We start from the raw sequence: 53225 nt of genomic DNA, 5'->3' as shown, positions 1-53225 counted from the left end.
GCCAGGTGCTGGGCATGATTCACCGGCTGGTATACCAGGAAGACGGCGCCTTCTACCGCAGAAGACGAAAAGCGGGAAGTAGCAGTGATGGTCGTAATACCGGTTAAAGAACTTACTCGGCTGGTCGCCGTGCACCGGAATATCGGTGCCGTCAAAATCCACCACGATTTCCTTGGGCGACTTCTCATGCTGGTCGATAAAGTGGTGCCAGAGCAACTCATGCGCTTTGAGAATGGTTTGCCGATCCATCGCCTGCTCCATTCGACAAAGCGTGGACTTGCCGCCCAGAGTCGAGGCATTCCCCGTGGCGGTTTGTAGTGCCTGATCAAAGCGAAGCGCTTCATGATCATTCAGATCTTCGTAGCCACCGGCCACACCGTAGACCCGTTGCCGGACCAGGGACTTGAGCTCATGACGAATCATCCGGGGATCCCGCTGGTCGGTCAGAGTCTCGGCCAGCCGTTGGGTTAACCGGTGTTGTTTGTCGACTTCGCGCAGTAACAGCAAGCCGGCATCGGAGGTGATATGGCCTCCGGAGAAGTCGGTTTCAATCTGGCGGCGGGAAAGTGGCGAGAAGGTCAGTTTTTGAGGTACCATTTTGGATAGCGGTTGTTGGTGTTGATTGATGGTGTAAGGTCCTGAAATTTTAACACTTTCAGCCGCTTTCTTTTATCCCCTCATGAGAAATTCGGGTTAGCGGGGATTTCAAGCCACATCCTGCGTTGGGAGACTTGTTGAATTGGTGGGTGGCCAATGGTGGAAACGAGGAAATGCGTAATGCAGCCACAACTGCTCGTCAGCTATACAACACCTGGGCAGCAAACAACCAGCAAACGGTGCAAGAGCAGTACGCACTGTTTGATATGGAGTAAGGAGAGCCTTGATGAACACGCCGTTGACGGATGATGTATGGAAGCGCCGGGGGATTAATATCCTGTGGAGTGGATCCGCATTGACAGAGCTCCAGGCGGCTCCAAAGGTTGTCAGCCTTAGGCGTTTCTTTGAGCTGCAAGCGTTGGGGTGGCCAGATGATGAGATTCCATGGGTCGACGATGCAGCGCTGATGGTAGCCGGATTGGATGTTGCTATTGATGCGTTGCCAATGGAAGAGGCCGATGACTGGATTGAGCAACAGGTCTACAGCAAGATTCTGGATTTTCAGGATTGCTTTGAGGGCCAGGCTTCATTGATCTTCTGGATGGCGGACGAAAAACGCTGGTTTGAGGTGGCCGGAGATAACGCATTCGAATGGTATCTGGATGGGCGTTACAAAGGGCAACGGTTGGCTCTTGGCCGATGCATCTGGAATGGCGCCCAAAATGGTGTACGCCGTATTGAGGTTAGCGAGAATGGCAAATCCAGTTGGATCGGGCTTCACCACTATCGCATCTCCTGAGAGTGGCTTGGGATAGTAACTCATAATTGCACGGTAACTCTGTCGGTGGTAGTGTGCAATTATTGTGATATTAAGCGGCGTAGCCAATGAAAACCAATAAGATCCTCAACGCGGCACGAGACTATTTTGTAGAGGTCTTGGGCGAGGAGAACACCAATTCTGGCTGGGAAGAGCCATGGGAAGGCACCTCGAAGCTTCCTATATTTTTGCGGAATCTTTACGAGTTTTATTGCGCCAGGATATTTGATAAGCGCTGCCTACTGATGCTCAGTGTTTCAACGGAAGGAGAAACACCCGCTGCTGTCAGGAAACATTGGCAGGTGGCCGCAAAGCATTTTAGTGGCGACATTATCTATGTGGTTGACGTAGTCAGTTCGTTCAACCGCAAGCGTCTGATCGAGCAAAAGGTGCCCTTTCTCGTGCCCGGCAACCAACTCTACCTGCCAATGCTGGGCATTGATCTTCGAGAATATTTCAAGCAGACCAGACGGAAGATTTCGGATCACATCGGAGCTGTGTCCCAGGCACTGGTACTGAGACAGATTCAGGTGAAGGACTGTTCTGGAATCTCATCGAGGGAGTTAGCGCACCTTACCGGGTATAGCCCTATGAGTATCACCCGGGCACTGAAAGAGCTGCCGGAACGCAATCTCGCCTCGATTGAGAAAGTGGGTCGTGAGAAACATTTGGTGTTCAACGCTTCCGGCCCAGAACTCTGGCAGATGGCTAAGCCACTCTTACAGAACCCCGTTAGAAAGAAAGTTTGGGTCTGGGCTGCAGACATAAAAGATCTCTTGAGCGCAGCGGAGGCGCGAATTGCTGGTGAAAGCGCTTTGGCTCACTGCACGATGCTGGCGGAGCCGTCTAATGAGGTGATCGCTGTCAACGCACAGGAGTGGCCGGGTATCAGAAAGCTTCTGAACATAGAAGAATTGGATGGCGGCCCTTCAGCATTGCGAAGTCGTTATGCCAGTGAGCCCCACGTTATTGAAATTGAACAGTGGAGCTATAGCCCGGGCATTATCACCGGCCAGCGAGCAGCGGGCCAGAAGGCTCCTATTGTCGACCCACTTTCGTTGTGGCTGAGTCTTCGTTCAAGTCAGGATGAGCGTATCGAAATGGCCTGTGAAGAATTGATTGAACACGTATGGGAGCAATTGAATGGTTAAGGGACTGGACCTCTTCAGAGATCATTTTAAAGGCTTTCAGGATAGTTACACCCTGATTGGCGGCGTGGCGTGCCACTTGGCCCTGGATGAGGTTGGTCTGAATTTTCGCGCCACCAAAGACCTAGACATTGTCTTGTGCGCAGAGGCTCTTGATGTAGCATTCGTGGAAAGATTCTGGGAATTTGTCCGGGCTGGTGGGTACCAGAATCAGCAGAGGAGCACTGGGGATAAACAGTTTTATCGTTTTGATAAGCCTACCACTGAGGGCTATCCGGCAATGCTAGAGCTCTTTTCGCGGGTTCCGGATCAGTTGACTATCCCTGAGGACGCCGACCTAACACCAATCCCTGTCGATAGCGAGCTCTCTAGTCTTTCAGCAATCTTGCTCGATGACGACTACTACCGGTGTATCGAGGGAGGGCGATCGGTGGTGGATGGTATTGCATTCCTTGGCCCCGAATACATTTTGCCCTTCAAGGCCAAGGCTTGGCTTGATCTATCCGAGCGAAAGCGCGCTGGACAAGCCATCGACAGCAAGAACATTCGAAAGCATCGAAATGATATTTTCCGACTTTATGCCGTTTTGTCCGCGGACAGTCGAGTTGACATAGCTGAGAGCATCAAGGCTGATCTGTTGCAGTATCTGGAGGCAATGAACGCAGAAAAGGGACTGGACATGCGCAATTTTGAGCTTGGTGACACGACCTTGGAAACGGTCACGGCGGACCTTAGAACCATCTATCAGTTGGACGCTTGAATGATGGTTGCTTCCTCAAACTCGGCAGTATTGAAGCCAGGCTCTCGCGTTAACCACCAAGATTTTGGCCAGGGTGTGGTCATTAGCTGCACGGACGGATATGCCCGTGTGTTTTTTCAGGTTGGCGAACGCCAACTGCCGGTAGGCGCATTAAAGCCAGTCCTGGGGCATAACGAGACCGTTGTGGCGAATGTGGCAGCCGACAAACATCGCGCTGATAATGTTTGGTTAAGCTGGCAAGCGCATGAGCTGCCCCTCCTGGATAGCGCCAGTTCCCTGACATCGGCCAAGATAGATTTGTTGCCTCATCAGGTTGTTTTGACTCATCAGGTAGCCATGGCAAGTCCTCGTCGTTTTTTGATCGGCGATGAAGTTGGGCTCGGGAAAACTATTGAAACAGCTTTGATACTTCGGGAGCTTGCTAGCAGGGGCGAGCTAAACAGAGCCTTAATGGTTGTACCGGCTGGGCTTGTCAATAACTGGCACCGTGAGCTTAACGAAGTATTTAACCTCAACTTCGAGGTTTTCGGGCGCGAGGGCGATGTCAGCGACCGCCGAACCAACGCGTTTGCTCGTCATAATTTGCTCATTGCCAGCATTGATACTCTCAAAAGAAAGGCCCGAGTCAAAAAACTGATGGAGGCGCCTCCTTGGGATTTGGTGGTATTCGACGAGGCTCAGCATTTAACGGCGTACAAGTCGGGCGGTAAAACGAAAAAAACAGAAAACTACAAACTCGCAGAGGTTTTGCGAGATCATTCCAGGGATATCCTGTTGCTCTCCGCAACTCCCCACCAAGGCGACCATTTCCGTTTCTGGAAGTTGATCCAGCTGCTTGATCCAACACTGTTCAAGAATGAACAGGAAATGGTTGAAGAGAGGCACCGGCTCAACCCTTACGTGTTTCGGCGAACGAAAGCAGACGCTTGCCGTGCCGACGGCGGGACGTTATTCGCCCGGCGCTGGGTTCACACCGAAACGTTTGTGATGTCGGACTACGAGCGCCGTTTCTATCAGGCGCTGAACGAATATCTGGCAGATGGCTTCGCTCTGGCCAAGAAGCAGGGTGGCAAAGGTCGAGCTCTTGGCTTTGTGATGACGATCTTTCAGAAGATTGCGGCCTCTAGTTTTGCCGCGGTGCATCGCACGTTACGTCGTCGCTTGATTGCATTAACCGTTCAGGAAGGCCTGATGCACGATGGCAGCCTTGATATTGAATCCCGAAACCAGGCTTATGATGAGGCCAGAGAGTTGATCCGGACAGAGTTTGCTCTTGAGGAAGGGCGAATGGCTGACCTGGAAATAGACCGCATTCTGAACGATCTGAAACGCCGATCGCTAAAGAAAATGGACGAGGATGAGTTGGCACTCGCCTCGAATGAATTCTCAGATGAGCTTGAAACGGCTGCGGCGGAAGATGCCGCTATGAACGCTGTGGCATACGCGCTCCCGGAAGAACGATTTCGGATCAAGAGTCTGCTGCAGCTTTTCCCGCAGATCAGGGAAACCAAGGTCGAAAAGTTGCTCGCAGCTCTTGGTACTCTGTGGCAGCAGAATCCAAGAGAACGGGTATTGATCTTCGCCACCTATCTGGGCACGGTAGAGATGCTCGGACAACAGATTGAATCCGCCTATCCAGGGCAGGGGGTCGTTGTTCTGAAGGGCGGTGACCATGGCAGTAAGTTAGCGGCAGAGCGGCGTTTCAAGCAGTCTGATGGACCGCGAGTGATGATATGTACTGCAGCTGGCCGGGAGGGTATCAACCTCCAGCATTCGCGTATTCTGTTCAACTTCGACTTGCCCTGGAATCCGATGGATGTAGAGCAGCGCATTGGACGTATTCATCGCTATGGCCAGCAAGATACGGCTCAGGTCTACAACCTTGTGCTTGGCGATACCATCGAAGGCAAGATTTTCCTGCTTCTGGATGAGAAGCTTGAAGATATAGCTAAGGCGGTTGGAAAAGTAGATGAGCAGGGTGAAATTGGAGAAGATCTCCGCGCTCAGATACTGGGGCAGCTCTCAGAGCGAATCAATTATCAGCAGCTCTATGCGAAAGCCCTCCAGGATCCAGAGCTGAAACGGACACGGCTTGAATTGAATGCGGCGATGGAAAATGCTGCAGCGGCAAAGGATGCGGTTTTCGAACTCTTCCAGGATTTGGATCGGTTCAGTCTGGACGATTATGCGCCACTGGCTGATACCAGCGAAGCTATGCAGCGTCTCATTGATTTCGTTACCAAGGCTGCCGAATTGCGGGGAAACCGTTTCGAGAGGATGTCAGACGGCTTATACGGGCTGTATGACAACCGCAATCAGCTGATTAATACTTTTGTTTCGGAAAGAGAAGAAGCGACTAACGACGATACCGTTGAACTCCTTGGCTTAGACCACCCGTATGTTTCGGAATTGCTGGAGTCGTGGAGCAACCAGGAGCCGGAGAAACTTGGGGTTTCCGTAGCGTCGCCAGATGGCCAGTCTGGAGCTCTAGGCCTCTGGCTAGTTGAGACCCATAATGAGAGAGGCCAAACTCTGCGCCACCTCCTCAAGTTGGCTGTCAACGAGAAAGGGGAAAGAGTGCCTGCCTGGGAGCGGCAAGTCGGTCAGATTTTGGTGCAACGGCCTGATGGTCGAAGTTCGACGGACGGCACGCGGCTTTTAGAAATGATGGAAACTGTCCTGGAGCGAGAAATACGCCATAGAGGGGCTGCAGGTCAGGGAGAGCCGTATTCTGCATCTTTGATTGGTTGGTTGAACATTGCCTGACAGATGCCTCAGAAAACCGGGGACTGTCAGGTCAAGTCTGGGTCACTACAACAAATGCATCACTGAAAAGTTTGTTTTCGCCAATTATCGATAGCTGACCTGAGGCGATTTTTAGCAACAGGCGCTTGCCATTCGGTCCAGAAATCGACTGTACCGCTATTGGGCTTGTGTACTGGCTCGTCCACTCTTATTCGTGTGGGCAAAAGGCTTGCGTCACCCACGACTAGGGCTTCGCCAGTATCTAAAGTAGGAAGAATATCGCTGAAGCCACCGAGGCTATCGGGAAGCAATCTCTTCACAACTTGTTGATCTTCGGCGTTGGTTAATCGCATGGAGATGAAATTGCTGCACTGACTGATCAGTGTTTTGTTCACTTCAGAAGGGCGCTGACTGATTACTACTAACCCAAGACCGTACTTTCGGCCTTCCTTAGCGATTTTCTCGAAGATGTCGAGAGAAACGTTATCTGCAGAAGATGCTTGTCCTCGTTGCGGCATATAGACATGAGCCTCGTCACACAGGATGGCAAGCGGGTGTCGATCATCGTGAGGCGTCCATTGCTGAATCGAAAAAGCCATTCGAGCAACGAGCGAAACTACCAGCGGTAATACGTCCGAAGGAACCTCTGAAAAATCCACAATCGTTACGCCGCCTGACGCTGTCTCAGACGCGGCACCCATTAATGTTTCGGTTAGTAGTTGCAACCAATCAAACTCCAGCGTCGCGGGACCACCTTGGAACATGAAACCAAGTCGACGATCAGAGGTTTTATTTTCTAGCCGCGAGATCATTCTGGAAAGTTTGCCGTGGAAATCGCCCTGTTTGGTAGTGCCAGCTTTGGCACCCGGGATCATCTCTTCATTGATTTCCCGTAGGCTATCCAGAAACTCCTCTAGCCCAAACGGAACGGGGCTATCGATCGTGAAATTGGCAAGAACATCATCCTTGCCTTTGCTTTGGAGATAACGCTGCTTTGAAGCGTTGATTTCCCGTGCCATGATCATTGCCTGATTGGGGGCGTTCTGATCAGTCCGATCGACAAAAAGAGATGTCAAAGCCTCATAACTAAGCAACCAATAGGGCAGGTGGATTACACCGTCTTTCAGCTCCTTAGATTGCTCAATATCCTCCGGTCCCGCGATTCGAAGATGCTGAATCCGTTCTCCTTTGAGGGGTTTATATTCCCCATGCACATCAAAAACGATTCCGTTCACGGTGGCGAGAGTAGACATCTGTTCCAGGATTTTTGCAGTTGTCCACGATTTTCCAGAACCTGTACTCCCTCCAATGAATGCATGCCTCTGAAAGAATTTGTTACCGTTAAGAAAAGCCTCTGCATTTTCATCAAGTGTATAGGTGCCCAGTTTTAGTGAGCTGCCATCAGCAGCGACGCTAGCGAGCGTCCTCATGAAATTGGTTAGTTCTTGCCCCTCCAATGCGAAGCACAAGGCATCGATCTCGGGGACGCTCTCCAGTGTTCTGCGGAAGACATTGCGTTTTTCTCCTTCACGATCAAACATTGTTCCGATGAGCGCGATTTTACAGAGATTTAGCTCTTGAGCTTCGTCAGTATCCTCATCCAACCCCGGAAGACGCTTACGAGTGACGTTTGTAATTGAACCAATCATGTGTCGTCCGGGCTTACTCTGAAGGGCGACCAGTCGGTTTACCTGAAGTCTTCGGAGGTGGTCGGCATCTTTGACCTCCACTGTCACTGTCCCTGTGTCAACAGCCAGGACCGTACCCAATGCATCCTCAGCCGTGTATTCAAATAAAGACATCCTGTGTCACCTCATATAATGATTGTGTTGAAGCCGTCAAGGCTCCAAAGGTTCTCTTGGACCGTGATCGGTTCATCGGCAAGCGAGCTATAGACGATTGACTCATCATCCGAGGTACCGCGCTCAATAGCGATGTAATTTTTAATATCACCCTGGAGCAGGAATTCTCGGGCGGATTGAGTTAAGTCCCGGGTTATCACCGTGATTGGAATGCGGTCGCTTGCGCACCGGTCTTTTAACTTCGGTTGAATATGTTCGTCGTTAAATCCAAAGCCCACGCATAGATAGCTTTTTTCTTGCATTATTGCTCTGTCAGCTTCTTGGATTACTGTTCTGAAGGGTTCGCCATGGGTTAGTCGATATTTCTCAATGCCCGGTGTTACTATCTTTGGGACGTGCGCGGCTGGTATTGATCTGCTCCGAGTAAGACCAATGGTTGTCTTGTCTGGCCCGTCAAACCAATCAACAGAGCCATGAACTTTCCAAATGTTCGCCTGTTTGTCAGTTCTCACCCGGCCTTTTGGAGACATGGTTCTCAGAGCGCCGAAGGAGAACCCCGTGAAGTGATGTAGTTTAATTTGCTCACAGGCATATTCTGCCAGACAGTCGTAATTGGTTGTTATTATCGATATCTCGTTAATGTCACTTCTTACGATTTGTCTCAGAAGATCGCTGAGGGCAAAGCGATTTTTATCTGCCAGACCCTCCAAAAATACTTTCTCATCCGCTGGGCATATCAGTTCCCAGGTACTCTCTACTACGCGAGATGTTATGGCGGTACTGAGTCTTGCTCTGTGTAACGCCTCCTCAAGCCCTGTGTCCTGTTCCAGGAGTTCGCAAAACAGAGACCATCCCTCTATCTCTTCGCTACTCAAATCGTCTGTTTTTACGGTAGTGATGAGGTGGGTGCCGAGCTGGCCCATGCCAGGTATCCCATAAGCAGCTGATGCACCGCTACCCAGCACGATGGCGGGGCCTTTTGCGAAATAATCTTGCACTTGTTTCTTGAAATCGAATTCAGACATGAAACGTCCCTGTATTCCGCAACTTTCTCGTGTGCTTTGTGCTCTGTATTTTCAGTGGTTTCGGTTCAGCGGTCGCAGATACAGCTACCGAAAGAGCGATGCTCAGCATATATCAGGGAGGGCGATTTTTGAAATCTAATAGGGACTTAGGTGTGAGGCGGCAAGCGTAAATGCCCATCCTCGGCTTTTAGTCTCCGGAGGATGGGCACCTCGTCTCAGTGAAGGGTTCTGTCGGTACTAATCTGGATCTGCTGGCTGGCAGAGTAGTCAACGGTCGCGTAGAACCTGTTCGGCTCTTCAGAATTATGGAAGAGATCGAGCGTAATCCAGTCTTCTCCCCGTCGCATCTGGACGGTGAGATTGATCTCCTCGCAATTGAATTCTTTGGTGAGCGTCGCGGCCAGGTTCTGGGTCTTTCTCATGAAGTCCATGTTGAATCCCTCCGCTCAGAACCAGACGTTCTTTTTGATATTGCCCAGCTGGTCCGCCGCGCTGGCGGTCGCTGGAGTCAGCTGTGACAGAGAGCTGTCACCGGTAGTGCCATCGCTGTAGTTCTGGAGATTGTCGCCGATCACCAGGCTGGTGCCGTCCGTGCACGACACCCTAACTTCGGCTTTGCTCAGCTCGAAGTTGTCGAGAGTCTCCGCCAGAGCGTTGGCCTGTTTGAGCAGGTCGGTAATCTGTTCAATCAAGTGTTTCATCATTTTGGAATATCCTCTGCTTGCTTCTTGAATTGGTCACGCAATTCGAGACCTATTTCGACGTTACCCCATTTCGTCGTTCTAGCAAGCAAATAGATTTTGGCCGGACCGTGTGCTTGAATGTCAGGCAAAACAGAGAGATATCGCCCCTATTGACGAACGGCGATCGCCAAGTCGTAAAAACTAGGTGGCTGGTGAGTAAAAATTGTGGCTAAAAATTGATCGTTTTGGGGTTGAGGGGTAGGTTGGTGGGTCAAGTGATTTTTGTGATCTAACTATTTGAATTTATTATTAGGATGGTACCCCCGGCAGGACTCGAACCTGCTACCTTCCCCTTAGGAGGGGGACGCTCTATCCAGATGAGCTACGGGGGCATTATCGCGAGAAGGGCGGTATGATAGCGGGCTAAGACCTGAGGCTCAAGGTTCGGTCCGGTTTCAGAGAATGTCACGGAGTGTGTTTTGCCAGATCCTTTCTCGCTAAGCGTGATTGTTCCCGTGTGGATGGAAGCGGCAGGTGTAACCGACACCCTGCGCGCCCTGCAACCGATCCGTAACCGGGGGCATGAGGTGGTTGTCGTTGATGGTGGCAGTACCGATCGAACCGTTGAGCTGGCCCGGCCACTTTGCGACAGGGTGGTTGTGTCAGAGAAGGGCCGGGCGCTTCAGATGAACGCCGGCGCGGCAGTTGCAAAGGGCGATCTACTGTTGTTTCTGCACGCAGATACGCGCCTGCCGGAAGAAGCTCTGGAGCATCTCGCAAGTTTCGTCCATTCCCGTCGCGCCTGGGGGCGGTTCGATGTGCGGCTGAGTGGTGAGCGGCTGCTTTTCCGGGTTATTGCCTGGTTCATGAACCAGCGCTCGCGCCTGTCAGGCATCTGCACCGGTGATCAGGCAATTTTCGTACGGCGGGACGTTTTCGACGCCCTGGATGGTTTTCACCCGATGCCGCTCATGGAAGATGTCGAATTCTCACGCCGTCTTTGCCTGGTGTCCCATCCTTTCTGTATAAAAGAGCCAGTCGTTACCGATAGCCGCCGTTGGCAGAAATACGGTGCCTGGCGAACGATTTTTCTGATGTGGCAGCTGCGCTGGCGGTATTGGCGTGGTGAATCGCCGGAGTCCCTGGCCCAAATTTACCGATCGGATGTGCGCAATGCCTCAAAGTAATCCGCCTGCGGCGGTTTTTCTCCAGTTTGCCAAATGGCCGGAAGCCAGACGGGTTAAAACCCGGTTGATGCCCGAGTTGGGTGCGGTCGGGGCTCTCGAAGCCCATGTTCGGCTCACGCTGGCTGTGCTGGATAACCTGTGTGCGACCGGCTATCCGGTGGAATTCTGGTGGGATAGACCGGTGGATGACCGGCCCGGCGAGGCGGCCTCTATCATTGAAGAGCTTGATGCCGCCGGCCTGATGCAAGGCGTTCAGGAGGGGAGCACACTGGGCCAACGGATGTATCGAGCGTTGAGTCTGTCTCTTCAGGATTATGACCGGGCATTGGTGGTGGGCAGTGATTGCCCCTCGGTCGATCCGGATTACGCCCGTAACGCCGTCGCGCTCCTGAAAGACTACGACGTTGTGCTTGGGCCCTCAGACGATGGCGGCTATGTCCTGATTGGAGCCTCCCGAGTGGCTGAGGGAATGTTGGATGACATTGCCTGGGGCACGCCGGAGGTTCTGACCCAGACCTGTGAGCGCCTTAAAGCATCGGGGCTCAGCTATTGTTTGCTGGAGCCCCGCTGGGATGTCGACGAGCCCGAAGACTGGGCGCGCTTTCTGCGCACTCTTTGAGTACTCTAGCTGGCGGGCACCGGCGGCAGCTCGGTGAGCCTGCCAAGCGCCCGGTTTGCCTCCAGGCCATTCCCACCTGTAACCACTTCTAATGCCTGCTTGCGCTCCAGGACGGCCTTTTTGAAGGTTTCCAGCAATTGTGGTTTTCCGACCTGCTTGATCGCGTTGGCCAACTGCTGGCGGGAATCAAACGTGTCCATGCCCCGATCAATCTCACGCCAGTAGCGGCTGGAAATCTCGCCGAGTTGCCGGTCCCGCTCGAGTAGCTTGCTGATAACGGCCTGTTTCTCCCGATCAAGGCGTTCCGCTGTCAAAGCGGAGAGGGTTTCCTCAAAGCTGTTGGAGAATTCCTGAACAGCCTGGTCAATCTCTGCCGGGGAAGCGGAAGGTGACTGCACAACAAACCCCAGGGCCGGTGTTTCAAGCATTTCAAAAGGCGTTGCGTAAACGATGTAGCCCATCTGGCGGGTGGTTCGGATCTCTTCGTAGAACGGGCTGCTGATAATCTGGGCCAGCAGCCGGAATCGGGCCCGTTCCTCAAAGCTGGTGTTGTCTCCCTGCATGTAGAGGGTATAGCCCGTGTCTGGATGGTCCACGTCGATGGAGACGAGGGTTTCATTATCTGGCAGCTGGCGCACCTGGCTTCGTGCTACCCGGACCAGCTCGCTGTTGCCCAGAACAATGGCGTCAATTTGCCGCGCGAGGTTAAGAGTCGAGGCCTCGGTAAGGTTTCCGTGCGCCATCATAACCGGGTCAACCTGTGACAGCAGGGCTTCAGAGAAGGACTGCAGTTCCTCGAAGCTAACTTCCCGGGCGGCTCTCAGCTTGGCGTCGGTGGGCCAGGCGCCTTCGATGAGGGACGTCTGGATAAACTCAGAGGTCTGTTCGACGGGGCGATCCTTGGCCTTGTTCTGCAGGCCGTCAATCAGCTGCTGCCGGGCGATCTCGAAACGTTGTTCGGTCAGTTCCGGTGCAGCCACCTGGAGCAGAATCCGGTTCATCAGGGTATGGAGTTTGTCGTCGTAACCGCCGACCCGGACCGTGATACCCCTGAGATGCGGATAGACGCTGTAATCCAGGCCCGCAAGACTGGCGGAGTAAGCCCAGGCGTTCAGATTGGCATTGATAGCGTCCACCAGCAGCTGAGTGAGCACGTAGCTGCGTGCCGACGCTCGGGTGGCAGGCGTACGAAGGCCCACAAACACGTTGGCTTTCGGGGTATCAAACCGGGTATCCCGGGCAAACCAGACATCCATTCCCTCGATGGTTGCCAGTTGTGTCGGCTGCGCCATGGTTTTTCCGGGCACCATCGCCAGATCTTCCGGCACAAATGGATTCTCCGGCGGCAGGCGCAGCTGGGCAGCGAGTTCTGGCAGGAACTGGGTCCTCAGTGTTGCCGGGTCGAGTGGTTTTCGGGCCCACGCCGCTTCGTACCAGTCGGTTCGGTTCGGATTTTCAAGTTCAGGCTCCGGTGCCAGAACAAAAGTAAGGAGGTTGTCCGGCGTCAGCCTGTCCAGAATGTCGCGGTACTGTTCCGGCGCGAAGCGCTCAACCAGCCAGGGCGCCCGCAAAACGTCTTCGGCGGGATAGTCCTGGAGGTAACGAGAAAGGCGCATGGCTTCGTGCAGGGGGTTACCCTGTTCGCGGAATCGAAAATCGATGCGAGCCAGGTTCTGCATTTCCAGGAAACGCTGCTCGCTGATACCTTTCTGGCGAATCTTCTCGATGTAATCGAATACCAGCGGCAGGATGTCCTCATGGCGAGCCAGTCCTTCCGGTGTCAGGGAAATGCTGATTTCGAGGGTGGCGTTCTCGCCGGTATCCATGCCCAGACCTGCGGAAAGGCTTTCCGCCAGACCGGCCCGTTTCAGAACGTCGAACAGGCTGCCTGGGCCCTCGTGGCCGAGCAGGTTGGCCACGTAGCTGGCGGGTTTGGTGCGGTAGTTCGCTTCCTGGGACGGAATAGGGAACGTGAGCGACAGGCTTCGAACGTCCTTCAGTGCTTCTGCTGTGACCCTGACTGGCAGCTCATCTGAGCGGTACAGGCTGGCGACGTGACGCTTGGTCTCAAGGTTGCGGTTTTCAATGGCATCGAAGCGCCCTCGCACCATGGATTCCAGCTCATCCAGGGTTTGGGGCCCGTAAACCGCCAGGCTCATGATGTTCGAGGAGTAATGCTGCTTCCAGAACTCGATCAGGTCCGGCCGAAGGGGATTTGCTTCCGTATTCTCAAGGGTGCTCAGGTTTCCGACGGCAAAGTGACTGAAGGCGTGATCCGGATTGCTGACGGCCTTCTTGACGGAATAGAAGCGTCGACCATCGTCTTTCTGTTTGGCGCTGAACTCCGAGTGCACAGCGTTGCGCTCACGATCCACCAGTTCGGCGGTAAATAGGGGCGCGGAAAATTGCTGGGCGAACCGATCCAGTGCCGGTTCCAGAAATTCGGCCTGAACATCGAAGAAGTAGTTCGTGTCCTGGAACGCGGTGAAGGCGTTGTGCTGGCCACCGTGGCTCTTGATGAACTGCTGGTACTCGCCCGGATCGGGGTATTTCTCGGTCCCGAGGAACAGCATGTGCTCGAGGAAGTGGGAGAGGCCTTCGCGCTCCGCCGGATCATCTCCGCTACCAACAGCAACGTTCATTGAGGCCGCTGCTTTGTCTGCATCCTCATCAGACACCAGAATGACCTTCAGGCCGTTGTCCAGTTTGATGAACCGGTACTGGTTGTTGTCATTGGGGCTCTTCTCCGGAATCTGCGCAGAAAGAGCAAGGGTGCTGAACAGCAAAAGTATGAGCAGGGAAAACAGGCGTGAGATCGGGTTCTGCATGGAGTTCTTCCTGACGGTACGTGTGTTCATAGGCCCTCTGGGATCCGGAGAAGACGTTTGCGAATCAGTGCATCAGCGCGTTGCGGGTGCTTTCAGGCTGCTGATCAAGTGTTTTACGTGCCAGGTCGGCGGCTTTCTCACTGTCCAGCTGGCCCGAGGCAATACGCTCGAGAACCGTGGCCATGATGGCGACGGACTGGCGATAATCGGCGAACTCGGCCTGGAAGGCCTTGTCGATGGCCTCGTAGACCGCCTGAATTTTCTCTTCCCGTGAACCAGCGTTATCGGCTGTGTCGTTGATGGCCTTCAGGCAGGCCCGGGCAATCGAAATGTAGCGTTCCGCGTTGGGATTGTCTTTCTGCATAGTAGGGGTTCCGGAGGTCGGTGTTCCTGTGAAAACAAGAGATGCCAAAAGGCGCGATAAGTTCCCGATTATGTCATTGCTGGCGGGCGCTTTCATTGCATTGTGGTAATCCGGAAATTGAGCATGCACGGGGCAATTCCTGTGCTAGTCTCAAAAACATTGTGTCGACGAACCGGACAGGCATGTCCCGCTTGTCGGGTCAGAAATTTAGAGTAATAGCTCTATACAAAACAAAGGCTTACAGAGTAAAAGCTCTAAAAAAGTTCGATACATGAAGGTTGCAATTAAGTACAATGCCGGCGTTTCCGGAAAACTCTAAGACTTTAGTCGTATGGGTGCCGGCATGGATAGACAACAACAGAGCAACAGGCAGGGTGGAAGATTGATGAATTATTTCCTGACGGGTGGCACCGGATTTATTGGCCGTTTCCTGGTGGAGAAGCTTCTGGCACGTGGTGGCACTGTCCACGTACTGGTGCGTGAACAATCCCAGGACAAGCTGGACAAATTGCGTGAGCGCTGGGGCGCGGATGAAACCCAGGTGAAGGCCGTCATAGGCGACCTGACCAGCAAGAATCTGGGCATCGACGCCAAGACGATGAAAGCCCTGAAAGGGAAAATCGACCACTTCTTTCATCTCGCCGCCGTGTACGATATGGGCGCAGATGAAGAAGCCCAGCAGGCGACCAATATCGAGGGCACCCGCGCTGCGGTGAATGCTGCGGAGGCGATGGGCGCCAAGCACTTCCATCACGTTTCTTCCATTGCGGCTGCCGGTCTGTTCAAGGGAATCTTCCGCGAAGACATGTTCGAGGAAGCCGAGAAGCTGGATCATCCGTACCTGCGGACCAAGCACGAATCTGAAAAGGTCGTTCGTGAGGAATGCAAGGTTCCCTTCCGCATCTACCGCCCGGGCATGGTGATTGGGCATACCGCTACCGGTGAAATGGACAAGGTGGATGGCCCCTACTATTTCTTCAAAATGATTCAGAAAATCCGCCACGCGCTGCCCCAGTGGGTTCCGACCATTGGTGTCGAGGGTGGGCGTCTGAACATTGTGCCGGTGGATTTCGTGGTTAACGCCATGGATCACATTGCTCACCTCGAGGGTGAAGACGGCAAGTGCTTCCACCTGGTGGATACCGATCCGTACAAGGTTGGCGAAATTCTCAACATTTTCAGCGAGGCTGGTCACGCACCCCGGATGGGGATGCGGATCGATTCCCGCATGTTCGGCTTTATTCCGCCATTCATTCGCCAGAGCTTGAAGAACCTGCCACCGGTGAAGCGTCTGACGTCGGCCATTCTTGATGACATGGGCATTCCGCCATCCGTGATGTCGTTCATCAATTACCCGACCCGTTTTGACGCCCGCGAAACCGAGCGCGTTCTGAAAGGCACCGGCATTGAAGTGCCCTGCCTGCCGGACTACGCGCCGGTGATCTGGGATTACTGGGAGCGTAATCTGGACCCCGACCTGTTCAAGGACCGCACGCTCAAGGGCACGGTTGAAGGTCGCGTCTGTGTGGTGACCGGTGCTACGTCCGGTATTGGTCTTGCAACTGCCCAGAAACTGGCAGACGCCGGCGCGATCCTCGTGATCGGTGCCCGCAAACTCGAGCGCCTGAAGGAAGTGGCCGCAGAGCTGGAGTCCCGGGGCGCAAGCGTGCACGCCTATCCCTGCGATTTTTCCGATATGGATGCCTGCGACGAGTTCGTGAAGACCGTGTTGGATAACCATGGCCAGGTCGACGTGCTGGTCAACAACGCCGGGCGCTCGATTCGCCGTTCACTGGATCTGTCGTTCGACCGCTTCCACGATTTCGAGCGCACCATGCAGCTGAACTACTTTGGTTCCGTTCGTCTGATCATGGGCTTTGCGCCCAAGATGCTTGAGAATCGCCGCGGTCACGTGGTCAACATCTCGTCCATCGGTGTGTTGACCAACGCTCCCAGGTTCTCGGCTTACGTGGCTTCCAAATCCGCGCTGGATGCCTTCAGCCGCTGCGCCGCTTCGGAATGGTCGGATCGCAATGTCACGTTCACCACCATTAACATGCCGCTGGTGAAAACGCCGATGATTGCGCCAACCAAGATCTACGATTCTGTCCCCACGCTAACGCCGGACGAGGCGGCAACCATGGTTGCCGATGCCATTGTCTATCGGCCGAAGCGAATCGCTACCCGCCTGGGTATCTTTGCCCAGGTGCTTCACGCCCTGGCGCCCAAGATGGCCGAGATCGTCATGAACACCGGTTACCGGATGTTCCCGGATTCACCGGCCGCCGCTGGTAGCCGTTCCGGGGAGAAGCCGAAGGTGTCCAGCGAGCAGGTGGCTTTCGCCGCCATCATGCGGGGCATCTACTGGTAACGCAGTTGCCCCCGAATCGAGTGGGAGGGGGAGTTATTTCCCCTCCCATATTAATGGGTTAAACGAGATTCGCCTCTTTTATAAAGTGTTCTGGGCTAAAGAAAACCAGCCGATAGCCGATGGTTAACATAAGAACAATATAAAAGAAGGGCTATTGATGACTCTCAAGAAACGTCTTTTGCTGACTTTGCTGCTGGTTGGCCTGCTTCCCGTCATTGCCATCTCATTTTTTAACGCCGAAATTGCCCGACAGAGCCTCACGGAACAGGCGTTGCAACAACTCTCTATTGCGGCTACCAATAAGCAGCATAGTGTTGAAGATTATCTCAGCACTATTGCCCGGCAGCTGAAAGCCATGGCCAATAATCGCGGGACCCGAACGGCGGCCCAGGGGTTTGGTTTGGCATTCCAGAATTATGAAAAACTGGTACAAGAGGAGCAGTCGACCTTACGAGAAAACGTCGAGGCTTATTACCAGCAGAATTTTTTGCCACCCTTGCAGCAAAATGGTGGTGCTAAAGGACGTTCAGCCTCGGACTTCGTTGCATCCCTCAGCAAAAACAGCCTGGCTCTGCAGATGGGTTACATCGTGGACAACCCGAATCCTGTGGGGCAGAAAGACGAATTGGTATCGGCTGACGTCCATATCGCGCAGTTTTATAACACTCTTCACAAACAGTGGCACACCTCGTTCAAGGAGTTTCAGGAGGCGTTCGGCTACTACGATATTTATCTGATTGATGCCGATACAGGCCATGTTATCTATTCCGTAGCCAAAGAGGTGGATTTTGCTACCTCCCTGAAAGACGGTCCCTACGCGGATTCTGGCCTGGCGGCAGCTTATCGTCAGGCGATGTCTGACGGACAGGATACTTCTCCGACTTTTGTTGATTTTACTCGGTATGTACCGTCCTACGGTGCGCCCGCCGGATTTGTGGCAACCCCCATATACTCCGAAAAAGATGAGCGGCTGGCCGTGCTGGCCTTCCAGTTTCCCATCGACAGCCTGAACAACATCATGATGGAACGAGATGGCATGGGCGAAACCGGGGATGCCCACCTAGTGGGGCCGGATAACCTGATGCGGTCAGACTCCTACCTGGATCCGGAAAACCGCAGTGTTGTCGCTTCCTTTGCCGACCCAGAGAATGGACGCATTAGTTCGACATCGGTGGATGAGGCCCTGGCCGGAAATTCCGGTGAAGGCGTGGTTACGTCCTACCGTGGCGAGCCAGTGTTTTCCGCCCACAGGCCAGTTACCGTAGGCGGGCTGAACTGGGCGCTGGTGGCGGAGATCAGCGAAGACGAGGCCTTGGCGCCGGTGCGTGAAATGTGGACGCTGGCGGCGATAGCCATTGCTATTGTGCTCTTGGCCGTGGCGGCCGTGGCGGTCTGGACCGCAGTGCGGATCATGAAACCCCTCGGCAAAGACCCGTCCGAATTGCAGGCACTGGCGGAACAGGTGGCTGCAGGTAACCTGGTCATTGATTCGTCCGACAGTGACAAGGCCACGGGCGTATACGGCTCCATGCTCAAGATGGTGTCAGACCTGAAAGAAGTGATCTTCAAGGTTGAAGAAGCGTCCCAGCGCCAGGCCAGTGCATCTGAACAGTTGTCCGGTACCACCTCGCAGACTCTGGACAGTGTGAATCAGCAGGCAGAGCAGACTGAGCAGGTGGCCTCGGCCATTGAAGAAATGTCCTCTGCCATCAGCGAGGTGTCCCAGAATACCTCGGAATCGGCAGCCGCCGCCCGGCGCACTGATGAGGCGGTCAGCCGCAGCGCCACCGAGGTGGAATCCTCCGCTGAGGACACCCGTGCTATGGCCAGGGAACTGGAGGAAGCAGAAGCCGGCATAGAGGACTTGCGAAAGAATATGGAATCCATCACCCGGGTTCTGGATTCGATAAAGTCCATCGCCGACCAGACTAACTTGCTGGCTCTGAATGCCGCTATTGAAGCGGCCCGGGCCGGTGAACAGGGCAGGGGCTTCGCGGTGGTCGCGGATGAGGTGCGCAGCCTGGCCCAGAACAGCCAGAAGGCGACCGAGGAGATCAGTAGTTCCATCGAAACTCTGGTTAATTCTTCGGAGCGTGCTTCAAAGGTCGTTACCCGTTGCAGCACCCAGGCCAGAGGCATTTCTGAGCGGGCAGGAACCGTAGTGTTGCAGCTTCGCGAGGCAGTGGAAGAGGTTGCCCGGATGTCCGGTATGGCGGAGCAGATTGCTACGGCTTCCGAAGAGCAATCAGCCACGGCCGAAGAAGTAACGCGCAACGTATCCACAATTGCTGAAAAGTCCTTGGAGACCAAACAGGCCATGGTCCAGATCTCCGAAGCCAGTGGTGACTTGGCGGAGTTGTCTCATCAGCTCAAGGATTCTCTGTCCCGCTTTAAAGTCAGCTGAGTACGAGGCGTGCCTTCAACACTTAGGCCTGGCACACAGAAAAAAACCCGCTGCGGCGGGTTTTTTAGGGCGGTTATTCGGTCTCTTCGGGGATCACCGGAGGCGGAAAGCCGCCCAGTTCTTTCCAGCGATTCACAATGCCACAGAACAGGTCTGCGGTTTTTTCCGCGTCATAGGCGGCGGAATGGGCTTCCTTGTTGCTGAACGGAATGCCCGCGAGTTTGCAGGCCTGGGCCAGAACCGTGTGGCCATAGGCCAGGCCGGCCAGCGTGGCGGTATCGAAGGTTGAGAAAGGATGGAACGGGTTACGACGGATGTCGGCCCGCAGCGCGGCTGCAAAGATGAAGTTATGGTCAAAGGTGGCATTGTGGCCCACCAGGACGGCTCGCTTGCAATCGTGGTTCTTCACCGCCTTGCGAATGGGGCTGAAGATCTCGCTGAGTCCTTCCCGCTCGGGTACCGCTTCTCGCTCCGGATTCCACGGATCAATACCCGTGAAATCAAGCGCGGACTGCTCCAGATTCGCGCCTTCGAAAGGATCGATCTGCTGAACGTGGGTTTCAGCGCGCCGCACCCAGCCATCGTCGTCCATGGTCAGTATCACTGCCGCCACTTCCAGCAGGGCGTCCCGCTCGGGATTGAAGCCAGCGGTTTCCACGTCGACTACAACAGGCAGAAACCCGCGAAAGCGGCGGGACATGGGATGCGGTGGTTTGTTTTCGTCAGTCACTCAAGCTCCGGTCTTGGCCGTGTGTGAGAAGGAATAAGTCAGGTTTACGCCAGTTTCCAGTGAACGGTTTCACCAGCCTTGAGGGGCACGATGGTTCCGTCAGCCAGCGGCAGCTCTGCCGGCATGGTCCAGGGGTCACGAATCAGGGTGATGGTATCGGTATTCCGCGGTAGGCCATAGAAATCCGGCCCGTTGAAACTGGCGAATGCTTCAAGTTTATCCAGGATGCCAAGCTCTTCGAAAATGTCCGCATACAGGCCGATTGCGCCGTAAGCCGAGTAACAGCCAGCGCAACCGCAGGCTGCCTCTTTGCGATCCTTCGAATGAGGGGCGGAATCCGTGCCCAGGAAAAAGCGTTTGTCGCCGCTGGCCACCGCGTCCCTGAGCGCCTGTTGATGGCGGTTACGCTTTAGGATTGGCAGGCAATAGAGATGCGGTCGAATGCCGCCTACCAGCATGTGGTTGCGGTTATACATCAGGTGCTGGGGCGTCAGAGTCGCACCGAGGTTGTCACCGGTGTGCTGCCGGACAAACTCTGCGGAATCGGCCGTGGTGATATGTTCCAGTACAACCTTCAGGTTCGGGAAAGCCTCGAGAGTGGGTGCCAGGACACGCTCCAGAAATACCTTTTCCCGGTCAAAAATGTCGATATCGGCATCGGTTACCTCGCCGTGTACCAGCAGCAGCATGCCACAATTGGCCATGGCTTCCAGAACCGGGTAGATGTTGCGGATATCCTTCACGCCGGAGTCGGAATTGGTCGTTGCTCCGGCCGGGTAAAGCTTGGCAGCCACAACGCCGGCAGCCCTGGCATCCCGGATGGTCTGCGCCGTCATGCTCTCGGTCAGATACAGCGTCATCAAAGGCTCGAACTCGGTGCCATTGGCAGCCGCCAGAATCCGCTCCCGGTAGGCTGTGGCATCGGCTGCGGTGGTGACTGGCGGTACCAGGTTGGGCATGATGATGGCGCGACCGAAGCAGGCGGCCGTAGCCGGTACCACGTCGTTGAGAATGTCGCCGTCCCGTACGTGAAGGTGCCAGTCGTCGGGGCGTGTGAGCGTGAGCTTGTCTGTCATGGCGTTTGTCCGAAATACCTTTGGCGGGGCGAGCTTGTGCCCGGTTCTCTGGGAGCCGAAAAAATTTGGCGAATTATACCAGAAGGCGCGGGTGATTGTTTTCCGGTTGGTGGCTAAAGAACTTCCGGCTCAGGCCGTTAAACAGTCTGACTCTGCTAACTCCGGACACTGATGGCTAGCTCTATGGGATTTCGCCCCGGACAACTCCTGAATACTCTGCTGGTTGCCACGTTGCCCGTGGTGCTTCTGCCGGCAACCGCGCAGGCTGCCAGCTATGGCGCCGGAATCGAGAACAGCCAGTGGTATCTCGCCGAGTCGGTATTTGAATGCCGGCTGGTGCACGAAGTTCCCGGCTACGGTCGGGCTGTGTTCAATCATCGCGCCGGTGAAAGTCTCAGCTTTTTCCTGGAGTCTGATTCCGCATTGATGCGACCAGGGCGCGGCAGCCTTGTGGTCGAGGCACCGGCCTGGCGTCCGGGTGTGGCGCCGAAGCCCCTGGGAACGGTCAATGTCTCGGATGATCGCCGTCAGGTCTCGCTGGATACCCGTCAGGCGTTCGTGGTCGCCCATGGACTTCTGGACGGGATGCGCCCGACGGTAACCAGGGAATCGTGGTTTGATGGCCGCCCGGTGCGGGTTCAGGTCTCCAACATCAACTTCGCCGGCGAGTACCAGCGTTATCAGCGCTGTACGTCCAATCTTCTGCCGGTAAACTTTGATCAGATCCAGCGCTCGAGGGTGCCCTTTGCCAGCGGCAGCACGCAATTGTCCGATGCCGACAGGCAACTACTGGATAACATCGTGGCCTATGTGAATGCAGATTCCACGGTCGAGCGGATTTTCGTGGATGGCCATAGTGACAGTATTGGAAGCCGGATCGACAACCGTGCGCTTTCCGAAGATCGCGCCAATGTAGTAGCCGACTACCTCAAGGCGAGCGGTATTGATGAAAACATGATTACCGTTCGGGCTCACGGCGACCAGTACCCGGTATCCAACCGGCCCGCCGATAACCGCCGCACCAATATCCGCCTGCAACGGGCCGGTGACCGCCCGGAACTGCAACAGGCCAACGGCTATGGCGGCGAACCCAGGGGCTGATTGGCGTCAGTAAACCGAATCCAGAACTTCCAGGTGGGCATTGACGCTTTCCGCCAGGGCCCGCAGGTGGTAACCGCCTTCCAGGGTTGAAATGATCCGGTCATTGCTGTGCTCACTGGCGACACTCACAATCATTTCTGTTAGCCAGCGATAATCTTCCGTATCCAGATTCAGTTCTGCCATCGGATCCAGCCGGTGGGCATCAAAACCCGCCGAAATCAGGATCAACTGCGGTTTGAATTCATTCAGGCGCTTCAGCCATCCCGCCTCCACCTGCTTCCGGTACTCTTCAGACGAACAGTTTGCCTCAATCGGAATATTCACGATGTTGTCGGCCTGCCGGTGCACGTGGGAGTGCGGATAGAAGGGATGCTGGAAGCTTGAGCACATCAGGATACGCTCGTCGCCACTGACAATGTCTACGGTGCCATTGCCCTGGTGCACGTCGAAATCGATGATCGCGACCCGCTCCAAATGATGAAAGGTGAGGGCGCGCACGGCGGCCAGGGCAACGTTGTTGTAAAAACAGAACCCCATGGATTTCGCCCGCTCGGCATGGTGCCCGGGCGGCCGGGCACACACAAACGCGTTAGTAACCTGGCTGCTCATGACCATATCCACGGCCTGGATATTGGCACCAGCTGCCAGACGAGCGGCTCGAAGGGTGTCGGGCATCATGGCCGTGTCCGGGTCGGTAAACACGCGGCCGCGGGTCGGTTGCATCAGGTCCAGTTGATGGAGATATTTTTCCGGATGCACCATCAGAAGCTGATCACGGGTGATTTCTTCCGGCCGCACCCAGTCCAGCTTCTGGTCCAGGCCAGTATCAGCAAGGTAGCTGATGATGGCCGCCAGCCGCTCAGGGCTTTCCGGATGCTCCGGCCCCATGTTGTGTTTCATGAAGTCATCGTGGGAAAAGAATGCCGTGGTCATACGTCTCGGACTGCCTTCAATATGCTTATATTTTCTTCAAGCTTATCAGGGAAAACTGCACGATGCCGTGTTTCTTTGGTCTTATAGGGGCGATAGTCATTTCACATCGCGGGATCAAGGCCTAAGATAAGAGTTACACTCATAAGTAACCTGTTTTATTACGTTTATTTCCTTAACGGCCTGCCGGCCACTCACAAAGGAGAGTCAGCTTGAGCACCCGGTATCTGGAGAGCCTGTTCAACCCCGCATCCATTGCGGTGATCGGTGCATCGGAGCGGGCAGACAACCTTGGCGGCATGGTATTGCGGAACCTTATGGGGGGCGGTTATCCGGGGCGGTTGCTGGTCGTGAACCAGAACGATTACGACAACGTGCACGGGGTACCCTGCGTCAAGAAAGTCTCGAAAATGGAGTTTTCCCCGGACCTGGCAATTATCTGTACGCCGCCGGATACCGTGGCCAAGACCATCAAGCGGCTGGGGGAAGCCGGGGTACGCACCGCCATCGTTATGACCGGGGGTATGTCCCGTACTCACAGTAAAACCGGCCAGCCCCTGATGTATTCCGTGCGCGAGGCCGCCCGGGAAACCGGCATCAGGGTGCTTGGCCCCAATACGATCGGTCTGATGGTTCCGGCCCGTAGCCTGAACGCCACCTACGCCCATATGGGCGCCATTCCGGGCCGGGTTGCCTTCGTCGGCCAGTCCGGCACTATTGCCAGCTCAGTCATAGATTGGGCGTTCGCCCGGGGTGTGGGGTTTTCCTACTTTCTGACCCTGGGCGATGGCATGGATATCGATCACGACGACCTGATTGATTATCTGGCGCAGGACACCCAGACCCGTGCGATTCTTCTGCACATCGAGAACATCCCCAATGCCCGGCGTTTCATGTCGGCGGTTCGGGTGGCATCCCGCACCAAACCGGTGATTGCGGTGAAATCTGGTCGGGTCCCGGAATCGGAGTGGTTTCCCCACGATCTGCCCGATGGTCTGAAACGCAGTGATCCGATCTACGACGCCATGCTCCAGCGGGCCGGTGTGCTTCGGGTGGACGGTCTTGGCCAAATGTTTGATGCGCTCGAGACTTTGACCCGCATGCGTCCCTTGCGCCGTGAAACTCTGGCGATCATGGCCAATGGGGTTGGCCCGGGTGTGTTGGCTGTCGATCGGCTGGCTGACCTGGGCGGTGAACTGGCGGAGCTGTCGAATTCCAGTATCGGGGCCCTGGCTGAGCTGCTGCCACCATACTGGACTCGCAAGAACCCCATTGACCTTAACTACGATGCCTCGCCGGAGTTGTATGGCAAGGCCATCAAGATTCTGGCCAAGGATCCGGAAGTAGCGAACGTTCTGGTGATGTATGCGCCGAGCCTGACAGAGGACAGCCTCCAGATTGCAGACGCCGTGGTGCAGGCTTCGAAAGGAACCCGCCTGAACGTATTCACCTGTTGGCTCGGCCAGAGTACGGTCATGGATGCCCGGGAAGAGTTTTACCGGGCCGGGCTGCCATCGTTCTTCAATCCCGAAAAAGCCGTTATGGCGTTCATGCAGCATGTTCGTCACCAGCGGGTTCAGCGGTTACTGACCGAAACCCCTGAGTCCTTTACTGATCACTTCGCAGATCGGACCCACACCCGTCACGTGGTCAGCAGGGCGTTGCGCTCAGGTCGCTATCATCTATCGAACCGGGAAGCCCGGGATCTGGTGCGGGACTATGGTATCAACACCATCGACACCATGTATTGCGACGACATGGAAGAGGTTCTGGAGGTGTTTGCGGTTGAACGCCGCCCCATCGACATAACCATTATTCATGAGCAGGCCTGCCATCCTTTCCTGAATCTGAGTCCGACCCAGCGTCGTTACAAAGGCACGGTACAGAAGCTCAACAGCGAAGCAGCGATCATGGATTCCTGCCGCTACCTGATGGAGGAATACAAGAGCCACTTCCCGGACAGTGGCTTCCTCGGGTTTGCAGTTCAACGTTCCTATCAGCATGTCGGGGGCATTGAGTTCAGCGTTGGCATTACCCGTGACTCACTGTTTGGTCCGTTGGTCGTATGTGGCGCCGCAGGTGCTCAGATAAACGTCATGACTGATCGGCAGATAGCACTGCCGCCTTTGAACATGGTGCTGGCCCGAGAGCTTCTGCGCCGTACCTACATGTACAAGCTGCTGAAAGAGCATAGCCTGAAGCCGGAGGAGGATATCCGGGCGGTATCCGAGACCCTGGTGACTCTCTCCCAGATTGTGATCGACATCCCGGAGATTCAGGGGCTGGAGATATCGCCCTTGCTGTTCAACGAGCAGGGCGCCGTGGCGGTGAATATCGCTATCAATCTGGCCGACAAGCCGGGCCGGCCGATCATTCAGCCATACCCGCGGGAACTGGAGGAATGGATTGTTCTGCCGAAATCCGGCCGCCGGGTCATCATTCGACCGGTATTGGCCGAGGACGAGCCTGCCCACCGGGCGTTCCATGAGTTGCAGTCACCGGAATCCATTCGTTACCGCTTCTTCCAGTATCGCAAGCATTTCTCGCGGGAAGACGTTGCCCAAATGGTGCAGATCGATTACGACCGGGAGATGGTCTTTATTGCCAATGCGCCCCGGGAAGACGGCGAAGGGGAGGAGACCCTGGGAACCGTGCGCACCTGGACCGATGCTGACAACCTGCAATGCGAGTTTGCGGTCATGGTGCACGACAAAATGAAAGGGGAAGGCCTCGGTGTAGCCCTGATGCAGAAGATGATCGATTATTGCCGGGCTCGTGGCACCGTGGAAATGGTTGGCAACGTGCTGCCGGACAATCGTCCTATGTTGCAGCTGGCAGAGCATCTGGGGTTTGAGATCAAGTTTAATACCGAGGAGGAAGTGATGGATCTGCGGCTGGTTCTGAACGAACCGGAAAAAGACTGGCAGCGAGAGCGGTTGGGAAAGAGCGCTCACTGAGGGGGTTGGGCCAGGACGGGATCAGATGAACGTTTCATCTGATCCCCTGTTCACGGCTTTATTCTTCGACAATCGCTGAGCGATCTTCACCGCCCAACGCTTCGAGGAGTCCCGGAATCAGTCGGGACAGCTCCAGGGTCATCAGCGTGAACGCCGCATCAAACTTGGCAACGGCGTCATCCACATCGACATCGTCCAGCTGGTCCTGAAGTGTTTCGCCGAATTTCAGTCGACGAATGCCCAGTTCTTCATCCAGCACGAAGGAGACGTTGTCGTCCCAGGTCAGGGACAGCTTGGTCACCTGCATGCCTGCATCCAGATGATTGCGGATCTCATCGGCTTTCAGATCCAGGCCTTTGCAGCGCACAACCCCACCATCTTCCGACGGATCTTTCAGCTCGCATTCACTGCCCAGAACCACCTTGGCAGGCAGATCGATGGATTCGTTCAGCCAGCCGGTAAAGGTGAAGGCGGGCGCCTGTTCCACGGCGGGCGGACGAACCGGTAATGAACCCAGGCTTTTGCGCAGAGTGGAGGCCAGATCTTCAGCCTGTTTGGCGGAGCCCGCATCCACTACCAGAACGCCGTCCTGTGGTGCGAGATAGGCGAAGCAGCGACGGTTTTTGGAGAAGGCCTGGGGCAGCATCTCCAGCATCACCTGTTCCTTGATTTCATCCTTTTCTTTGCGTCGGACCTTACGGCCCTGCTCGAATTCGATCGCTTCGGCTTTCTCTTCAACGGCTTCCTTTACCACCGGTCCCGGAAGAATCTTCTCTTCCTTGCGCAGAGCGATCAGATGATAGCCGTTGGCGCTGTGCACCAGTTGTTCTCCATGCTTGCCCAGCGGCGGTACCCAGCCCTGGCGGCTGGTTTCCTGGGGCCCACAGGGTTTGAAGGCATCGGCCTGCAGTTTTTCCTCGAGCTCTTCGGCGGAGATATCAAACGGTTTGGTAAATCGAAATACGCGGGCGTTGCGAAACCACATCAGGGCTGGTCCTTGTCTTTCATATTTGCAAGATCTCTACGAGTACGGTTTTGATAATAAAGCCCACAACGCCTGCGCCCAGCACCGTAAACAGGGCGATGGTGCCGAATCTTCCGGCCTGGGATTTCTTGGCCAGATCCCAGACGATGATACCCATCCAGACAATCAGGCCGGTCAGAAACACCAGCATGGCGATCTGGGAAAACACTGCTTCGTTCATTGCTTACTCCGATATCAACGTGGATTACTGTTCATCCCGCAGGAAAACCCAGTTGTTCTTATCGGATTGGTCTTCGCTGAAGTAATAGCCTTCGAGGTTAAACCCCTTGAGGTCGTCGGCTTGGGTAATGCGGTTCTCGATGGCAAACCGACACATCAGGCCGCGGGCTTTCTTGGCGTAGAAGCTGATCATCTTGTACTGACCATTCTTCCAGTCCTTGAATTGGGGAGTAATCAACCGACCTTCAAGGTCTTTCTTCTTTACGCTTTTGAAATACTCATTGGAGGCAAGGTTTACCAGTACGCCGTCGTCGTCTGCCAGCAGCCGGTTGATCTCGTCAGTTATCTTGTTGCCCCAGAATGCGTAGAGGTCCTTGCCGCGGTCATTCTCGAACCGGGTACCCATTTCCAGACGATAGGGTTGCATCAGGTCCAGCGGTTTCAGAACCCCGTAGAGGCCCGACAGCATGCGCAGGTGTTGCTGGGCAAACTCGAAATCGGCCTCGCTGAAGCTTTCGGCGTCCAGCCCTGTGTAAACATCGCCCTTGAATGCCAGTAAAGCCTGGCGGGCATTTTCCGGGGTAAACGGTGTGTGCCAGTTTCTGAAGCGCTCAGCGTTCAGTTGGCCCAGCTTGTCGCTGATGCTCATCAGATTGCTGATCTGATGCGGCTCCAGCCCCTTGAGCTGGTCGACCAGCTCGCAGGCATCCTCAAGGAACTCCGGCTGGGTATACGTGTTGGTCGCCAGCGGGCTTTCGTAGTCCAGCGTTTTGGCAGGGGAAATAACCATCAGCATGTCAGGCAATCCTCATTGCAGGAATGTGAGTAATTCATCCCTGGTAAAAGGCCAGTCCAGTTCCGCACCGGTATCGTTGCGTCTAAGCACCGGTATCCGGGTGCCGTAGCGTTCCACCAGCTCTTCGGACTGGGCAATGTCCACAACGTCTACCGGGATCGGCTCCGGCATGGGCGTATTTACAAGCAGGGCTTCTGCCAGTTCGCACAAATGGCACTGGGATGTTGTGTAGAAAAGCAGTTCCATTATTTCGGCTGTGCGTCCAGTTTCTGGCCGTTAACGCCCTGACTGTCCTTGCCCATGAGATACAGGTATATCGGCATCAGGTCTTCCGGTGCCGGATTCTGCTGTGGGTTCTCCGCCGGGTAGGCGTGGGCTCTCATATTGGTACGGGTGGCGCCGGGGTTCAGACTGTTTACCCGGACATTGTGACGCTCGTCATCCAGTTCTTCGGATAGCAACTGGCTCAGGCCCTCGACGGCGAACTTGGACACTGCGTAGGCACCCCAGTAGGCTTTCGCCTTCCGGCCAACACCAGACGATGTGAAAATCACCGAAGCATCATCGGATTTTCGCAAAAGGGGGATCATGGCCCGGCTGAGCAGGAATGGAGCGGTTGCATTTACATGCATGACTTTGTTCCAGGTTTCCGGGTCATACAACTCCACCGGGCTGCGATCGCCCAGGATAGCCGCGTTGTGAAGCAAACCATCGAGCTGGCCGAAGTTGTCTTCGAGAGTCATGGCCAGCTCTTCGTAATCCTTCACCGCCGCACCCTCAAAGTTCATGGGTACGATGGCGGGCTTCGGGTGACCGGCGGCCTCGATTTCGTCGTAAACCGTTTCCAGCTTGCTGACAGTTCGGCCAACCAGTACGACGGTCGCACCGTGGGCGGCATAGGCCTTCGCCGCTGCCCGGCCAATGCCGCTGCCGGCACCCGTCACCATAACGATACGGTCTTTCAGAAGATCGGCGGGCGCTTGGTAATCATGCATAACCTGTCTCCGTGTCAGGCTGTTACCGGCTGAACACCGGGTCCTAAATTTGATGCGCTATTGTAACAGCTTTGCCAGGTCCGTGACGGTGTCTGCAATGAGATCCGCTTGCCACAGGTCAATGGCTTCCGGCTGCTCGATATAACCGTAGCGGACCGCGATGGTCTTCATGCCGGCATTGCGGCCGGCCTCGATGTCCCGTTCGTGGTCGCCTACATAGATCCCTGAACCGGGCTCGGTCCCCATCTGCTGGCAGGCGAGCAAAAGGGCTTCGGGATGAGGTTTGCGCTGAGCAACATGATCGGGGCACACCAGCGCCCCACACCGATCTGCCAGGTCCAGGGCTTCGATTAGCGGAACCGCGAATCGGGCAGGCTTGTTGGTGACAATGCCCCACGGGATACCTCGCGCCTCAAGCGCTTTGAGGAGCTCGTCCATGCCTTCAAACAGGCTGGTTTCTACCGCCACGCCGGCCTCGTAGAGGTCGAGGAACGCGGTGTGCTTCTCCAGGTACTCCGGATGTTCAGGCTCCAGGTCGAAGCCGACCCGGATCATGGCGCGAGCGCCGTTTGAGACCGAACGTCGAATATGCTCTGGGGGCAGGGCAGGTAGTCCGTGCTGTTCCCGCAACTGGTTCAGGCATCGGATAAAGTCCGGCGCCGTGTCGATCAGCGTCCCGTCCAGGTCAAACAGGACCGCCGAGGTTTGTTGAGTGTTTTCAGGCTTCACGGATATCCCTGGCGTGCATCAGGTAATTGACGTCCACGTCCCGGCCCAGTTTGTAGACCTTGGTAATCGGGTTGTAGGTCATCCCGGTCAGTTCCCGGACATCCAGCCCCGCGTGGCGCAGGTGGTCGGACATTTCCGAAGGCCGGATAAATTTCTTCCATTCATGGGTGCCCTTGGGCAGCAACCGGAGAACATATTCCGCCCCGACAATCGCAAACAGGAACGACTTTGGATTACGATTGATAGTTGAGACAAACAGATGACCGCCGGGTTTCAGCATGGCGGCACAGGCCCTGATTACCGATGCCGGATCCGGCACATGCTCCAGCATTTCCAGGCAGGTAACGACATCGTATTGGCCGGCATGCCCGCTGTCCTGTACCAGCTCCTCGACGGTGATCTGCCGATAATCTACGTTCACGCCGCTCTCCATGCCGTGCAGCCGCGCGACCGAGAGGGGGGCCTCGCCCATGTCGATACCGGTAACATGGGCCCCACGCTGGGCCATGCCCTCTGACAGGAGGCCGCCACCGCAGCCTACATCCAGAGCCCGTTTTCCGGCCAGTGAAACTCTCTCGTCAATGTAGTTCAGGCGCAGCGGGTTGATATCGTGCAGCGGCTTGAATTCGCTTGAAGGGTCCCACCAGCGGCTGGCCAGGGCTTCGAATTTGGCGATCTCGTTCCGGTCTACGTTCTGGTTTGTCATGGTTGGTTCTGCCTGGTGAATCAATAGGAAATCGGTTAGTCAGCCATTGTACGGATTCGCCCGGCCCAGTCCTCAACTCGAAGCATGAGATCGGCAACGTCAATGCGGGTAAGCCGGCCATCCTGTACTTGTGGTACGCCGTTAATCCAGCTGTGGCTTACTGATCGACCATGGTTACTGTAGACCAGGTGCGAGGCCGGGTCGTAGACCGGCTGTAAAAACGGGTCGCTCAGATCAACGGCAATGATGTCCGCCAGTTTGCCCTCGACCAGAGAACCCAGCTCATGGTCCCGCCTCAGGGCCTTTGCTCCGTTGATGGTGGCCATCTCGAGGGCCCTGTGTGCCGATAGCGCCGAGGCATCATTGGCCACAACCTTGGCCATCATGGCGGCGGTCCGGAGTTCCCCGAACAGATCGAGGTCGTTGTTGCTGGCGGCGCCATCGGTGCCAATGGCGACGTTTACCCCGTTATCAAGGAGTTCCTGCACCGGACAAAGGCCGCTGGCCAGCTTCAGATTCGATTCCGGGCAGTGGATGACATGGGCGCCCGTTTGTTTAAGCAAACTGATATCGCTGCCATCAATCTGGGTCATGTGTACGCACTGGGTCTCTGGCCGAAGCAAGCCGAGATCCGCCAGTCGGGCAGTCGGCCGTTGCCCCAGCTTTTCAGTAGCCTCGGCCACTTCGAATGCGGTTTCGTGCAGGTGTATCTGGATGGCCGCGCCGGTCTTTTCCGACAGTCGGACGGCTTCAATCATCGGCCCGTCGGACACGGTGTAGGGTGCGTGGGGGCCAATGGCCGGCATGATGTAGCCATCGGTTTTCCAGGTGTCTATAAAGTCGGCACCCTTGCTCAGATACTCGTCCGGGCCGGCACCCCAGGGTGTCGGGAAGTCAAGCAGCGGAAAACAGATTTGCGCGCGAATGCCCGCATCGTGCGCCATCTGAGCTGCAATTTCCGGGAAGAAATACATATCCGAAAACGTGGTGGTTCCGGTTCGCAGCATTTCGGCCATCGCCAGTTGGGTGCCATCGGCAATGAACTGTTCGCTGATAAAGCGACCTTCGGCGGGCCAGATGTGATCATTCAGCCAGGTCATTAGGGGGAGATCATCCGCCATGCCGCGAAACAGCGTCATAGCCGCGTGGCCGTGCATATTGATCAGGCCGGGCATGACAACATGGTGCGGAAGGTCGACGGTTTCACGGGTTCGGAACGTCCGGTCCGCCTGTTCTTGGGGGATCACTGCAGCAAGGCGCTTGCCCTGGATAATGACTGCGTGATTCTCAAGCACCGTGCCAGCCGGCTCAATTGGAATCAGCCAGCGTGCGTTGATGCGAATATCGGCCGCTGTGATGGTGTCTGCCGTCATTAATCCTGCCTTGCAGCGCTTGGCGCGGAGCTGCCGCACCTTGAAAATGTAGCCCGGAAGTATAACCGTTATAATCACAGTTTTCAGCGCTGAAAAACCGGAGCAGTTTTCTATGGCAACAACCCCGAACCCCTCTTCTGAACGTGGCATTGGCACCGTTGCAATACGTTGGCATGGCGGCAGTCTTGAGCTGCTTGACCAACGCTTGCTGCCAGGAGAGGAGCATTGGATAACGCTGGAAGGAGCGGCCGGAGTATCGGAGAGTATCCGGGATATGGTGGTTCGGGGCGCGCCTGCAATCGGTATCAGCGCAGCTTACGGCGTGGCCCTGGCGGCGAGGCACGCCGGTGGTGGCGACTGGAGGGCAGAAATCAAGCAAGCCATCCGAGAGCTTGCGGCATCAAGGCCGACGGCGGTGAACCTGTTCTGGGCACTGCAGCGCATGGAGCGGGTGTTTCACGCCTGTCACTCTCTGAACGAGGCGGTAAAACGGCTGGCCCGGGAGGCCGAGGCGATCCATGAGGAAGACCTGGCAGCCAATTTTGCCATGGCGGACCATGCTCTTGCAGTTATCGGAGCAACGAAACCCCTTTCGGTGCTAACGCATTGCAACACCGGCGCCCTTGCTACCGGGGGTTATGGCACAGCTTTGGGCGTTGTTCGTCGGCTGAACGAGAAAAAACTGCTGAAAGAAGTTTATGCCGATGAAACCCGACCCTGGCTTCAGGGCAGCCGACTGACGGCCTGGGAGCTGTCCCGGGAGGGCATTCCTGTCACGCTGAATGCTGATGGTGCCGCTGCTACAATCATGGCCCTTAAAGACGTGCGCTGGGTGATCGTCGGCGCGGATCGGATCACCGCCAATGGCGATGTGGTTAACAAGATCGGCACCTACAGCCTGGCGGTTCTGGCTCGCCATCACAAGGTGGGCTTTATGGTGGTCGCGCCCTCGAGCACGGTGGATATGGCCATGGCGTCAGGGGCGGATGTCCCCATTGAGGAGCGCGAGAGTGTTGAAATCCGGGAGATACGCGGCATTGGGCTGGCGCCGGAAGGCGTCAACGTGTTCAATCCGGTCTTCGATGTGACACCGGCCAGCCTGATTGACGCCATCGTTACCGAAAAGGGGGTGGTGCATAACCCGAATATTACCGGTATGCGGGCGTTATTTGGTTGACGGCGGAGTAAGTTCCGGCTGCTACTTTCTGGCGGCAGGCTTGTCAGGCGGTGTGTTCACGTCAGGATCCTTTTCTTCGTAGGCAGCCCGAAGCTCGGCCACCTGCTGTTCCTGCTCCTCAATAAAGTGCAGGGACATCTCAAAGCTCTGGCGGGTGAACTCCAGCACTTTCCGGAAACCTTCATCCGAGAGCGTGCGGGCGTCGTCATGCCGGCGAAAGATGTTGATGAATTCCCGTTCTCGCTCAAACTGCAGGGGCAGTCTTGCCACGCCCCAGTCGTTCAGAATCTGCCAGACTTCGGGATTGTAGTTGCGCGTGGTGCGCATGATGAAAGGAATGGGATCGTTTCGGGCAATGAGGGCTGCCAGACGTAGTATCAGTTCGAAGGACAGGGTGGTGGTGCCGTTCTCTATAGCCTCCAGGACGGACTTGTCCCGCAGGTTAAGGGCCTCGCTCATTTCAGATACGGTGAGGCCGGCCACTTCGCGGATGTCTTTGAGAGACTGGCCTGCTGTGAGCATTGCCCGCAGCTGATCCTGGGAATTGATCAGTGCCCGGCCCACCCGAAGAGACGTATCCGTCGCCTTGACCCCGAAGCGGAGCGCAGACCCGGTAAGGCTTGCCAGGCGGTCGATCAGGCCTTCCGGCGTTCGTTCCTGAGCCGCCGGTTTCTCCAACCCTTCCACTTCCTCCAGGGAGCGCATGGCATGTAGCGCGTCCAGTAGCATGTCTTGCAACATCCGTGCTTTCTGGTGGCTATCCTGTCCGCCTGCGTCCTGCTCAGTCATGAGACTTGGAGCTGCCTGTTCAACGTGTCACTGCGGCGGCCGGAGACTGTGCCGCAAATTGCTGGGGATCCAGGATCGATGCCATGCGGTTATCAAGGTCCAGCATGTCGGCCATGATATGTCCACCTTCCCGTATCACGAAATCCAGCTCCTCATCGGTGGAATTCAGGTCCGCCGCCTGCTGGTCTTGCCAGTCTTCAAGGTCTTCCAGCGACTCGAACGGTGTCTGGCCTTTCAGTTCACGACGGGCATTTGCGATCGTGAGCCGTGTGCGTTCAATCTGTTCGTGCTCAGCGCGGCGTTCTTCCAGGTTGAGGCTGACGCTGTCGGTGGCGCGCTGTTTGGTCAGGAAGTCTATCTCCTGCTGCAACAGGCTGAACTCGGCGTTGGTTGAGAACCGCTCTTCGTGACGCTTGCGAAGCTCATCAATGATCCCGCTGAAATCGAAGTAGCGGGTGTGCGGGACGGCTTCGATCTGATCCCAGGGCAGGGCGTGATCCAGGGCATCTTCACCAATGCGGGTCTTGTCGATACGGGACGGAATCTCGATGTCTGGAATCACCCCCTTGTGCTGGGTTGAGCCGCCGGAGACCCGATAGAATTTAGATTGGGTAATCTTGAGTTGGCCGTGATTCAGGGGACGCACCGCCTGAACGGTGCCCTTACCAAAGGTCTGGGAACCGACAACCAGTCCGCGGCCATAGTCCTGGATGGCGCCGGCGAAAATTTCGGACGCTGACGCACTCATGCGGTTGGTGAGTACCACCAGAGGCCCGTTGTAGGCCACGGAAGGATCCTCGTCATTGAGTACCTGCACATCGTTATTGGCGTTGCGAATCTGAACGGTGGGGCCCTTGTCAATAAACAGGCCGACCAGATCATTGGCTTCGTGCAGCGCACCACCGCCGTTGTTTCGCAAATCCATCACCAGGCCGTCAACGCCGTCGGCTTCGAGCTCCGCAATCAGGTTGCGGACATCGCGGGTCGTGCTCTTGTAATTCGGGTCACCAGCCTGCATGGCCTGGAAATCCGCATAGAACGTGGGGATGGTAATGACGCCAATCGTATATTCCTTGCCACCACGTTCAAGACGTATGGTGTCCTTGCTGGCGCTCTGCTCTTCCAGCTTTACTTCATCGCGTTTGATGGCGATGGTCTCGGTAATGGTCTCGTCGGAGGCATTGGCCGGAATCACTTCCAGTGTGACGGTCGAATTGCGCGGCCCACGAATCAGATCCACCACTTCGTCCAGACGCCAACCGATCACATTCACCGGCTTTTCGTCTTCCTGTGCGACAGAAACAATGCGATCTGCGGGCTCAAGCTGACCCTGCTTGGAGGCGGGCCCGCCGGGTACCAGTCTCACCACCTTGGTGTATTCGTTGTCCGACTGAAGCACAGCACCGATGCCTTCCAGTGAAAGGCTCATGTTGATGTTGAAGTTTTCGGAGGTGCGCGGTGAGAAGTAAGATGTGTGCGGGTCCCACATGCCGGTAAACGCATTCATGTAAGCCTGGAACGCATCTTCGCTGCGGGCCTGGTACGCGCGCTTCAACTGGCCTTTGTAGCGGCGGCGCAGGGTTTCAACGATGGCTTCGTCTTCTGCCCCGTTCAGGCGCTGAGCCAGCACCGCATTTTTAATGCGCTTGACCCAGAGATCGTCCAGGGCCTCGGCGTTCGATTCCCAGTCCGCTTTCGAGCGGTCGACCAGAATACTTTCGTTGGCCGAGAAATCCAGCGTGTCGATGCCCTTGTCGATTGTTTCCAGAGCAAACTGGAGGCGCTCGATAATCCGTTGCTGAACCAGATTGTAAATATCGAATCCGGGCTGAAGCTGACCTGTTTTCAGGGCAGAGCCGAGTTGAGTGCGGATTTTGTCGAACTTCGCAATGTCGTCCTGCGAAAGATAGATTCTCTGCCCGTCGAGGTAATCCAGGTAGGCATCAAACACATCTCCGGAGAGTTCATCGCTGATTCCGAGGTCCCGGAAGTGGGTAAACTGCAGTTGACGGGCGATCAGGATATTGGCTCGCGCCTGATCAATCGTCGGTGCAACTGGCTCGTACACGTCTGGAGTTTCAACGTTCGCATGAAGCCCCAGCGGCGCAGACAGCAGCAATGCTACAGTCATTGCCTTGCACACCCCGAACCGAACAGATCCGGCCGAAGAGCGACGAGCCATAATTCTTTCCGCGATGGTCATAAATGCTTACCCGACGGTGTTGGTAGCCCCTCGGTTTGCGAGGGAGTGTCTACCCGTGACTTATTAAATTTATTGTAGGCAAGCACTACACCCGATGCCATAGGCAGGGCGTATCGGATCGTGACAATCTGTCCATGAAGACGCCACGTTCGTAACTGAGGGATCATCGGGGTTGAGGCGTGTTGCACACGGGGAAACTGCCGGGAGAATCGGTAAATCCTCCCGGCAGCAGACGTGCAGAGGCTGAATCAGGCGAACGGTGTGTTCGTTTCCGCCTTTTCCTGCAACAGTCTGGGTGGTGCAAAGCGTTCACCATAGGTCTCGGCGAGCGCCGATGCCCGCTCCGTGAATGCTCTCACGCCATACTGATTGATGAACTGAATCGCGCCACCGGTCCACGGCGCATAGCCAATGCCAAAGATACTGCCGATATTCGCATCCTCTACCGTTCGCAATACGCCTTCCTCCAGACAACGAACGGTTTCGATGGCCTGAATGAAGAGGATCCGGTCTTTCAGCTCCTGCAGTTTGACCGTTCTTGCCTTCTCCGCGTTCACGAACAGAGTTTCCAGCTCCGGCCAGAGGTGTTTCTTGCCGTTGGCAGGGTACTCGTAGAAGCCCGCGCCCGCAGCCTTGCCCTTGCGGCCATGTTCGTTGACCATCGCATCAGTGACGGCCTCCGCTGGGTGGGGATTCCAGGTTCCGCCGGCGGCTTCGGTATCCTTCCTGCTCTGATCCCGGATGTGTTGCATCAGGGTCATGCTGACTTCGTCGGAAATCGCCAGTGGCCCGACGGGCATACCGGCCAGCACCCCCGCGTTTTCAATGCTCGCTGGATGAATACCTTCGCCAAGCATGCAGATGCCCTCGTTGACGAAGGTCCCAAAGACCCGCGAGGTAAAGAACCCTCGACTGTCGTTGACCACCACGGGAATCTTTCCGATCTGCTGAACGTAGTCAAACGAGCGCGCCAGGGTTTCATCCGAGGTTTTTTCGCCGACGATGATTTCTACCAGCTGCATCTTGTCGACCGGTGAGAAGAAATGCAGGCCAATGAAGTTCTCGGCGTTCGCAGAGGCTCCGGCGAGCTGGGTAATGGGGATGGTTGAGGTGTTGGACGCAAAAATCCCGTTTGCCACCAGTTTGGGTTCCGCTTCCTGGGTCACTTTTGCCTTCAGTCCACTGTCCTCGAAGACCGCCTCGATCACCAGGTCACAGCCTTCCAGATCGTCTGACGAATCGGTGGCCTTGATGCGGCTCAGGATGTCTGCCTTCTGTTCTTCCGTCATTCGGCCACGACTGACTTTCTTGGCGAGCAGGTTCTCCGAGTAGCTTTTGCCTTTTTCGGCATTTTCAACGGAGACGTCTTTCAGCACCACATCGATACCCCGTGTCGCCGTTGAATAGGCGATACCTGCGCCCATCATGCCTGCGCCCAGAACACCCACCTTGCGGAAGGTTTCTTTCTCAACGCCCTCGGGGCGGCTGCCGCCCGCCTTGATGGCGTTCAACTGGAACCAGAAGGTGCCGGTCATGTTCTTGGCAACCTGGCCGATCACCAGTTCCGCAAAATACCGGGTCTCGATCAGGCTGCCGTTATCGAAATCGACCTGAGCGCCTTCAACGGCAGCAGAAAGTATGCGCTCCGGGGCCGGATAGCAGCCTTTGGTCTTCTGCTTCAGCATGGCCGGAGCGATCGCCAGCTTCTGCGCCATGGCAGGATGGTGGGGCGCGCCACCCGGGAACCTGAAGCCTTTCTGGTCCCACGGCTGCTGACATTTCGGGTTGGCCTCAATGAACGCTCGGGCTTTCGTGATCATATCGTCGGCAGAATCTGCCAGTTCGTTGATAATGCCGGCCTTGAGCGCAGCTTTCGGATTTACCTTTTTGCCTTCCATCAGGAACGGGAAGGCTGCCTCCAGGCCAATCATTCGAGGCAGTCGCTGGGTGCCGCCGCCACCTGGCAGCAGGCCCAGAGTCACTTCCGGCAGTCCAAGTTGAATGCTGTCGTCATTGATGGCGACACGGTAATGACAGGCGAGGGCAATCTCGAGGCCGCCACCCAGGGCGGAGCCGTTGATGGCTGCCACCACGGGTTTTCCGGTGGTTTCCAGAAACCGCATGTGCGATTTCAGGCCGTTGACCATATCCTCGAAAGTCCCGGCGTCTTCGCGCGTGACCTTATGCAGTTCTTTCAGGTCGCCGCCGGCAAAAAACGTCTTTTTGGCGGAGGCAATGATGATGCCGCGAATGTTATCCAGGTCTTCCTTCACTTTTGCGGCGGTTTCCGACAGGGCGTCCCGAAAAGCAGCGTTCATGGTGTTGGCGGACTGGCCGGGCATATCGATGGTGAGGGTCAGGATCTGGTCTGAACCCAGTTCGTAACGAATAGCACTCATAATTGGTTCTCCTGGAAAAGTGGACGGGTTCAGACGCGCTCAATGATGGTGGCAATGCCCATGCCGCCACCGACGCACAGTGTGGCCAGGCCGTAGCGCAGCTCGCGCCGCTCCAGCTCATCCAGCAGGGTGCCAAGGATCATGGCGCCGGTGGCACCCAGCGGGTGGCCCATGGCGATAGCCCCGCCGTTCACGTTCACTTTTTCGCCGGGAACCGAGAGTTCCCGCTGGAAGCGCATAACCACAGAGGCGAAGGCCTCGTTCACTTCAAACAGATCGATCTGATCGGCAGTCATGCCCGCCTTTTCCAGTGCCTTGCGCGCTGCCGGGGCGGGGCCGGTGAGCATGATGGTGGGGTCTGTGCTGGTCACGGCCGTGGCGATGATGCGAGCGCGCGGCGTCAGCCCCATGGCTTTGCCCTTGGCTTCACTGCCGATGAGCATGGCGGTGGCACCGTCGACGATACCTGAGGAGTTGCCGGCATGATGAACGTGGTTAATCTTCTCCACGTAGTGGTATTTCTCCCGGGCGACACCGTCGAAGCCCATCTCGCCCATCATCTGGAAGGAGGGTTTCAGGCCGGAAAGGCTTTCCAGGGAAGTGTTGCCACGCACATGCTCATCGCGATCAAGGATCACCACGCCATTCTGGTCAGTGATCGGAATGATGGACTTCGCAAAGTAGCCGTTCTGCCAGGCATTGGCCGCTTTCTGCTGGGATTTCACGGCAAAGCCATCAACGTCTTCACGGCTGAAGCCCTCGAGGGTGGCAATCAGGTCTGCGCCGATGCCCTGGGGCATGAAACCGGTATGCAGATTGGTTTCCGGATCTGTGGCCCAGGCTCCGCCGTCGGAGCCCATGGGCACACGGGACATGGCCTCCACACCGCCGGCAACCACCATGTCTTCCCAGCCAGAGCGAACTTTCATGGCCGCCAGATTCACGGCTTCCAATCCGGAGGCGCAGAAACGGTTCAGGGTGACGCCCGCCACCTTTTCATCCCAGTCAGCGGCCAGCGCTGCTGTCTTGGCGATATCAGCACCCTGGTCACCCACGGCGGTTACGCAGCCCATCACAATGTCGTCCACCTGGGCGGTATCCAGGCTGTTCCTCTCCTGCAGCGCATGGAGCACCGTGGTCAACAGCGAGATGGGTTTGACGCTGTGAAGTGATCCGTCTTTTTTTCCGCGCCCCCGGGGGGTGCGGACTGCATCGAAGATATAAGCCTCGGTGGTCATTGCTTGTCCTCTGGTCATATTGTTTTCGGGTTTGATTTACCGATGACACAACCATAGCCGGTTGCGGTTGCAGGGGGTAATGACGCGGGCTGCCAATCGCATTGGCGAAATTGCTCATGAACCATGACAAGGAGGGGGCTGGCTTCTATGGTGTTAGAAACCGCAGACGAATTCGGGAGGCGGAAGCCATGTCTCTGCGAGATGCAATCGATAATTTCTACGAGCGGCTGGTGGTGGATGCCATCGAGGCAACGCGGGAGGAGTCTGACACAGCGGACTATCTGACCGATGTTATGTGCGTGGCTCTCAACCGACTGCCCACACGGTATTACCGGCATTCAATCGATATGATGTTTTACCTGGCGGACGAGGAACTCAAGGGGATGAAACAGAAATCCCTGGCCGCCGTAAAGGAAGCCAGGGAATTCGTCAGGGAACATCAGCGGGAGTAGACCGCTGGGCGCCTCAGGCCTCGTTCAGATTGGCGATAGCCCTGTTCAGTCGCTCAGCGAGCTCCGTGTCCGCGTTTTTGCCAGTGCCACCCAGGCACCAGGCTGCCAGCAGTTTCTCTACATCCTGCATTTGATCCGTGCTGTTGTCGGCGGAACCCATGCCATTGGCAAGGCGCTGAACCTGGATTTCCATGCGGCGCTGCTGATCGGCTTCGGGGGAGGGCACGCCGCAAAGGATTTCTGCGCGAATCACCAGCTCGACCGGATCGCTGGCGTCTGACGTTTCGGCCAGCGCAGCCCAGTGCTGAGGCGCTGATTCACTCCCGGACTGGCCCGCTGTGGCCGCCATCACCAGAGACTGCCAGGAAGCCATTTTTGCCTGCAATCTCAGAGCCGAGAGAATCTTGCTCAGCCGCTGCTTTTCTTGCTGGACCTGTTCCCTGACGCCTTTTGAGAGCGTAGCGGCATCAATATCCTTGAGCGTCGCCAGGGCCGCAGTGACTGCCTGTTCGTCACTTTCCGGGGATATTCCTGAAACCTGATTCAGGCCTGCTTGCGCCGTCTCGTCGGCGGCCCGTGATGCCTGCTGCTGTTCCGAGCGCTCGGCATCACGGCGAGCAAAGATCTGGTCACAGGCCTTTCGGAACGCCTGCCATAGTTTGCGGTCTTCCCGATGGCGGGTGATTCCGATGGCTTGCCAGTCTCCCTGGAGGGCCTTGGCCTGGTTCATGGCCTCCTGAAGCGGCTCGTGTTCGACCAGGGCCTGGGCCTTGTCCACGATCGTCTGTTTCAGGCCTTCGTTCTTGCGCCGTTCCTCGTCCAGGGGTGCTTCCAGCCTCTTGAGCAGTTCATCGAAGCGCTTTTGAACGCCCCGATTGTCGCGGAATTCCACTGGCCAGGCCTCTTTCCACTCCTGGCGAGCGGTCTGGTGGATTCGTTCCGCGGCTTTCCAGTCGATGGAAGACCAGTCGGCATTGTCCAGGAAGCTTTCGAGCTGCTGGCAAATGGCGGACCGTTTTTCCAGATTGGCCTGTTTGAGGCCGGACTTGGCAGAGAAGTAGGCCTTGCAGGGCTCGTAAGCCTTGTCCGAGGCAGCTTTGAACCGGGACCACAGCGAGCGATCTGAAGAGCCGCCGAGATCGCGCCACTCATTCTGCAACTCCTTGATTCGCTCGGCCTTTGCTTCCGGATCCATTGGCTGCTCTGCCAGGTATTCCATTTGCTCGCACAGGGCAATCTGCTTGGGTTCCGTGGCGAAGCCCTGCCAGTCCGAGAGTTCACGCAATTGCCCGGTAAGCAGCTGCATGCGCGCCTGATAGGGTTTTGCGTGGCGCTGGTCCAGATCCCGGAAGTGCTGTTGTGCCGTTTTGAAGAGCTGTTTGGATTCTTTCAGCTGTTTGGCCTCCAGAGCCTCCTCCAGTTGCCTGATTTCGGCCTCGAGGCGAGTCGTCAGAGCTTTCTGTTGCTCCTGGTCAACTCGGGGCTCTGCCGGTTTCTTGCGTTTGCCGGCCAGCTTCCGCAATGGCTCCAGTAGTGCCGGGATGGGATAGTCTTCCGGCCAGTTGATCTCGGCAACCAGTGTCTTTGCCTGGGCACGCTGCTCGTCGGTGGCATCGTCTGCGCGCTCGAGCAGTGCGCCAAGTTCGACGATGGTTTCCCGTTCCTGGGTAATCCGACGGACAGAACTCAGGTAATTGCGCAGTGCCAGCATGGCGTTTTCGTAGGCTTTCTGTTCCTGCTTCTCCACTGCCGTATCCCGGGTTGCTTCCAGCCAGCGGTTTTCCTGGGTTTTCTGGAGTGCATCCAGGGACGCCAGTGAGGGCAGTGTTTCAGGCGGTTGAGACTTGAGCTCGTCCAGTGTGCGGGTCAGCAGATCCAGGGTTTCCTGACGTTGCAGCTTCTGCTCGCGCTGGCGCTTTTCATCTTCCGCCGCAGATTGCAGGGCCGCAATGCGCTCTTTGCACAGGTGAACCGCTTCGAGAAATGCCTGGGCCTGTTCCGGTGAGGCGTGTGTTTCCACCTCTGTCCATTGTTTCAGCAGGGCTTCGAGGCGGGCCTCATAAAGCTTGGTATCGTCACTTTTCGCCTGGTCCTGGGCGTGGCGGGTAAGGGTAGCGATGGTCTGGCTGATGCTGTCCAGCCGGGCCTGCTCTTCGCGCCGCTGCTGCAGTGCCAGTTTAACGATCTGGTAGACACCTTTGTCACGGCCTTTGGCCTGTTTCTGCACTTCCTGCAGGCTGGCTTCGTCGGTCAGTCTGCCTGCAGCGGACTGCCGGATATCCGCGGTAACGCCCTCAATGGCAAGCTTGGCCAGGACATCCTGGGATGGTGCGCTCTCCAGTGTTTTGAGCTGTTCTTCCCTCCGGTCAGTCCGGGTATCTTCCTGTTCGACAGGCTCTGGCTGGGTGGCTTTCCGCTGTTTTGGCGTTGCCTCGGTTGTCTTGCGGGATTTGAACAGTTTCTGGATGAACGCGGCCATAAGAGTATCCTTGGGTGTTGAAACCAGTTCACGGTGTCGGGCAAAGTTGTGCCGCCACCGGCCGTCGGCATCCGGTCAGGATGCCGGGTAGTTTGACTGGTCAGCCTGAGGTGCTGGCCAGCAGGAAAAATTCGCGGCTAGTCTAGCGTTTTGTATGCGTGTGCGGAAAGGGTCTGTATGGCAAAACAGGAAAATGACAACGATCAGGATTACAAGGCCCGGGCAACGGCACTCAGGTTGCTTGCCAGGCGCGAGCACAGTCGCCTCGAGTTAAGCCTTAAACTCCGCCAAAGAAAGCTGCCGGGCGACATTATTAACGCTGTTCTGGATGATTACGAGAAAGAGGGTTGGCTAGACGATGATCGGTTTGCTGACGTCTACGCCCGCCAAAGAATGGACCTTGGTTACGGACCGCTACGGATTCTTGGCGAACTTCAGCAGCGCGGGGTCCACAAGACTCCGGAGTGTGTTGCCGAGATGGCGGAGGAGGATTGGTGTCAGCGAGCTATCGGTATCCGCGATAAGCGTTTTGGCCTGGCGGATCTGAGTGACGACTGGGACGAAAAAGTGCGGCAGGCGCGTTTTCTGAATCGTAGGGGCTTTTCCGCCAGTCAGGTGGAGCGCGCGCTCGAGGCTCGTAGCGAATAGCCGGCGGAAGTCAGATTCTTCAAAGGGTTGGCGGTATCATGCCCAGTTCTGCGGGCAGGCCGGCCCTGAGCTTTCCGTCCGTTTGCAGCTCGCCTGATCGGCCTTCCGGCGCCCGGCTTTCCTCCATCTGTACGATCTGTTCCTCTGCTTCGGTCGCCGGGATACCCGGCTGGTTGAGCCGGGCGAGTACATCGTAATAGCGCCGTATATTCTGGACGTAGATCACCGGTTCGTGGCCCCGGGCATAGCCAAAGCGGGTCTTGGTATACCATTCCTTCTCGGCCAGTAACGGCAGGAATTCCTTTACGTCCATCCACCGGTCAGGGTCTCGTCCCGCGCCTTCTGTAAGTCGTCGGGCGTCCTCCAGATGCCCGAAACCCACGTTGTAGGAGGCGAGGGCGAACCAGGTGCGGTCTGGCTCCGGGATTCGTTCCGGGATTTTTTCGTGCACGATCCGGAAATACTTGGCGCCGCCCTGAATGCTTTCTTCGGCGTCCAGGCGGTTATTGATGCCGATATGGCTCGCGGTGTTCCTGGTCAGCATCATCAGTCCACGGACCCCGGTGGGCGATACCGCATTGGGGCGCCAGTGGGACTCCTGGTAACCAATGGCTGCGAGCAGTCGCCAGTCCATGTTGAACTCGCGGGCATAGTCGCGAAACAGCGACTCGTATTTGGGCAACCGGTTCTCCACATGATGCATGAAGGTTCGGGCACCCACGTAATTCAGTCGATCAAGGTGGCCATAGAAGCGCTCGGAAATCTGGGCCAATGTTCCGTTGGTCTCGAGACTTTCCAGGAACTGGCGGGCCGCTTTTGCCAGGGAATCATCCTGCGCTGACGGGAAAAACCAGGCCAGTTCACCGGGTTCTCCAAGGGTAAAGGCCTCCTTCACCATCGGGTAGAATACGTGGTTAAGGTCGAGCTCGTTGGAGGAAACCATTGCGTAGGGGAATTCGCCGCTTTCAACGCGGGACAGAACGCCCGCGGCGTCCAGTCCGGGATGCACCTCCCATTCAAGCTCTGCGTTTTCCCGGCGGGCTTCATTCAGGCGGTGCTCGTGGTTGCTGTCGGATACCACGTGCACCGTTTTCCCGATCAGGTCTTGTAATGATTCAGGCCGCTCGACATCGCGGTTATAAACCAGGATCGACTGGGCGGTGATGCCGGTCGCTACGGTGCGATACTGATTGGCAGTATGGGGTTGCCTGGAGAGCCCGAGCATCCCGAAGTGGGCGTAGTTCTTTTCCAGAACGGACAGGATTTCTGTGTTGTTATCGGCAACGCGGACCCGGAGCTTTACGCCAAGTTCCTCGGCGAACAGTTTTGCCAGTTCGTAATCATAGCCGGTGGGGCCGTCTTCACTTTCCACATAGATAGACGGCGCCGTCCGGGTAATCACATGCAGCACCCCCTCATCACGGATTTCCTGGAGAGTGCTGGGCTGTGAGCATCCGGTCAGTATCAGGGCAGTGCCGAGGAAGAAAACAATCCCGGCGGATGCGCTTTTGAAAGCAGCAAATATCTTTGGCAAGTCCATGGACTCCGTCACGGCTGGATCATCTGGTTGTAGCGTCGCATAAAGCCACGCAACCTTGTCTATCCTGAGCGTGGAATTCCTTTCCACACATTCAATGATCCTTGGTGTCGGAGGCCTGGTCAATAAAGCTGGTTAATTAATGTGCAAAACAATGTTAATTGTACAGCCCGGGATTAACGCCTCAAGCGCTGTATCCTGACCCCGCTTTCGAGTATCATGTCGGCCTTTCAAATTGCACCCAGACTTCCCCGTTTCGCGCGATACAGGTTGATATCATGCTTGAACTTCGCGGCGCTCCCGCGCTCTCGCCATTCCGCTCCCGCAAATTGCATTCCCGGATTCAGGATATCGTGCCTGAAATCGAGCATGTTTATGCTGAGTTCATGCACTTTGTTGACCTGGAGGCAGACCTCTCGGACGCGGAGCAAGCTATTCTGGACCGGCTCCTGACCTATGGCCCGAGTGTGCCGGTGGAAGAGCCTGACGGCGTGCTTTTCCTGGTTGTGCCTCGCCCCGGCACGCTCTCGCCCTGGTCCAGCAAGGCAACGGACATCGCCCGGAACTGTGGCTTGCGGCAGATACATCGGATTGAGCGGGGCACGGCCTATTACATTCGTTCGGGGCGCAAGCTTGGCCTGGAACAACGCGAGAAAATCGCAGCGCTGCTGCATGACCGCATGACTCAGAAAGTATTTCATGAGATGGGCGGCGCAGAGCTGTTGTTCAGCCATGAAGAGCCTCGGCTCCTGGGGAGGGTGCCAGTTCTCGCCGGTGGCCGCGATGCCCTGGTGGAAGCCAACTCGCGCCTGGGGCTGGCGCTTGCCGAAGATGAAATTGACTACCTGGTTAAGTCCTTCACGGATCTTGAACGGGATCCGACCGACGTGGAACTCATGATGTTCGCCCAGGCGAACTCCGAGCATTGTCGCCACAAGATATTCAACGCGTCCTGGGATATTGACGGCGAGGGTCAGGAAAAATCCCTGTTCGCCATGATCCGGAATACCTTCGAAATGAACAGCGAGGGCGTGCTATCGGCCTACAAGGACAATGCCTCGGTTATTCGGGGTAGTCGTGGTGGCCGCTTCTTCCCGGACCCCGAGACGGGTGTCTACGGATATAACGAAGAAGAAATCCATATTCTGATGAAGGTGGAAACGCACAACCACCCGACGGCGATTGCTCCTGCCGCCGGCGCCGCCACGGGCTCCGGCGGCGAAATTCGCGACGAAGGTGCTACCGGCCGGGGTTCCAAGCCCAAAGCGGGTCTGACTGGTTTCACAGTCTCAAACCTGAATCTGCCGGACGATCCCCAGCCATGGGAAATCAACTACGGCAAACCTGAACGCATCGCTTCACCGCTCGACATCATGATTGAAGGGCCTATTGGTGGCGCGGCATTCAATAACGAATTCGGACGTCCCAACCTGGCGGGCTACTTCCGGACCTTTGAGGAGAAAGTGCCCGGAGCCGCCGGCGAAGAAGTCCGCGGTTACCACAAGCCGATCATGATTGCCGGTGGTCTTGGCAATATTCGTGAGGAGCATGTTGAAAAGGGCAATATCCCGGTGGGCGCGAAACTCATCGTGTTGGGTGGGCCCTCCATGCTGATCGGTCTGGGCGGTGGTGCGGCTTCGTCCATGGACTCGGGCTCCAGTAACGAAAATCTGGACTTTGCGTCAGTGCAGCGGGACAACCCCGAGATGGAGCGTCGGTGTCAGGAAGTTATCGACCGCTGCTGGCAGATGGGCGACAAGAACCCTATTGCGTTCATCCATGATGTGGGCGCCGGTGGTCTGTCCAACGCTATGCCTGAGCTTGTCAAAGATGGCGGTCGCGGCGGTAAATTCGAGCTTCGCGACATTCCCAGTGACGAGCCGGGAATGTCTCCGCTGGAAATCTGGTGTAACGAATCCCAGGAACGGTATGTGATGGCAGTGGCTCCGGAAAACCTGGAGCAATTTGACGCCCTGTGCCGCCGCGAGCGCTGCCCCTATGCCGTGATAGGCGAGGCGACAGAAGCTCATCATCTGGAATTGGGCGATTCCTACTTCGACGACAAGCCGGTTGATCTGCCGATGGAAGTGCTGTTCGGCAAACCGCCGCGCATGCATCGGAGTGTCAGCCGCGCTTCCTTTACGAAGCCCATTTTCGACTCCACCAAAATCGATCTGGATGATGCCATTCGCCGCGTTCTGCGTCTGCCGTCTGTTGGCTCCAAGAGCTTTTTGATCACCATTGGTGACCGGACCATTACCGGCCTGGTTGCTCGGGATCAGATGGTTGGGCCCTGGCAGGTTCCGGTGGCTGATGTGGCTGTGACGGCCACCTCCTTCGATGTTCGCACCGGTGAAGCAATGGCCATGGGCGAGCGCACGCCGGTCGCCACGATCGATGCGCCCGCGTCCGGTCGCATGGCCGTCGGTGAAGTGATTACCAATATGGCGGCAGCGCCGATCGGCAAGTTGGCCGATATCCGGCTCTCTGCAAACTGGATGGCCGCTGCTGGCCACCCGGGTGAAGATGAGAATCTCTACGAGACCGTTCGCGCCGTAGGCATGGAATTGTGCCCGGAGCTTGGAATCACGATCCCCGTGGGCAAGGACTCCATGTCCATGAAGACCATGTGGGAAGAAGACAGCGGCGAACAGAAAAGCGTGACTGCACCGCTTTCATTGATTGTCAGTGGTTTTGCACCGGTTATTGATGTTGCAAGGACGCTGACTCCCCAGCTGGTCAAGGATGCTGGCGAGACAGATCTGATCCTCGTGGATCTTGCTGCTGGCCAGAACCGCCTCGGGGGCTCCGCTCTGGCTCAGGTTTACCGTCAGGTCGGTGCAGTTGCACCGGATCTGGATGACCCGGAGGACATCAAGGCTTTCTTTGCGGTTATTCAGGGTCTGAACAGCGACGGTAAGCTCCTGGCCTATCACGATCGTTCAGACGGCGGCCTGTTCGTCACCCTTGCTGAAATGTGTTTCGCCGGCCACTGTGGGGTTGATATCAAGCTGGATGGCCTCGCCGAGGATCGCAGTCAGTTTGCCCGGGAACTTTTTAATGAAGAGCTGGGTGCCGTCATCCAGGTACGCAGGGAAGACACCGGTTTTGTCCTGCAGCAGTTCTCTGCCGCGGGTCTTGGGGATTACATCAGTGTTATCGGTAGCCCGAATGATACTGACAACCTTCGCCTGACCTTCGAAGGTAGCACTGTGGTGGATGAATCCCGGGTGGAGCTCCAGCGCCTGTGGTCCGAGACCAGTTACCGTGTTCAGTCGCTCCGGGATAACGCCGATTGCGCTCGTGAAGAATTCGATAACCTGCTTGACGCAGAGGATCCCGGTCTCCACGCCGAACTCTCTTACGACATCAACGACGACGTGGCTGCCCCTTATATCAACAAGGGAGCCCGTCCAAAAGTTGCGGTTCTGCGGGAGCAGGGTGTCAATGGTCAGGTTGAGATGGCAGCCGCATTCGACCGTGCCGGCTTCGATTCTGTCGACGTGCATATGAGCGATCTGCTCTCCGGCCGGGTTACGCTGGAAGGCTTTAACAGCCTGGTTGCCTGTGGCGGTTTCTCCTACGGTGACGTTCTGGGCGCTGGCGAGGGTTGGGCCAAGTCGATTCTGTTCAGCGATCGCGTCAGGGACCAGTTTGCGGCGTTCTTTAATCGCCAGGACACGCTGGCGCTGGGTGTGTGCAATGGCTGTCAGATGCTCTCCAATCTTCACGAACTGATTCCGGGAAGTGAGGGCTGGCCACGTTTCGTACGCAACCAGTCCGAGCAGTTTGAGGCGCGCCTGGTTATGGCTGAGGTGATGCCGTCACCGTCGGCGTTCATGGATGGCATGGCCGGTTCCCGTATGCCGATTGCCGTTGCTCACGGCGAGGGCAGGGTTGAGTTTGCCAGCGGCACCTCGGCAGAAGCTCTCTCCGAGAACGAGTTGGTGGCGCTGCGCTATGTGGATAATCGGGGGCAGGCGACCGTACGCTATCCCTACAACCCGAATGGATCCGAAGCCGGTATTACTGGTGTGACGACGCGCGATGGCAGGGTCACCATCATGATGCCGCATCCCGAGCGAGTGTTCAGGGCTGTCCAGCATTCCTGGCGCCCCTCAGAATGGCAGGAAGATGGTTCCTGGATTCGCATGTTCCGAAATGCGAGACGCTGGTTCGGCTGATTTTCCGTTCCAGTGACAAGCCGGTTTTGGGTGCGCTCAACATGAGTGTTTATTCCAAAGCCGGCTTTTTTGTTTTGCGCCCTTTTTTTGGGCGTTTTTCAAGGGAAAAAATCGGCAAAAATGGCAAAAATCCCCTTGACTCAGTATTTTTATGCACATTGCTGGTGCCTCCCTGTTTGTTCTGTGCACAAAGAGCGGGAATTTGGTTCAACTTTTGCTCAAAAGTCATAACCAATTGAAAAATATAGAATAAATGAATCAGGTGATTTTGTCGCCAATTTAACGGAAGTGCAGTGATTACGGGGTTTGAGGGCGTGTTCCCAAAAACTTTCCCCAGAGTTATCCACAGATTCTGTGGGTAAGTATCTAAGCTATTAATCTGTACAAAAAATATCCGACCTGAAGGAGGTTTTTCGATGTACAAGATGTGTTATTTCGTTCCGGAGACTCACGTCGAAAAAACCAAACAGGCATTGTTCGATGCCGGCGCCGGTCGAATCGGTGATTACGATTCCTGTGCCTGGCAATGTCTTGGAAGAGGGCAGTTTCGTCCGCTTGAAGGAAGCGATCCGTTTCTCGGTCATGCCGGGGAGATTGAAGCGGTGGATGAATACAAGGTTGAGCTGGTTTGCGCCGACGAGCTGATAAAGGATGCTCTCGCGGCACTCAAGCAGGCCCACCCATACGAGGAGCCCGCTTACGAAATCTATCGAATGGAGGAATTGTAGTCGCCCGCGCTACTTGCGGTCTTTCGCCATGGGGTGGCGGATATCACTCACGTGAACCCCGAAGGATTCGCGGCTGTAGTCAGACAGGAAAAGTTCCAGGGTTCGCTTGACGGTCGGGAACGAGATTTCTTCCCAGGGAATCTCGTCCAGGCCGAACAGTCTGGATTCGAGGGACTCCTCACCTGCACCAAACTGACCGTCTTTCAGTGTGGCCCGGTAGAACATGTGAACCTGATTGATGTGCGGGACGTCGATGATGGAATAGAGGCCTTCAATGTTAACCTCTGCAAGCGCCTCTTCCATCGTTTCCCGCTCCGCGGCCTCGATGGTGGTTTCGGCGTTCTCCATGAAACCCGCAGGCAGCGTCCAGTAACCATAGCGAGGTTCGATAGCGCGGCGACACAGCAGTATCTGGCCCTCCCACACGGGCACCGTGCCGGCGACAATGCGTGGGTTCTGGTAATGTATGGTATCGCAGCTGACACAGACATAGCGGTGACGGTTATCGCCTTCGGGGATGCGTTGTTCAACCGGATGGCCGCATGTGCTGCAGTACTTCATGATTTTCCCCGTATACTTGAATTGGTTTGGTAGTCAGTTTAACGATCCCGGCTGCCTCTGTCTCATCCAACCTCCGGATGTACCGTGGAGATGAACATTGCGTGATTTACTTGCCGAGCGCCTGGCCGGCTATGCACCGCGCCAGTTGGCCCTGGATTATCCTGAGGCAGGCATACTGGTTCCGGTAACCGACGATCTGAAAAACCCGGAGATGATCTTTACGCTCAGGTCCGAGAATCTGAGCACCCATCGCGGGCAGGTCGCCTATCCCGGCGGCAAAAGGGATCCGGAAGATCCGTCTCTGGCAGCAACGGCGTTACGTGAAACCCATGAAGAGATCGGATTGCCGCCGGATCAAGTACAACTAATTGCGCCGCTCAGTCAGGTGATGTCCCGCTACGGAATTCTAGTTACACCTTACGTTGGTGTGATTCCCGGAGATCATCCTTTGGAGCCAAACCCCCATGAAATCGAAAGTGTATTCCGCGTGCCTCTATCGTTTTTTCTGGAAGACAGGCGGGAGCGCACAGATGCTCTGGATTTCCTGAACCATACGTTTTACGTACCCTGCTACCGTTGGGAACGCTACGAGATCTGGGGCCTGTCGGCAGTGGTTCTGGTTGACTTCCTGAACGCTGTGTACGATGCCGGAATCGATCTGCTTGAACCGCCTGAAGGAGGCTGAGAATGTTTTACCAGTTGAATGACCGAACGCCGGAACTGGAAGGTGAAGGTCACTTTGTGGCCGAGAACGCGTCGGTGATAGGCCGTGTCCGGCTGATGGATAAGGCCAGCGTCTGGTTCAATGCCGTTCTACGTGGTGACAACGAGTGGATCACCATTGGGCCTGAAACAAATGTTCAGGACGGTTCGGTACTGCATACAGACCCGGGTATGCCTCTTACTCTGGGTAAGGGTGTAACGGTTGGTCACAAGGTAATGCTCCATGGGTGCGAGATTGGTGATTACTCTTTAATTGGCATAAATGCTGTGGTTCTGAACGGAGCAAAGATTGGCAAGCACTGCCTGATTGGCGCCAATGCTCTCATTCCCGAAGGAATGGAGGTGCCTGACGGCTCCATGGTTGTCGGTTCGCCGGGCAAGATCAAGCGGGAGCTCAACGATAGCCAGAAGAAGATGCTGGAAATGAGTGCGCAGCACTATGTTCAGAATGCTGCCCGCTACGCCGATGAGCTCAAGCCCTGCGAGCCGAAAAAATGAGTGTTGCTGACAAGGTTCGATCGCCCTGCGTAAGCATCTGCGCGCTTGATGAAAATGACATCTGTGTGGGCTGCCATCGAAGTGGGGATGAGATCACCCTCTGGACCAGGATGGATGACGACGAACGGCGCGAGGTGCTCCGGAAAGTGGCGGAGCGCGAAAAAGGTTCCCTGATTCACGGCTAACATAGGTGTTGGTAAATCATGACTGACTCAGTTCGAATTGGTACTCCCCTTAAAGGTAATGCCTTCAGGGTTTTGTTTTGTGGATCCGGTGAGCTTGGCAAGGAAGTTGTCATTGAACTTCAGCGCTATGGCGTCGAAGTGATCGCTGTCGACAGATATGCGGATGCGCCTGCCATGCAGGTGGCGCATCGGAGCCATGTCATCGACATGCTGGACGGCGCCAGCCTGCGCAGTGTTATCGAACAGGAAAAGCCGGATCTGATTGTTCCGGAGATTGAAGCGATTGCCACGCCGGAGTTGGTAAAGCTCGAAGAGGAAGGCTATCGCGTCATCCCCACCGCCAGAGCGGTGAACCTCACCATGAACCGTGAAGGAATCCGGAGGCTCGCGGCTGAAGAGCTCGGGCTGCCTACCTCACCCTACCGCTTTGCGGGTACCCGGGAAGAATACCTTGCCGCCGTGAACGAAATAGGCCTGCCACTTGTGGTAAAGCCGGTCATGAGCTCGTCGGGCAAGGGGCAGAGTACCGTCAAGACCGAGGATGATATTGAAGCGGCCTGGGAATATGCCCAGTCTGGCGGGCGTGCCGGTAAGGGAAGGGTGATTGTCGAAGGCTTTGTGGACTTTGACTATGAGATTACCCTGCTCACCGTCAAGCACCGTGATGGCGTATCTTTTTGTGAGCCCATCGGGCACAGGCAGGAAGATGGAGACTATCGGGAATCCTGGCAACCACAGCCAATGGCCCCGCTGGCCTACGAGCGTTCGGCCGAAGTTGCCCGCGCTGTGGTCGAAAACCTCGGTGGCTATGGCATCTACGGTGTGGAGCTGTTTGTTAAGGAAGACAATGTCTGGTTCTCCGAGGTTTCGCCGCGTCCGCACGATACTGGCCTGGTTACGTTGGTCTCACAGGACCTGTCCGAATTTGCTCTGCATGCCCGAGCCATTCTGGGTTTGCCCATTCCCGCGATACGGCAGACTGGTCCCTCGGCATCAGCCGTGATTCTTCCTGAGGGCGATTCGGCGTCCGTATCGTATTCCGGTCTTGAGACAGCGCTTTCCGAGCCGGATACTCAATTGCGTTTGTTCGGCAAGCCCGAGTTGAAGGGGCGCCGTCGAATGGGCGTTGCCCTGGCGAAGGGCGCAACGGTGGATGAAGCGCGCAAGAAAGCTCGCGACTCGGCAAATTCGATTACCGTTGAACTGTGAGGTTCACCCAGGCCTGGCTCTGATCAGCCAGGCTTATGAAGGTTTGATGACGATTTCCGAAAAAATTCGGAACGAACCGTTGACACCTTCAGGCAGGTCTGTAGAATGCGCATCTCTTTCGAGGGGAGCACCGCTGAGGCGGCTGAGGAATCGAAAGATAACTGTTTGAAAGCGCTGAAGAAAATGAGTTTCAAAATTCTTCAGAAAGCAGTTGACAGGCAAGCGATTCACTGTAGAATGCGCGCCTCGAAACAAGCAGTAAGCCGGG

General features: G+C 56.2%; 46 protein-coding genes and 1 tRNA gene. 19 read left to right on the top strand and 28 right to left on the bottom strand.

Annotated features, from left to right (window positions below):
* Positions 1-597, bottom strand: a 597-nt coding sequence (locus AC13DD_RS02795) for a transposase (protein WP_482930830.1), incomplete at its 3' end; no start/stop codon positions are given.
* A 286-nt stretch (positions 598-883) separates the two neighbouring features.
* On the opposite strand from AC13DD_RS02795, the gene AC13DD_RS02790 reads away from it, so the two are divergent.
* The 4 genes from AC13DD_RS02790 (at position 884) to AC13DD_RS02775 (ending at position 6088) form a co-directional block, all read left to right on the top strand.
* The gene (locus tag AC13DD_RS02790) at positions 884-1396 is read left to right on the top strand and encodes a hypothetical protein (RefSeq protein ID WP_482930829.1); all 513 of its coding nucleotides are present in this window, start codon (positions 884-886) and stop codon (positions 1394-1396) included.
* 86 nt (positions 1397-1482) lie between these two features.
* The gene (locus tag AC13DD_RS02785; protein WP_482930828.1) at positions 1483-2565 is read left to right on the top strand and encodes a hypothetical protein; all 1083 of its coding nucleotides are present in this window, start codon (positions 1483-1485) and stop codon (positions 2563-2565) included.
* On the top strand, positions 2558-3322 hold the full coding sequence (locus AC13DD_RS02780; protein ID WP_482930827.1) for a hypothetical protein: 765 nt from the start codon (positions 2558-2560) through the stop codon (positions 3320-3322). The genes AC13DD_RS02785 and AC13DD_RS02780 overlap by 8 nt, the downstream gene beginning before the upstream one ends.
* Entirely contained in the window at positions 3323-6088 is a 2766-nt protein-coding gene (locus tag AC13DD_RS02775; RefSeq protein WP_482930826.1) for a DEAD/DEAH box helicase, read from the top strand. It begins immediately after the preceding gene.
* Positions 6089-6147: 59 nt separating this feature from the next.
* On the opposite strand, the gene AC13DD_RS02770 is transcribed toward AC13DD_RS02775, so the two are convergent.
* The 5 genes from AC13DD_RS02770 to AC13DD_RS02750 form a co-directional block, all read right to left on the bottom strand.
* Positions 6148-7869 (bottom strand): ATP-binding protein, encoded by a 1722-nt coding sequence (locus tag AC13DD_RS02770; RefSeq protein WP_482930825.1) that lies wholly within the window; start codon positions 7867-7869, stop codon positions 6148-6150.
* A gap of 11 nt (positions 7870-7880) precedes the next feature.
* Positions 7881-8894 (bottom strand): SIR2 family protein, encoded by a 1014-nt coding sequence (locus AC13DD_RS02765; RefSeq protein ID WP_482930824.1) that lies wholly within the window; start codon positions 8892-8894, stop codon positions 7881-7883.
* 215 nt (positions 8895-9109) lie between these two features.
* Positions 9110-9325: a hypothetical protein gene (locus tag AC13DD_RS02760; RefSeq protein WP_482930823.1), complete on the bottom strand. Its 216-nt coding sequence runs from the start codon at positions 9323-9325 to the stop codon at positions 9110-9112.
* 15 nt (positions 9326-9340) lie between these two features.
* Complete coding sequence (locus AC13DD_RS02755; RefSeq protein ID WP_482930822.1) at positions 9341-9598, bottom strand: hypothetical protein; 258 nt, start codon at positions 9596-9598, stop codon at positions 9341-9343.
* 294 nt (positions 9599-9892) lie between these two features.
* Positions 9893-9969: transfer RNA gene (locus tag AC13DD_RS02750), tRNA-Arg, on the bottom strand.
* 87 nt (positions 9970-10056) lie between these two features.
* On the opposite strand from AC13DD_RS02750, the gene AC13DD_RS02745 reads away from it, so the two are divergent.
* Positions 10057-10764: a TIGR04283 family arsenosugar biosynthesis glycosyltransferase gene (locus tag AC13DD_RS02745; protein WP_075267689.1), complete on the top strand. Its 708-nt coding sequence runs from the start codon at positions 10057-10059 to the stop codon at positions 10762-10764.
* Complete coding sequence (locus AC13DD_RS02740) at positions 10751-11383, top strand: TIGR04282 family arsenosugar biosynthesis glycosyltransferase (protein ID WP_053114880.1); 633 nt, start codon at positions 10751-10753, stop codon at positions 11381-11383. Before AC13DD_RS02745 ends, AC13DD_RS02740 begins: the two co-directional genes overlap by 14 nt.
* A 5-nt stretch (positions 11384-11388) precedes the next feature.
* On the opposite strand, the gene AC13DD_RS02735 is transcribed toward AC13DD_RS02740, so the two are convergent.
* Together AC13DD_RS02735 and AC13DD_RS02730 are read right to left on the bottom strand one after the other, a co-directional pair.
* Entirely contained in the window at positions 11389-14211 is a 2823-nt protein-coding gene (locus AC13DD_RS02735) for an insulinase family protein (protein WP_482930821.1), read from the bottom strand.
* Positions 14212-14275: 64 nt separating this feature from the next.
* A complete protein-coding gene (locus AC13DD_RS02730; protein ID WP_008171428.1) occupies positions 14276-14575 on the bottom strand; it encodes a hypothetical protein in 300 nt (99 codons plus the stop codon).
* A 385-nt stretch (positions 14576-14960) separates the two neighbouring features.
* Here AC13DD_RS02730 and AC13DD_RS02725 point away from each other — a divergent pair, with 385 nt between their 5' ends.
* Together AC13DD_RS02725 and AC13DD_RS02720 are read left to right on the top strand one after the other, a co-directional pair.
* The gene (locus AC13DD_RS02725) at positions 14961-16946 is read left to right on the top strand and encodes an SDR family oxidoreductase (RefSeq protein WP_482930820.1); all 1986 of its coding nucleotides are present in this window, start codon (positions 14961-14963) and stop codon (positions 16944-16946) included.
* A 157-nt stretch (positions 16947-17103) separates the two neighbouring features.
* The gene (locus AC13DD_RS02720; RefSeq protein WP_482930819.1) at positions 17104-19350 is read left to right on the top strand and encodes a methyl-accepting chemotaxis protein; all 2247 of its coding nucleotides are present in this window, start codon (positions 17104-17106) and stop codon (positions 19348-19350) included.
* A 73-nt stretch (positions 19351-19423) separates the two neighbouring features.
* Here AC13DD_RS02720 and rnt read toward each other — a convergent pair whose 3' ends face one another.
* Both rnt and pyrC read right to left on the bottom strand, forming a co-directional pair.
* Positions 19424-20080 carry a ribonuclease T gene (gene rnt, locus AC13DD_RS02715; RefSeq protein WP_075267700.1) on the bottom strand — a complete coding sequence of 219 codons (657 nt, stop codon included), beginning with the start codon at positions 20078-20080 and terminating at the stop codon, positions 19424-19426.
* Between the two features lie 44 nt (positions 20081-20124).
* A complete protein-coding gene (gene pyrC / locus AC13DD_RS02710) occupies positions 20125-21156 on the bottom strand; it encodes a dihydroorotase (protein WP_092034045.1) in 1032 nt (343 codons plus the stop codon).
* 183 nt (positions 21157-21339) lie between these two features.
* Between pyrC and AC13DD_RS02705 the strand changes: the two genes are divergently transcribed.
* The gene (locus tag AC13DD_RS02705) at positions 21340-22257 is read left to right on the top strand and encodes a flagellar protein MotY (protein WP_053114885.1); all 918 of its coding nucleotides are present in this window, start codon (positions 21340-21342) and stop codon (positions 22255-22257) included.
* 6 nt (positions 22258-22263) lie between these two features.
* On the opposite strand, the gene AC13DD_RS02700 is transcribed toward AC13DD_RS02705, so the two are convergent.
* Complete coding sequence (locus AC13DD_RS02700; RefSeq protein ID WP_482930818.1) at positions 22264-23190, bottom strand: histone deacetylase family protein; 927 nt, start codon at positions 23188-23190, stop codon at positions 22264-22266.
* A 209-nt stretch (positions 23191-23399) separates the two neighbouring features.
* On the opposite strand from AC13DD_RS02700, the gene AC13DD_RS02695 reads away from it, so the two are divergent.
* A complete protein-coding gene (locus AC13DD_RS02695; protein WP_482930817.1) occupies positions 23400-26144 on the top strand; it encodes a bifunctional acetate--CoA ligase family protein/GNAT family N-acetyltransferase in 2745 nt (914 codons plus the stop codon).
* A gap of 58 nt (positions 26145-26202) precedes the next feature.
* On the opposite strand, the gene rdgC is transcribed toward AC13DD_RS02695, so the two are convergent.
* The 8 genes from rdgC to AC13DD_RS02655 are packed head-to-tail and all read right to left on the bottom strand — an operon-like array spanning position 26203 to position 31947.
* Complete coding sequence (gene rdgC / locus AC13DD_RS02690) at positions 26203-27129, bottom strand: recombination-associated protein RdgC (protein WP_482930816.1); 927 nt, start codon at positions 27127-27129, stop codon at positions 26203-26205.
* Between the two features lie 19 nt (positions 27130-27148).
* Complete coding sequence (locus tag AC13DD_RS02685) at positions 27149-27349, bottom strand: DUF2788 domain-containing protein (RefSeq protein ID WP_148607709.1); 201 nt, start codon at positions 27347-27349, stop codon at positions 27149-27151.
* A 24-nt stretch (positions 27350-27373) separates the two neighbouring features.
* On the bottom strand, positions 27374-28144 hold the full coding sequence (gene yaaA, locus AC13DD_RS02680) for a peroxide stress protein YaaA (RefSeq protein ID WP_482930815.1): 771 nt from the start codon (positions 28142-28144) through the stop codon (positions 27374-27376).
* Between the two features lie 12 nt (positions 28145-28156).
* Positions 28157-28390 (bottom strand): glutaredoxin family protein, encoded by a 234-nt coding sequence (locus AC13DD_RS02675; protein WP_064227467.1) that lies wholly within the window; start codon positions 28388-28390, stop codon positions 28157-28159.
* Positions 28390-29139 (bottom strand): YciK family oxidoreductase, encoded by a 750-nt coding sequence (locus tag AC13DD_RS02670; protein WP_008171450.1) that lies wholly within the window; start codon positions 29137-29139, stop codon positions 28390-28392. Before AC13DD_RS02670 ends, AC13DD_RS02675 begins: the two co-directional genes overlap by 1 nt.
* A gap of 57 nt (positions 29140-29196) precedes the next feature.
* The gene (gene gph, locus AC13DD_RS02665; protein WP_148607707.1) at positions 29197-29868 is read right to left on the bottom strand and encodes a phosphoglycolate phosphatase; all 672 of its coding nucleotides are present in this window, start codon (positions 29866-29868) and stop codon (positions 29197-29199) included.
* Positions 29858-30574, bottom strand: a complete 717-nt coding sequence (gene ubiG / locus AC13DD_RS02660; RefSeq protein ID WP_148607706.1) for a bifunctional 2-polyprenyl-6-hydroxyphenol methylase/3-demethylubiquinol 3-O-methyltransferase UbiG — start codon at positions 30572-30574, stop codon at positions 29858-29860. Before ubiG ends, gph begins: the two co-directional genes overlap by 11 nt.
* Before the next feature lie 35 nt (positions 30575-30609).
* Complete coding sequence (locus AC13DD_RS02655; protein WP_482930814.1) at positions 30610-31947, bottom strand: TRZ/ATZ family hydrolase; 1338 nt, start codon at positions 31945-31947, stop codon at positions 30610-30612.
* 112 nt (positions 31948-32059) lie between these two features.
* Between AC13DD_RS02655 and mtnA the strand changes: the two genes are divergently transcribed.
* On the top strand, positions 32060-33124 hold the full coding sequence (gene mtnA / locus AC13DD_RS02650; RefSeq protein ID WP_482930813.1) for an S-methyl-5-thioribose-1-phosphate isomerase: 1065 nt from the start codon (positions 32060-32062) through the stop codon (positions 33122-33124).
* Between the two features lie 21 nt (positions 33125-33145).
* Here the strand turns inward: mtnA and AC13DD_RS02645 are convergent, their stop codons facing one another.
* The 4 genes from AC13DD_RS02645 to AC13DD_RS02630 all read right to left on the bottom strand — a co-directional run bounded on the left by AC13DD_RS02645 (position 33146) and on the right by AC13DD_RS02630 (position 39753).
* Positions 33146-33913, bottom strand: a complete 768-nt coding sequence (locus AC13DD_RS02645; RefSeq protein WP_482930812.1) for a helix-turn-helix domain-containing protein — start codon at positions 33911-33913, stop codon at positions 33146-33148.
* Between the two features lie 19 nt (positions 33914-33932).
* Positions 33933-36116, bottom strand: coding sequence for a carboxy terminal-processing peptidase (locus tag AC13DD_RS02640; RefSeq protein WP_482930811.1), 2184 nt, complete (start codon positions 36114-36116; stop codon positions 33933-33935).
* 248 nt (positions 36117-36364) lie between these two features.
* Positions 36365-38515, bottom strand: a complete 2151-nt coding sequence (locus AC13DD_RS02635; RefSeq protein WP_008171463.1) for a 3-hydroxyacyl-CoA dehydrogenase NAD-binding domain-containing protein — start codon at positions 38513-38515, stop codon at positions 36365-36367.
* A gap of 29 nt (positions 38516-38544) precedes the next feature.
* On the bottom strand, positions 38545-39753 hold the full coding sequence (locus AC13DD_RS02630) for an acetyl-CoA C-acetyltransferase (RefSeq protein WP_092034067.1): 1209 nt from the start codon (positions 39751-39753) through the stop codon (positions 38545-38547).
* Positions 39754-39941: 188 nt separating this feature from the next.
* Here AC13DD_RS02630 and AC13DD_RS02625 point away from each other — a divergent pair, with 188 nt between their 5' ends.
* The gene (locus tag AC13DD_RS02625; RefSeq protein WP_014576682.1) at positions 39942-40205 is read left to right on the top strand and encodes a late competence development ComFB family protein; all 264 of its coding nucleotides are present in this window, start codon (positions 39942-39944) and stop codon (positions 40203-40205) included.
* Between the two features lie 13 nt (positions 40206-40218).
* Here AC13DD_RS02625 and AC13DD_RS02620 read toward each other — a convergent pair whose 3' ends face one another.
* Positions 40219-42684 (bottom strand): DUF349 domain-containing protein, encoded by a 2466-nt coding sequence (locus AC13DD_RS02620; RefSeq protein ID WP_104272201.1) that lies wholly within the window; start codon positions 42682-42684, stop codon positions 40219-40221.
* Between the two features lie 177 nt (positions 42685-42861).
* Between AC13DD_RS02620 and AC13DD_RS02615 the strand changes: the two genes are divergently transcribed.
* The gene (locus AC13DD_RS02615; protein WP_053114891.1) at positions 42862-43332 is read left to right on the top strand and encodes a regulatory protein RecX; all 471 of its coding nucleotides are present in this window, start codon (positions 42862-42864) and stop codon (positions 43330-43332) included.
* Between the two features lie 19 nt (positions 43333-43351).
* Here AC13DD_RS02615 and mltF read toward each other — a convergent pair whose 3' ends face one another.
* Positions 43352-44872 carry a membrane-bound lytic murein transglycosylase MltF gene (mltF, locus tag AC13DD_RS02610; RefSeq protein ID WP_104272199.1) on the bottom strand — a complete coding sequence of 507 codons (1521 nt, stop codon included), beginning with the start codon at positions 44870-44872 and terminating at the stop codon, positions 43352-43354.
* A 275-nt stretch (positions 44873-45147) separates the two neighbouring features.
* On the opposite strand from mltF, the gene purL reads away from it, so the two are divergent.
* Positions 45148-49053: a phosphoribosylformylglycinamidine synthase gene (purL, locus tag AC13DD_RS02605; RefSeq protein WP_104272196.1), complete on the top strand. Its 3906-nt coding sequence runs from the start codon at positions 45148-45150 to the stop codon at positions 49051-49053.
* 49 nt (positions 49054-49102) lie between these two features.
* On the opposite strand, the gene AC13DD_RS02600 is transcribed toward purL, so the two are convergent.
* On the bottom strand, positions 49103-49477 hold the full coding sequence (locus AC13DD_RS02600; protein ID WP_141201893.1) for a hypothetical protein: 375 nt from the start codon (positions 49475-49477) through the stop codon (positions 49103-49105).
* Here AC13DD_RS02600 and AC13DD_RS02595 point away from each other — a divergent pair.
* A complete protein-coding gene (locus tag AC13DD_RS02595) occupies positions 49470-49781 on the top strand; it encodes a YqfO family protein (protein ID WP_053114894.1) in 312 nt (103 codons plus the stop codon). The two genes, AC13DD_RS02600 and AC13DD_RS02595, sit on opposite strands and share 8 nt — an antisense overlap.
* Before the next feature lie 9 nt (positions 49782-49790).
* On the opposite strand, the gene AC13DD_RS02590 is transcribed toward AC13DD_RS02595, so the two are convergent.
* Positions 49791-50342, bottom strand: a complete 552-nt coding sequence (locus AC13DD_RS02590) for an NUDIX hydrolase (protein ID WP_008171471.1) — start codon at positions 50340-50342, stop codon at positions 49791-49793.
* A gap of 97 nt (positions 50343-50439) precedes the next feature.
* On the opposite strand from AC13DD_RS02590, the gene AC13DD_RS02585 reads away from it, so the two are divergent.
* From AC13DD_RS02585 to purT, 4 genes are read left to right on the top strand one after another with little or no spacing between them, the layout of a single operon-like run.
* Positions 50440-51027, top strand: coding sequence for an NUDIX hydrolase (locus AC13DD_RS02585; protein ID WP_108019215.1), 588 nt, complete (start codon positions 50440-50442; stop codon positions 51025-51027).
* A gap of 2 nt (positions 51028-51029) precedes the next feature.
* On the top strand, positions 51030-51563 hold the full coding sequence (locus tag AC13DD_RS02580; protein ID WP_008171478.1) for a gamma carbonic anhydrase family protein: 534 nt from the start codon (positions 51030-51032) through the stop codon (positions 51561-51563).
* Positions 51560-51748, top strand: coding sequence for a DUF1289 domain-containing protein (locus AC13DD_RS02575; RefSeq protein ID WP_008171481.1), 189 nt, complete (start codon positions 51560-51562; stop codon positions 51746-51748). The genes AC13DD_RS02580 and AC13DD_RS02575 overlap by 4 nt, the downstream gene beginning before the upstream one ends.
* 18 nt (positions 51749-51766) lie before the next feature.
* Positions 51767-52957, top strand: a complete 1191-nt coding sequence (purT, locus tag AC13DD_RS02570) for a formate-dependent phosphoribosylglycinamide formyltransferase (RefSeq protein ID WP_008171482.1) — start codon at positions 51767-51769, stop codon at positions 52955-52957.
* Between the two features lie 33 nt (positions 52958-52990).
* On the opposite strand, the gene AC13DD_RS02565 is transcribed toward purT, so the two are convergent.
* On the bottom strand, positions 52991-53225 hold a 235-nt coding region (locus AC13DD_RS02565; protein ID WP_482930810.1), incomplete at its 5' end, for a hypothetical protein.

This window comes from Marinobacter sp. L-13, from assembly GCF_056857715.1.
Note: the sequence above shows the minus strand (reverse complement) of the source record. Positions and strands in the feature narration are given on the sequence as shown.

What these genes read in the sequence shown, in the direction of transcription:
- AC13DD_RS02720 (WP_482930819.1), top strand. Translation starts at nt 17,104, where the DNA reads ATGACTCTCAAGAAACGTCTTTTGCTGACTTTGCTGCTGGTTGGCCTG.
- AC13DD_RS02630 (WP_092034067.1), bottom strand. Translation starts at nt 39,753, where the DNA reads ATGACCACCGAGGCTTATATCTTCGATGCAGTCCGCACCCCCCGGGGG.
- rdgC (WP_482930816.1), bottom strand. Translation starts at nt 27,129, where the DNA reads ATGTGGTTTCGCAACGCCCGCGTATTTCGATTTACCAAACCGTTTGAT.
- AC13DD_RS02615 (WP_053114891.1), top strand. Translation starts at nt 42,862, where the DNA reads ATGGCAAAACAGGAAAATGACAACGATCAGGATTACAAGGCCCGGGCA.
- mtnA (WP_482930813.1), top strand. Translation starts at nt 32,060, where the DNA reads ATGGCAACAACCCCGAACCCCTCTTCTGAACGTGGCATTGGCACCGTT.
- AC13DD_RS02775 (WP_482930826.1), top strand. Translation starts at nt 3,323, where the DNA reads ATGATGGTTGCTTCCTCAAACTCGGCAGTATTGAAGCCAGGCTCTCGC.
- AC13DD_RS02705 (WP_053114885.1), top strand. Translation starts at nt 21,340, where the DNA reads ATGGGATTTCGCCCCGGACAACTCCTGAATACTCTGCTGGTTGCCACG.
- AC13DD_RS02790 (WP_482930829.1), top strand. Translation starts at nt 884, where the DNA reads ATGAACACGCCGTTGACGGATGATGTATGGAAGCGCCGGGGGATTAAT.
- AC13DD_RS02685 (WP_148607709.1), bottom strand. Translation starts at nt 27,349, where the DNA reads ATGAACGAAGCAGTGTTTTCCCAGATCGCCATGCTGGTGTTTCTGACC.
- pyrC (WP_092034045.1), bottom strand. Translation starts at nt 21,156, where the DNA reads ATGACAGACAAGCTCACGCTCACACGCCCCGACGACTGGCACCTTCAC.
- AC13DD_RS02575 (WP_008171481.1), top strand. Translation starts at nt 51,560, where the DNA reads ATGAGTGTTGCTGACAAGGTTCGATCGCCCTGCGTAAGCATCTGCGCG.
- AC13DD_RS02620 (WP_104272201.1), bottom strand. Translation starts at nt 42,684, where the DNA reads ATGGCCGCGTTCATCCAGAAACTGTTCAAATCCCGCAAGACAACCGAG.
- AC13DD_RS02780 (WP_482930827.1), top strand. Translation starts at nt 2,558, where the DNA reads ATGGTTAAGGGACTGGACCTCTTCAGAGATCATTTTAAAGGCTTTCAG.
- AC13DD_RS02740 (WP_053114880.1), top strand. Translation starts at nt 10,751, where the DNA reads ATGCCTCAAAGTAATCCGCCTGCGGCGGTTTTTCTCCAGTTTGCCAAA.
- AC13DD_RS02675 (WP_064227467.1), bottom strand. Translation starts at nt 28,390, where the DNA reads ATGGAACTGCTTTTCTACACAACATCCCAGTGCCATTTGTGCGAACTG.
- AC13DD_RS02700 (WP_482930818.1), bottom strand. Translation starts at nt 23,190, where the DNA reads ATGACCACGGCATTCTTTTCCCACGATGACTTCATGAAACACAACATG.
- AC13DD_RS02590 (WP_008171471.1), bottom strand. Translation starts at nt 50,342, where the DNA reads ATGAAGTACTGCAGCACATGCGGCCATCCGGTTGAACAACGCATCCCC.
- AC13DD_RS02640 (WP_482930811.1), bottom strand. Translation starts at nt 36,116, where the DNA reads ATGACCATCGCGGAAAGAATTATGGCTCGTCGCTCTTCGGCCGGATCT.
- purL (WP_104272196.1), top strand. Translation starts at nt 45,148, where the DNA reads ATGCTTGAACTTCGCGGCGCTCCCGCGCTCTCGCCATTCCGCTCCCGC.
- AC13DD_RS02580 (WP_008171478.1), top strand. Translation starts at nt 51,030, where the DNA reads ATGTTTTACCAGTTGAATGACCGAACGCCGGAACTGGAAGGTGAAGGT.
- yaaA (WP_482930815.1), bottom strand. Translation starts at nt 28,144, where the DNA reads ATGCTGATGGTTATTTCCCCTGCCAAAACGCTGGACTACGAAAGCCCG.
- ubiG (WP_148607706.1), bottom strand. Translation starts at nt 30,574, where the DNA reads ATGACAAACCAGAACGTAGACCGGAACGAGATCGCCAAATTCGAAGCC.
- AC13DD_RS02655 (WP_482930814.1), bottom strand. Translation starts at nt 31,947, where the DNA reads ATGACGGCAGACACCATCACAGCGGCCGATATTCGCATCAACGCACGC.
- purT (WP_008171482.1), top strand. Translation starts at nt 51,767, where the DNA reads ATGACTGACTCAGTTCGAATTGGTACTCCCCTTAAAGGTAATGCCTTC.
- AC13DD_RS02645 (WP_482930812.1), bottom strand. Translation starts at nt 33,913, where the DNA reads ATGACTGAGCAGGACGCAGGCGGACAGGATAGCCACCAGAAAGCACGG.
- AC13DD_RS02785 (WP_482930828.1), top strand. Translation starts at nt 1,483, where the DNA reads ATGAAAACCAATAAGATCCTCAACGCGGCACGAGACTATTTTGTAGAG.
- AC13DD_RS02670 (WP_008171450.1), bottom strand. Translation starts at nt 29,139, where the DNA reads ATGCATGATTACCAAGCGCCCGCCGATCTTCTGAAAGACCGTATCGTT.
- AC13DD_RS02730 (WP_008171428.1), bottom strand. Translation starts at nt 14,575, where the DNA reads ATGCAGAAAGACAATCCCAACGCGGAACGCTACATTTCGATTGCCCGG.
- AC13DD_RS02625 (WP_014576682.1), top strand. Translation starts at nt 39,942, where the DNA reads ATGTCTCTGCGAGATGCAATCGATAATTTCTACGAGCGGCTGGTGGTG.
- AC13DD_RS02725 (WP_482930820.1), top strand. Translation starts at nt 14,961, where the DNA reads ATGAATTATTTCCTGACGGGTGGCACCGGATTTATTGGCCGTTTCCTG.
- AC13DD_RS02760 (WP_482930823.1), bottom strand. Translation starts at nt 9,325, where the DNA reads ATGGACTTCATGAGAAAGACCCAGAACCTGGCCGCGACGCTCACCAAA.
- AC13DD_RS02770 (WP_482930825.1), bottom strand. Translation starts at nt 7,869, where the DNA reads ATGTCTTTATTTGAATACACGGCTGAGGATGCATTGGGTACGGTCCTG.
- AC13DD_RS02595 (WP_053114894.1), top strand. Translation starts at nt 49,470, where the DNA reads ATGTACAAGATGTGTTATTTCGTTCCGGAGACTCACGTCGAAAAAACC.
- AC13DD_RS02765 (WP_482930824.1), bottom strand. Translation starts at nt 8,894, where the DNA reads ATGTCTGAATTCGATTTCAAGAAACAAGTGCAAGATTATTTCGCAAAA.
- AC13DD_RS02635 (WP_008171463.1), bottom strand. Translation starts at nt 38,515, where the DNA reads ATGAGTGCTATTCGTTACGAACTGGGTTCAGACCAGATCCTGACCCTC.
- AC13DD_RS02755 (WP_482930822.1), bottom strand. Translation starts at nt 9,598, where the DNA reads ATGATGAAACACTTGATTGAACAGATTACCGACCTGCTCAAACAGGCC.
- AC13DD_RS02735 (WP_482930821.1), bottom strand. Translation starts at nt 14,211, where the DNA reads ATGCAGAACCCGATCTCACGCCTGTTTTCCCTGCTCATACTTTTGCTG.
- mltF (WP_104272199.1), bottom strand. Translation starts at nt 44,872, where the DNA reads ATGGACTTGCCAAAGATATTTGCTGCTTTCAAAAGCGCATCCGCCGGG.